The 55,479-nt window shown below is 72.3% G+C and carries 54 protein-coding genes (1 of these 54 cut by a window edge); 27 read left to right on the forward strand and 27 right to left on the reverse strand.

Annotation, left to right across the window (positions count from 1 at the left end; translation table 11 throughout):
- Positions 1–133: 133 nt before the first annotated feature.
- Positions 134–1,573: a DUF3152 domain-containing protein gene (locus ACFW5B_RS23045; protein WP_386442608.1), complete on the reverse strand. Its 1,440-nt coding sequence runs from the start codon at positions 1,571–1,573 to the stop codon at positions 134–136.
- Positions 1,574–1,581: 8 nt separating this feature from the next.
- Entirely contained in the window at positions 1,582–2,607 is a 1,026-nt protein-coding gene (locus ACFW5B_RS23050) for an alpha/beta fold hydrolase (RefSeq protein ID WP_386442611.1), read from the reverse strand.
- A 171-nt stretch (positions 2,608–2,778) separates the two neighbouring features.
- Between ACFW5B_RS23050 and ACFW5B_RS23055 the strand changes: the two genes are divergently transcribed.
- The 4 genes from ACFW5B_RS23055 to ACFW5B_RS23070 all read left to right on the forward strand — a co-directional run bounded on the left by ACFW5B_RS23055 (position 2,779) and on the right by ACFW5B_RS23070 (position 4,728).
- Positions 2,779–2,997, forward strand: coding sequence for a hypothetical protein (locus ACFW5B_RS23055; protein ID WP_386442614.1), 219 nt, complete (start codon positions 2,779–2,781; stop codon positions 2,995–2,997).
- A 148-nt stretch (positions 2,998–3,145) separates the two neighbouring features.
- Positions 3,146–3,787 carry a TetR/AcrR family transcriptional regulator gene (locus tag ACFW5B_RS23060; RefSeq protein WP_386442617.1) on the forward strand — a complete coding sequence of 214 codons (642 nt, stop codon included), beginning with the start codon at positions 3,146–3,148 and terminating at the stop codon, positions 3,785–3,787.
- Between the two features lie 140 nt (positions 3,788–3,927).
- Positions 3,928–4,155 carry a DUF3107 domain-containing protein gene (locus ACFW5B_RS23065; RefSeq protein ID WP_386442620.1) on the forward strand — a complete coding sequence of 76 codons (228 nt, stop codon included), beginning with the start codon at positions 3,928–3,930 and terminating at the stop codon, positions 4,153–4,155.
- Positions 4,156–4,437: 282 nt separating this feature from the next.
- Complete coding sequence (locus tag ACFW5B_RS23070) at positions 4,438–4,728, forward strand: hypothetical protein (RefSeq protein WP_386442623.1); 291 nt, start codon at positions 4,438–4,440, stop codon at positions 4,726–4,728.
- A gap of 25 nt (positions 4,729–4,753) precedes the next feature.
- On the opposite strand, the gene ACFW5B_RS23075 is transcribed toward ACFW5B_RS23070, so the two are convergent.
- Positions 4,754–5,491, reverse strand: a complete 738-nt coding sequence (locus tag ACFW5B_RS23075; RefSeq protein WP_386442625.1) for a ferritin-like fold-containing protein — start codon at positions 5,489–5,491, stop codon at positions 4,754–4,756.
- Between the two features lie 221 nt (positions 5,492–5,712).
- Here ACFW5B_RS23075 and ACFW5B_RS23080 point away from each other — a divergent pair, with 221 nt between their 5' ends.
- From ACFW5B_RS23080 to ACFW5B_RS23090, 3 genes are all read left to right on the forward strand, one after another.
- Entirely contained in the window at positions 5,713–8,247 is a 2,535-nt protein-coding gene (locus tag ACFW5B_RS23080; RefSeq protein WP_386442628.1) for a DEAD/DEAH box helicase, read from the forward strand.
- Positions 8,248–8,364: 117 nt separating this feature from the next.
- Positions 8,365–9,231 carry an alpha/beta fold hydrolase gene (locus ACFW5B_RS23085; RefSeq protein ID WP_386442631.1) on the forward strand — a complete coding sequence of 289 codons (867 nt, stop codon included), beginning with the start codon at positions 8,365–8,367 and terminating at the stop codon, positions 9,229–9,231.
- A 126-nt stretch (positions 9,232–9,357) separates the two neighbouring features.
- Positions 9,358–9,840: an SRPBCC domain-containing protein gene (locus ACFW5B_RS23090; RefSeq protein ID WP_386442634.1), complete on the forward strand. Its 483-nt coding sequence runs from the start codon at positions 9,358–9,360 to the stop codon at positions 9,838–9,840.
- A 58-nt stretch (positions 9,841–9,898) separates the two neighbouring features.
- Here the strand turns inward: ACFW5B_RS23090 and ACFW5B_RS23095 are convergent, their stop codons facing one another.
- Positions 9,899–10,825 (reverse strand): NYN domain-containing protein, encoded by a 927-nt coding sequence (locus ACFW5B_RS23095; protein ID WP_386442637.1) that lies wholly within the window; start codon positions 10,823–10,825, stop codon positions 9,899–9,901.
- Between the two features lie 201 nt (positions 10,826–11,026).
- Here ACFW5B_RS23095 and ACFW5B_RS23100 point away from each other — a divergent pair, with 201 nt between their 5' ends.
- Positions 11,027–11,179, forward strand: coding sequence for a hypothetical protein (locus tag ACFW5B_RS23100; RefSeq protein ID WP_085925097.1), 153 nt, complete (start codon positions 11,027–11,029; stop codon positions 11,177–11,179).
- Between the two features lie 127 nt (positions 11,180–11,306).
- Here ACFW5B_RS23100 and ACFW5B_RS23105 read toward each other — a convergent pair whose 3' ends face one another.
- From ACFW5B_RS23105 to ACFW5B_RS23115, 3 genes are all read right to left on the reverse strand, one after another.
- Positions 11,307–11,915 (reverse strand): MarC family protein, encoded by a 609-nt coding sequence (locus ACFW5B_RS23105; RefSeq protein WP_386442641.1) that lies wholly within the window; start codon positions 11,913–11,915, stop codon positions 11,307–11,309.
- Positions 11,916–12,098: 183 nt separating this feature from the next.
- Positions 12,099–12,953: a PHP domain-containing protein gene (locus tag ACFW5B_RS23110; protein ID WP_386442644.1), complete on the reverse strand. Its 855-nt coding sequence runs from the start codon at positions 12,951–12,953 to the stop codon at positions 12,099–12,101.
- Positions 12,954–13,100: 147 nt separating this feature from the next.
- On the reverse strand, positions 13,101–13,739 hold the full coding sequence (locus ACFW5B_RS23115) for a DUF6758 family protein (protein ID WP_386442647.1): 639 nt from the start codon (positions 13,737–13,739) through the stop codon (positions 13,101–13,103).
- Positions 13,740–13,989: 250 nt separating this feature from the next.
- On the opposite strand from ACFW5B_RS23115, the gene ACFW5B_RS23120 reads away from it, so the two are divergent.
- Positions 13,990–15,252, forward strand: a complete 1,263-nt coding sequence (locus tag ACFW5B_RS23120) for an MFS transporter (protein WP_386442650.1) — start codon at positions 13,990–13,992, stop codon at positions 15,250–15,252.
- A 95-nt stretch (positions 15,253–15,347) separates the two neighbouring features.
- Here ACFW5B_RS23120 and ACFW5B_RS23125 read toward each other — a convergent pair whose 3' ends face one another.
- A complete protein-coding gene (locus ACFW5B_RS23125) occupies positions 15,348–15,932 on the reverse strand; it encodes a suppressor of fused domain protein (protein ID WP_386442653.1) in 585 nt (194 codons plus the stop codon).
- A 503-nt stretch (positions 15,933–16,435) separates the two neighbouring features.
- Between ACFW5B_RS23125 and ACFW5B_RS23130 the strand changes: the two genes are divergently transcribed.
- Positions 16,436–17,548 (forward strand): magnesium and cobalt transport protein CorA, encoded by a 1,113-nt coding sequence (locus ACFW5B_RS23130; RefSeq protein ID WP_386442656.1) that lies wholly within the window; start codon positions 16,436–16,438, stop codon positions 17,546–17,548.
- Between the two features lie 103 nt (positions 17,549–17,651).
- The gene (locus ACFW5B_RS23135) at positions 17,652–18,191 is read left to right on the forward strand and encodes a hypothetical protein (RefSeq protein ID WP_386442659.1); all 540 of its coding nucleotides are present in this window, start codon (positions 17,652–17,654) and stop codon (positions 18,189–18,191) included.
- A gap of 105 nt (positions 18,192–18,296) precedes the next feature.
- Here the strand turns inward: ACFW5B_RS23135 and ACFW5B_RS23140 are convergent, their stop codons facing one another.
- A complete protein-coding gene (locus ACFW5B_RS23140; protein WP_386442662.1) occupies positions 18,297–19,079 on the reverse strand; it encodes a hypothetical protein in 783 nt (260 codons plus the stop codon).
- 192 nt (positions 19,080–19,271) lie between these two features.
- Here ACFW5B_RS23140 and ACFW5B_RS23145 point away from each other — a divergent pair, with 192 nt between their 5' ends.
- Genes ACFW5B_RS23145 through ACFW5B_RS23155 form a run of 3 tightly spaced genes read left to right on the forward strand, consistent with a single transcriptional unit; the run spans position 19,272 to position 22,404 of the window.
- A complete protein-coding gene (locus tag ACFW5B_RS23145; protein ID WP_386442665.1) occupies positions 19,272–20,630 on the forward strand; it encodes a magnesium transporter MgtE N-terminal domain-containing protein in 1,359 nt (452 codons plus the stop codon).
- Positions 20,620–21,201, forward strand: a complete 582-nt coding sequence (locus ACFW5B_RS23150) for a DUF1003 domain-containing protein (protein WP_386442667.1) — start codon at positions 20,620–20,622, stop codon at positions 21,199–21,201. Before ACFW5B_RS23145 ends, ACFW5B_RS23150 begins: the two co-directional genes overlap by 11 nt.
- 42 nt (positions 21,202–21,243) lie before the next feature.
- A complete protein-coding gene (locus ACFW5B_RS23155) occupies positions 21,244–22,404 on the forward strand; it encodes an Mrp/NBP35 family ATP-binding protein (RefSeq protein ID WP_386442670.1) in 1,161 nt (386 codons plus the stop codon).
- 113 nt (positions 22,405–22,517) lie between these two features.
- Here the strand turns inward: ACFW5B_RS23155 and ACFW5B_RS23160 are convergent, their stop codons facing one another.
- The 5 genes from ACFW5B_RS23160 to sigE form a co-directional block, all read right to left on the reverse strand.
- A complete protein-coding gene (locus ACFW5B_RS23160) occupies positions 22,518–23,162 on the reverse strand; it encodes a hypothetical protein (protein WP_386442673.1) in 645 nt (214 codons plus the stop codon).
- 119 nt (positions 23,163–23,281) lie between these two features.
- Positions 23,282–23,761, reverse strand: coding sequence for a sec-independent translocase (locus ACFW5B_RS23165; protein WP_386442676.1), 480 nt, complete (start codon positions 23,759–23,761; stop codon positions 23,282–23,284).
- 115 nt (positions 23,762–23,876) lie between these two features.
- Positions 23,877–26,495, reverse strand: coding sequence for a trypsin-like peptidase domain-containing protein (locus tag ACFW5B_RS23170; protein ID WP_386442679.1), 2,619 nt, complete (start codon positions 26,493–26,495; stop codon positions 23,877–23,879).
- 129 nt (positions 26,496–26,624) lie between these two features.
- Complete coding sequence (locus tag ACFW5B_RS23175; protein WP_386442682.1) at positions 26,625–27,584, reverse strand: anti-sigma factor family protein; 960 nt, start codon at positions 27,582–27,584, stop codon at positions 26,625–26,627.
- The gene (sigE, locus tag ACFW5B_RS23180) at positions 27,581–28,270 is read right to left on the reverse strand and encodes an RNA polymerase sigma factor SigE (RefSeq protein WP_386442685.1); all 690 of its coding nucleotides are present in this window, start codon (positions 28,268–28,270) and stop codon (positions 27,581–27,583) included. The genes ACFW5B_RS23175 and sigE overlap by 4 nt, the downstream gene beginning before the upstream one ends.
- Positions 28,271–28,555: 285 nt before the next feature.
- Here sigE and ACFW5B_RS23185 point away from each other — a divergent pair, with 285 nt between their 5' ends.
- Positions 28,556–29,239: an O-methyltransferase gene (locus ACFW5B_RS23185; RefSeq protein ID WP_386442688.1), complete on the forward strand. Its 684-nt coding sequence runs from the start codon at positions 28,556–28,558 to the stop codon at positions 29,237–29,239.
- A gap of 131 nt (positions 29,240–29,370) precedes the next feature.
- On the opposite strand, the gene ACFW5B_RS23190 is transcribed toward ACFW5B_RS23185, so the two are convergent.
- On the reverse strand, positions 29,371–29,538 hold the full coding sequence (locus tag ACFW5B_RS23190; protein WP_006603288.1) for a DUF3117 domain-containing protein: 168 nt from the start codon (positions 29,536–29,538) through the stop codon (positions 29,371–29,373).
- 323 nt (positions 29,539–29,861) lie between these two features.
- On the opposite strand from ACFW5B_RS23190, the gene ACFW5B_RS23195 reads away from it, so the two are divergent.
- The gene (locus tag ACFW5B_RS23195) at positions 29,862–30,662 is read left to right on the forward strand and encodes an enoyl-CoA hydratase/isomerase family protein (RefSeq protein ID WP_386442692.1); all 801 of its coding nucleotides are present in this window, start codon (positions 29,862–29,864) and stop codon (positions 30,660–30,662) included.
- A gap of 118 nt (positions 30,663–30,780) precedes the next feature.
- Here ACFW5B_RS23195 and ACFW5B_RS23200 read toward each other — a convergent pair whose 3' ends face one another.
- Together ACFW5B_RS23200 and ACFW5B_RS23205 are read right to left on the reverse strand one after the other, a co-directional pair.
- Positions 30,781–31,386: a DNA-3-methyladenine glycosylase I gene (locus ACFW5B_RS23200; RefSeq protein WP_386442695.1), complete on the reverse strand. Its 606-nt coding sequence runs from the start codon at positions 31,384–31,386 to the stop codon at positions 30,781–30,783.
- Positions 31,383–31,844 carry a DivIVA domain-containing protein gene (locus ACFW5B_RS23205; protein WP_386442697.1) on the reverse strand — a complete coding sequence of 154 codons (462 nt, stop codon included), beginning with the start codon at positions 31,842–31,844 and terminating at the stop codon, positions 31,383–31,385. The genes ACFW5B_RS23200 and ACFW5B_RS23205 overlap by 4 nt, the downstream gene beginning before the upstream one ends.
- A gap of 92 nt (positions 31,845–31,936) precedes the next feature.
- On the opposite strand from ACFW5B_RS23205, the gene folP reads away from it, so the two are divergent.
- Positions 31,937–32,797, forward strand: a complete 861-nt coding sequence (gene folP, locus ACFW5B_RS23210) for a dihydropteroate synthase (RefSeq protein ID WP_386442700.1) — start codon at positions 31,937–31,939, stop codon at positions 32,795–32,797.
- Positions 32,798–32,849: 52 nt separating this feature from the next.
- Here the strand turns inward: folP and ACFW5B_RS23215 are convergent, their stop codons facing one another.
- Positions 32,850–33,599 carry a TIGR00730 family Rossman fold protein gene (locus ACFW5B_RS23215; RefSeq protein ID WP_386442703.1) on the reverse strand — a complete coding sequence of 250 codons (750 nt, stop codon included), beginning with the start codon at positions 33,597–33,599 and terminating at the stop codon, positions 32,850–32,852.
- Positions 33,600–33,711: 112 nt separating this feature from the next.
- Complete coding sequence (dapE, locus tag ACFW5B_RS23220; RefSeq protein ID WP_386442706.1) at positions 33,712–34,803, reverse strand: succinyl-diaminopimelate desuccinylase; 1,092 nt, start codon at positions 34,801–34,803, stop codon at positions 33,712–33,714.
- Positions 34,804–34,843: 40 nt separating this feature from the next.
- On the opposite strand from dapE, the gene ACFW5B_RS23225 reads away from it, so the two are divergent.
- Positions 34,844–35,773 carry a heavy metal transporter gene (locus ACFW5B_RS23225; RefSeq protein ID WP_386442708.1) on the forward strand — a complete coding sequence of 310 codons (930 nt, stop codon included), beginning with the start codon at positions 34,844–34,846 and terminating at the stop codon, positions 35,771–35,773.
- A gap of 301 nt (positions 35,774–36,074) precedes the next feature.
- Entirely contained in the window at positions 36,075–36,533 is a 459-nt protein-coding gene (locus tag ACFW5B_RS23230; protein WP_386442711.1) for an ATP-binding protein, read from the forward strand.
- 75 nt (positions 36,534–36,608) lie between these two features.
- On the opposite strand, the gene dapC is transcribed toward ACFW5B_RS23230, so the two are convergent.
- Both dapC and fdxA read right to left on the reverse strand, forming a co-directional pair.
- Positions 36,609–37,724: a succinyldiaminopimelate transaminase gene (dapC, locus tag ACFW5B_RS23235; RefSeq protein WP_386442714.1), complete on the reverse strand. Its 1,116-nt coding sequence runs from the start codon at positions 37,722–37,724 to the stop codon at positions 36,609–36,611.
- Positions 37,725–37,901: 177 nt separating this feature from the next.
- On the reverse strand, positions 37,902–38,222 hold the full coding sequence (gene fdxA / locus ACFW5B_RS23240) for a ferredoxin (RefSeq protein WP_018089397.1): 321 nt from the start codon (positions 38,220–38,222) through the stop codon (positions 37,902–37,904).
- 140 nt (positions 38,223–38,362) lie between these two features.
- Between fdxA and ACFW5B_RS23245 the strand changes: the two genes are divergently transcribed.
- Together ACFW5B_RS23245 and ACFW5B_RS23250 are read left to right on the forward strand one after the other, a co-directional pair.
- On the forward strand, positions 38,363–39,448 hold the full coding sequence (locus ACFW5B_RS23245; RefSeq protein WP_386442718.1) for a GNAT family N-acetyltransferase: 1,086 nt from the start codon (positions 38,363–38,365) through the stop codon (positions 39,446–39,448).
- 14 nt (positions 39,449–39,462) lie between these two features.
- The gene (locus ACFW5B_RS23250; protein WP_386442721.1) at positions 39,463–40,323 is read left to right on the forward strand and encodes a transglutaminase-like domain-containing protein; all 861 of its coding nucleotides are present in this window, start codon (positions 39,463–39,465) and stop codon (positions 40,321–40,323) included.
- Here ACFW5B_RS23250 and ACFW5B_RS23255 read toward each other — a convergent pair.
- From ACFW5B_RS23255 to ACFW5B_RS23275, 5 genes are all read right to left on the reverse strand, one after another.
- Positions 40,290–41,426 carry a PP2C family protein-serine/threonine phosphatase gene (locus tag ACFW5B_RS23255; RefSeq protein WP_386442725.1) on the reverse strand — a complete coding sequence of 379 codons (1,137 nt, stop codon included), beginning with the start codon at positions 41,424–41,426 and terminating at the stop codon, positions 40,290–40,292. The two genes, ACFW5B_RS23250 and ACFW5B_RS23255, sit on opposite strands and share 34 nt — an antisense overlap.
- Before the next feature lie 156 nt (positions 41,427–41,582).
- Positions 41,583–43,718, reverse strand: coding sequence for a hypothetical protein (locus ACFW5B_RS23260; protein WP_386442728.1), 2,136 nt, complete (start codon positions 43,716–43,718; stop codon positions 41,583–41,585).
- A 215-nt stretch (positions 43,719–43,933) separates the two neighbouring features.
- Positions 43,934–44,461 carry a DUF6113 family protein gene (locus tag ACFW5B_RS23265; protein WP_386442731.1) on the reverse strand — a complete coding sequence of 176 codons (528 nt, stop codon included), beginning with the start codon at positions 44,459–44,461 and terminating at the stop codon, positions 43,934–43,936.
- On the reverse strand, positions 44,458–45,444 hold the full coding sequence (gene mshB, locus ACFW5B_RS23270) for an N-acetyl-1-D-myo-inositol-2-amino-2-deoxy-alpha-D-glucopyranoside deacetylase (protein ID WP_386442734.1): 987 nt from the start codon (positions 45,442–45,444) through the stop codon (positions 44,458–44,460). Before mshB ends, ACFW5B_RS23265 begins: the two co-directional genes overlap by 4 nt.
- A gap of 110 nt (positions 45,445–45,554) precedes the next feature.
- Positions 45,555–45,749, reverse strand: a complete 195-nt coding sequence (locus ACFW5B_RS23275; RefSeq protein WP_006603310.1) for a hypothetical protein — start codon at positions 45,747–45,749, stop codon at positions 45,555–45,557.
- Positions 45,750–46,043: 294 nt separating this feature from the next.
- On the opposite strand from ACFW5B_RS23275, the gene ACFW5B_RS23280 reads away from it, so the two are divergent.
- A complete protein-coding gene (locus ACFW5B_RS23280) occupies positions 46,044–48,230 on the forward strand; it encodes a prolyl oligopeptidase family serine peptidase (protein WP_386442737.1) in 2,187 nt (728 codons plus the stop codon).
- Positions 48,231–48,256: 26 nt separating this feature from the next.
- Here ACFW5B_RS23280 and ACFW5B_RS23285 read toward each other — a convergent pair whose 3' ends face one another.
- The gene (locus tag ACFW5B_RS23285) at positions 48,257–49,360 is read right to left on the reverse strand and encodes a hypothetical protein (RefSeq protein WP_386442838.1); all 1,104 of its coding nucleotides are present in this window, start codon (positions 49,358–49,360) and stop codon (positions 48,257–48,259) included.
- A 517-nt stretch (positions 49,361–49,877) separates the two neighbouring features.
- Between ACFW5B_RS23285 and ACFW5B_RS23290 the strand changes: the two genes are divergently transcribed.
- The 5 genes from ACFW5B_RS23290 to ACFW5B_RS23310 all read left to right on the forward strand — a co-directional run.
- A complete protein-coding gene (locus tag ACFW5B_RS23290) occupies positions 49,878–50,912 on the forward strand; it encodes an ABC transporter permease (protein ID WP_386442740.1) in 1,035 nt (344 codons plus the stop codon).
- A 102-nt stretch (positions 50,913–51,014) separates the two neighbouring features.
- The gene (locus tag ACFW5B_RS23295) at positions 51,015–52,814 is read left to right on the forward strand and encodes an ABC transporter substrate-binding protein (protein ID WP_386442743.1); all 1,800 of its coding nucleotides are present in this window, start codon (positions 51,015–51,017) and stop codon (positions 52,812–52,814) included.
- Positions 52,815–52,944: 130 nt separating this feature from the next.
- Positions 52,945–53,916 carry an ABC transporter permease gene (locus ACFW5B_RS23300; protein ID WP_386442745.1) on the forward strand — a complete coding sequence of 324 codons (972 nt, stop codon included), beginning with the start codon at positions 52,945–52,947 and terminating at the stop codon, positions 53,914–53,916.
- A gap of 10 nt (positions 53,917–53,926) precedes the next feature.
- Positions 53,927–54,988 carry an ABC transporter ATP-binding protein gene (locus ACFW5B_RS23305; protein WP_386442748.1) on the forward strand — a complete coding sequence of 354 codons (1,062 nt, stop codon included), beginning with the start codon at positions 53,927–53,929 and terminating at the stop codon, positions 54,986–54,988.
- A gap of 12 nt (positions 54,989–55,000) precedes the next feature.
- Positions 55,001–55,479: the start of an ABC transporter ATP-binding protein gene (locus tag ACFW5B_RS23310; RefSeq protein WP_386442751.1), read on the forward strand. The gene runs 679 nt beyond the window's last position; the window shows 479 of its 1,158 coding nt (coding positions 1–479); it begins with the start codon at positions 55,001–55,003; the stop codon falls past the right edge of the window.

Here is a 55,479-nt window from a genome sequence, read left to right on the forward strand (position 1 = left end):
GTAATCTTCTATCAACTGGGGCGGGGGGCGCGTGGTAGTTTGTCCCACCCCGCCACCGGAAGGGGTGAAAGCACGTAACTTTCCACCCCTGAGGGCGTTTCTTCGCGCTATGCGTGCATCGGGCCGGGCCCGTTCAGCGCTGGGTGGGGAACGGCCAGGAGTTGGGCCGGCAGGTCACACCGTCCGTGGTCAGGAACTTGGTCTGCTGCATCATCACCGGGGCCGGTGCGCCCTGGCGCGAGCAGATCTCGTGGTTGTGCCCGAGCCGGTGGCCGACCTCGTGGTTGATCAGCATCTGCCGGTAGGCGTGCATCTTGTCCTGGCCGTAGGTCCGGGCGCCCTGGGCCCACCGGTAGGCATTGATCATGACCCGCTCGGTCGCCGCGGAGTCACAGGAGACGTTGTCCTCGCTGGTGTCGAGGTTGGACTTGGCGCACCACGTGGCGGTGGTCGCCGGGCTCGCCAGCGTGATCACGAAATCGGCGTCGCCGGACGCCACCCGCTGGAAGGTCATCTTCCCGCCGTGCGCCCAGCTCCGGCTGTCGTTGAGGGTCTTGTGCACCGCCTCGGCGAACAACCCGCCGTCCAGCGGCAGCCCCTCTTCCATGTCGACGCGGTAGCGCAGCACCTTGCCCCGGCCGGGCGCCTTGGCGTCCCCGCCGACCGGCTTGAACTTCCCGGTGGCGGCCAGCTGGGCGTCCAGCGGGAAGACCTGGTTCATCTTCTCGTCGTAACTGGCGGGCTTGGCGTCCGGAGTGGGCCTGGAGTGCGACCGGGAGGCCTCGTCGTCGGTCCCGTCGGTACGGTCGCTCCCGCTGCGCAGTTGCGGTTCGCCGCCCTTGTCGTGCTGTTCGGCGACCTGGCCCGCGATGACCACGGCGAGCACGGTGGTCACCGCCGCGGCCGCCGCGCCGGTGAACGTCCGGCCCATGCCGCCCTTCCTGGCGCCGTACCGCAGGTCCTCGGCGTCCGCGTCATGGCCCTCGTACGCGTCCTCGCCCCCGGGGCCTTCCGGTCCCGCGCCGTCCGCGCCGGATTCCGCCGTCCGGGCCGGAGCGCCGGTCTCTTCACGGTCGAAGACGACCGACCGGCCGGTGGAACGGCCGCCGGGGGCCGCGCCGTTCGCGCCGGGGCCGTACGGTCGGGGTGCCGCGGCCGTCCTCCGGGGCGCGCCGGCCAGGAACACGTCGTCGTCCGGGTCGCCCGGGCCGGCCGCGCCGTACGTCCCGGCGTCGAAGGCCTCGACGTACTCGCGCCGCGGCCCCGGTCCGCTGCCCGGTGCGGTGACCCGCGGTCCGGCGGGCATCTCGGCGCGCGGGCGGGGAATGCGGGGCGTGCCCCGGCCGGGCGTCGCCGGGGAGGCCGGCGTGCCGGGGAACTCGCCCCAGCCGCCGCCCGGCTCACGCTGTTCGGGATGCCCGCCGCGCGCCACGTCGCCCTCGAACGGCTCGCGTCTGCGGCGGCCCGAGCCCGGCCCGGGGGCGTCGCCCGGGGCATTGCTGCCGGGCGGACCGGCGGTCTCCGGGGTGTCCGTTGCGGTTTCCGGCCTGCCTCGGCGGCTATGGCGTCCCACGGGGTGTGTCAGCTCCTGCCCGCATCAGCGGTCACATCGGTCACGTCACTGTCGAGCAGGTCGCGGACCGCCCGCGCCACTGCCTCCGGGTACTCCATCATCGCCACATGCCCCGCCTCCGGCAGCGTCAGCAGTCGCGAACCGCGGAACGCCGCGGCCGCCCGCCGCGCCATCCGGTAGGAGACCAGGCGGTCGCGCCCACCGTAGACGAGAAGGGTGGGGGCGAGCACTCGCTCTGCCTGACGCCACAAATTATGTTGTCCGCCGAGCGTGTAGGCGTTCACCAGGCCGCGCGCGGAGCGCTCCATCACCTCCCAGAAATAAGGGAGTTCGAGCCGTCGCGCGTATTCGTCGACCGCGGCGTTGAACCCTTCCGGGCTGACCCGTCCGGGGTCGCCGTAACAGAGCGCCAGCACCTCGCGGGTGCGGCGCTCGGGCGTCCAGTCATGGGTGAGCCGGCCGAACAGCCCGGCGATACCGGGTACGGCGAGCAGCGCGGTGGGCACCGCCGTGAGCTGCGGGCGCAGTTCGGGCAGCGCCGGGGAGATCAGGGTGAGGGTGCGCACGAGGTCGGGGCGCACCGCGGCGACGCGGGTGGCGGCCGCGCCGCCCATGGAGTTGCCGATGAGGTGGACGGGGCCGCGCCCGGCCGCGTCGAGATGGCGGATGACCGCGCGGGCCTGCGCGGAGACGGAGTAGTTGCCGTCGTCCGGGGGCGGGGACAGCCCGAAGCCGGGCAGGTCGACCGCCTCGGCGTCCAGCCGGTCGGCGAGCAGCGGCATCAGGTCCGACCAGTTCTGCGAGGAGCCGCCGAGACCGTGGACGCAGAGCGCGGGTTCGCGGTCCCGCCCGTCACCGGGGCCTCTGCCGTCGCCGTGCTCCGCCGCGGGCGGTCCGGCCGGGGCCCGTATGGTCAGCGTCAGGCCCGGCAGGGTCACGGTGCGCACCGTCTCCGCCGCGCCGGGCCGGCCGGAGCCGGCCGGGGGCACCGGGAGGGCGGCGGTCGCGGTGTCCGGCGACTCGGTCGAAGACATGCGTCGATGTTACGAGACGATCACGCCCCCGATCGTGTGTCCGCGGTCACACACCGCATCGCGCTGCCGCGGCCACTCTCCTACGCTCGTAGTCGGGGGCAGCCGCCCCCGGCCCCTGCTGCCATGCCTGGCACCAGCCGACGAAGCGAGCACGCGAGAAAGGGAGCCACCATGCGCGTCGACCCGACTGACCCGGATACTTTCGAGGACGAGAGCGACGCCACCGAGTTCGATGTCGAAGCCCCCGAAGCGGACGCGGTGGAGCAGTACGCCGACGTGACCCCGCACCGCGACGAGCGGCCGGGCGGCGCCGACCCGGACTCCGCGAACGAGGCGGACCGCGCCGAACAGGCCCGCGTGGTGGAGCTCAACGAAGACGAATACCGATGACCTGGGGCGTTATGTCGGCTTCGAACACCCGGGCCGGGCATAAATTCTCGGCCCGGACCGCGCACAGCCGGGTTACCCAAAAGTACGATGGCGGGCGCGGTGCACCATCTTGTACGGGCCGCGAACGGAACTACTTCTGGGAGGCAGCGTGAGCGCCATCGAGCAGACCGAGGCGGCGCGCCCGCGGGGCACACGCCTGCCACGCCGAGCACGGCGCAACCAGCTTCTGGGCGCCGCGCAGGAAGTCTTTGTCGCGCAGGGCTACCACGCGGCCGCGATGGACGACATCGCCGAGCGGGCGGGCGTCAGCAAGCCGGTGCTCTACCAGCACTTCCCGGGCAAGCTGGAGCTCTACCTCGCCCTGCTCGACCAGCACTGCGAGGCCCTGCTCCAGTCGGTGCGCACCGCGCTGGAGTCGACGACCGACAACAAGCAGCGGGTCGCGGCGACGATGGACGCCTACTTCGCGTACGTGGAGGACCCGGGCGGCGCCTTCCGGCTGGTGTTCGAGTCGGACCTCACCAACGACCCGGCGGTCCGCGAGCGGGTGGACAAGGTGTCGCTGCAGTGCGCCGAGGCCATAAGCGCGGTGATCGCCGAGGACACCGGGCTGTCGCAGGACGAGTCGATGCTGCTGGCCGTGGGCCTGGGCGGGGTGTCCCAGGTGGTGGCGCGCTACTGGCTGTCCTCGGAGAGCAAGGTCCCGCGGGACACCGCGGTGCAGCTGCTGACGTCGCTCGCCTGGAAGGGCATCGCCGGCTTCCCCCTCCAGGGCGGCGACACGCACTGACCCTGTTCGCTGCGGGCGTGGCCCATGGCGTCCTGTGCATCCCCGTACCGGGCTAATGTGTGCTGCGTACGGCGCGGATGGCCGCGCATCCTCCCCCAGCTGAGGCTGGGGACCCCCAGACCGTCGGAGGGACAAAAGCCGTGGAGGTCAAGATCGGCGTGCAGCACGCGCCCCGCGAGATCATTCTGGAGAGCGGGCAGTCTGCCGAAGAGGTCGAGAGCGCCGTGTCCGACGCGCTGGGCGGCAAGTCTCAGCTGCTGAGCCTGGTGGACGACCACGGTCGCAAGATTCTGGTCCCCTCGGACCGGCTGGCCTATGTGGAGATCGGCGAGCCGACCGCCCGCAAGGTCGGGTTCGGCGCGCTCTGATCAGCGGGCGCCCGCTGTGGTGCCCCGCGAAGCGACAAGGGCGGCGGCCCGGAGGATGTCCTCTCCGGGCCGCCGCCCTTCCGCGTCGTTCCCGGTATCGTCGGGCGCCCGATTCCGGCGCGGTCCGCGCGTTTGCGCAGATCAGGCCGTTCGAGTCGGTCCGGATGGGCTGATCAGGCAGCGGACCTGCGCGACGAGGGTTGCTGCCGGTACCCCTTGGGTACGACCGCCTGTGACCGGCCAGTTCGTCCGATCGGCGTGCAGCACGCGGGAGGGAACAGCATGATCTGGGAAGCGCTCGGTGCCCTGCTCATCGGCTTTGCCATCGCCCTGTCCGCGACGCGATGGCTGCCCGACCGATTCCCCTCGCGCAGCCTCACGCTCGCGACCGGCCCGGTCGCGGCGCTGCTCGGCGCGGTGCTGACCCGCGCGATCCTCGGCCCCGGGTATCCCGTGCAGGTGATGGTCGCCTCGGTCGCCGTGGGGGCGGCGCTGCTGTCGGTCCTGCTGCGCCCGCCGCACCGGCGCCTTCGGCGGCCGGCCGCGGCGCTGAAGGGGCACCGGACGGCCTGAACCGCCCGGCACCCCGCCGGAGAGGTCAGGCCGCGAGCCCCAGCGCCGCCATCCGCTTGGTGTGCGCCTCGGTGATCCGCGAGAACATCCGGCCCACCTCCGCCAGGTCGAAGCCGTCGGCGACCCCGCCCACCAGCATCGTGGAGAGCGCGTCGCGGTCCGCGACCACCCGCTGCGCCTGCGAGAGCGCCTCGCCCATCAGCCGGCGCGCCCACAGCGCCAGTCGCCCGCCGACCCGCGGCTCGGCCTCGATGGCCGCGCGCACCTTCTCCACGGCGAACGACGCGTGCCCGGTGTCGTCCAGCACGGCCAGCACGAGGTCCCGGGTGTCGGAGTCCAGCCGGGCCGCGACCTCGCGGTAGAAGTCACTGGCGATCGAGTCGCCGACATAGGCCTTGACCAGGCCTTCCAGCCAGTCCGACGGCGCGGTCTGCCGGTGGAACTCGTCCAGGGCGGCGGCGAACGGCTCCATCGCCTCGTTCGGCTCCGCCTCGATCTGCGCGAGCCGCTCCCGCAGCCGCTCGAAGTGGTGGAACTCGGCCGAGGCCATCTTGGCCAGTTCGGCCTTGTCGTCCATCGTCGGGGCGAGCTTGGCGTCCTCCGCCAGGCGCTCGAAGGCGGACAGCTCGCCGTAGGCGAGCGCGCCGAGCAGATCGATCACGGCGGCCCGGTACTGCGGGTCGGTGGATGCCTGCGCCCAGTCCTGGGCGGCGATCCCGGTGTGTTCTTGTGCGTCAGCAGCGGCGTTGTCAGGCGTTCCCATGACCGGCACAATAGCCCGCTCGGCGGCTCGGGGAAGGCCCTGGTCAGCCACTGCCGTTCCCTCGTACGAACGACGGTCGTAGGCGGCGGCCGGGCCCCGGACCGGGCGTGATGTATTCCTCACTCATACAAGCCTTCGGATAGGTGCGCCCTATCCGGGGTAGAGTGGTATTGGACCTGCCGAGTATCGGTGGGTCGTTCCACGAAGCGGATGCCCGGTCGGTGGCCCGATCGGCTCCAAACCGACCGCCCTCTCTTTGCGGCGCGCAGCAGATCTGCGCACGGCAAGAGGGACACCGCTCGCGGCTGGAGTGCCTGAGCGTTGGCAGTGGTCCCGCCCCACCGGCCCCTTCCGGCCGGCCCGTACGAACTCCGTACGAAGGTGCGGTACGACCCCCTTCGCCGCCTCACGCCGCGTCTCACAGAAGAGGCAAGATTCTGTCTACGTTCCGAGACCTCGGGATTTTCCCCGAGACGGCCGAGGCGCTGGAAGCCGTCGGCATCATCTCCCCCTTTCCCATCCAGGAGCTGACGCTCCCCGTCGCCCTCTCCGGCAGCGACGTCATCGGCCAGGCCAAGACCGGCACGGGCAAGACCCTGGGCTTCGGCCTGCCGCTCATCGAGCGCGTCACGGTCCCCGCGGACGTCGAGGCGGGCCGCTCCCGGCCCGAGCAGCTGACCGAGGCGCCGCAGGCCCTCGTGGTCGTGCCCACCCGCGAGCTGTGCCAGCAGGTCACCAATGACCTGCTCACCGCCGGCAAGGTGCGCAATGTCCGGGTGCTGGCCATTTACGGCGGCCGGGCGTACGAGCCGCAGGTCGAGGCGCTGAAGAAGGGCGTCGACGTGATCGTCGGCACGCCCGGCCGGCTGCTGGACCTCGCGGGCCAGAAGAAGCTCGACCTCTCGCAGGTGCGCACCCTCGTGCTGGACGAGGCCGACGAGATGCTCGACCTGGGCTTCCTGCCCGACGTCGAGAAGATCATCCAGCTGCTGCCGGTCAAGCGGCAGACCATGCTGTTCTCCGCGACCATGCCCGGCCAGGTCATCTCGCTGGCCCGCCGTTACATGTCGCAGCCCACGCACATCCGCGCCACCGCGCCGGACGACGAGGGCGCGACGGTCGCCAACATCACCCAGCACGTCTTCCGCGCGCACTCCATGGACAAGCCGGAGCTGGTCGCGCGCATACTGCAGGCCGAGGGCCGGGGCCTGGCGATGCTGTTCTGCCGGACGAAGCGGACCGCCGCCGACATCGCCGACCAGCTCTCCCGGCGCGGTTTCGCGTCCGGCGCGGTGCACGGCGACCTCGGCCAGGGCGCCCGTGAGCAGGCGCTGCGCGCCTTCCGCAACGGCAAGGTCGACGTCCTGGTCTGCACCGACGTCGCCGCCCGCGGTATCGACGTCGAGGGCGTGACCCATGTCGTCAACTACCAGTCGCCCGAGGACGAGAAGACCTACCTGCACCGCATCGGCCGTACGGGCCGGGCGGGCGCCAAGGGCACCGCGGTCACCCTCGTCGACTGGGACGACATCCCGCGCTGGAAGCTGATCAACAAGGCGCTGGACCTGCCGTTCGACGAGCCGGAGGAGACCTACTCCACCTCGCCGCACCTGTACGCGCAGCTCAACATCCCCGAGGGCACCAAGGGCGTGCTGCCGCGCGCCGAGCGCACCCGGGCCGGGCTGGCCGCGGAAGAGGTCGAGGACCTGGGCGAGACCGGCGGCCGGGGCCGCGGTTCCCGCCGGGGCCCGGCCACCGAGGAGTCGCGCCCCGCGCGTACCCGTACGCCGCGCCAGCGCCGCCGTACCCGCGGTGGCTCCGCGCTGGACGGCCCGGCCGGTGCCACGGCGCAGACCACCGGGTCGCCCGCCGCCGCCGGGAGCGCGCAGGACACGCAGAGCGCGGAGACCGCCGGGCCGCGGCAGCCGCGCCGGCGCCGGCGTACCCGCTCGGGCCAGTCCGGTGCCGTGACGGCGCCGGCCGCCGAGGCCACCACCGAGGTGCCCGAGGCCGCCGCCGTGGCGACCAAGGCCGCCGCCGTGGCGACCAAGGCCCCGGTGGCCACCCAGGCCGCCGAGGTGACCAAGCCGACCACCGTCGTGGCCGAGGCGCCGGCCGCACCCGCCGCGCCGCGCCGCCGTGCCCGCGTCGCCCGCCCGGTGGACACCACGAGCTTCCAGACCGTCGAGGTCGCCGCGCGGGCGATCGCGGCGGAGCGCGCCGCGGCCGAGGCCGAGGCCGTGACGGAGCCCGTCGAGGCGCCGGCCAAGCCGCGCCGCCGTAGCCGCAGCGCCGCGAAGGCCGCCGCGGAGACGGCACCGGCCGTGGTGACGGAGACCGTGACCGAGGCCGCTGACGGCGCCGTGGCGGCACCGGCCAAGCCCAAGCGCACCCGGAAGTCGGCCGCCGCCAAGGCCGCCGAGGCCGCGGTCGACACCGCCGAGGCCACCGACGCCGCACCGGCCAAGCCCAAGCGGACGCGGAAGACGGCTGCCGCCAAGGCCGCCGAGGCCGCGGTCGACACCGCTGAAGGCACCGAGGCCGCACCGGCCAAGCCCAAGCGCACCCGGAAGGCCGCGGCCGCGAAGGCCACGGCGGAGGCGCCCGTCGCCGAGGACGCCCCGGCCAAGCCGAAGCGGACCCGGAAGACGGCTGCCGCCAAGGCCGCCGAGGCGGCGGAAGGCGGCGAGGCCAAGCCGGTGCGCCGCCGCAGCCGCGCCAAGGCCCCGGTGGCCGAGGCGGCTTCCGAGAGCTGACCGTCCCGGTCCGCGCCGGACCGACCCGGCACAGACGACCCGGCCCCGCACCGCGCGGGCGCCGGGTCGTCGGCGTCCCGGCCCCGTTTTGCCCGCCGGCCCGGATAACCTCGGCTCATGAGCAGGCCGCCCACCCTCACACTGCCCCCGTGCGCCCGTGCGTACCGACTCGACACCGAGCGCGGCTCGTTCGCCGTGCAGGACGCCCGGCCCGAGGCCGCGCCGATCGGGACCGCCCTGTTGGTGCCCGGATTCACCGGCAGCAAGGAGGACTTCGTCGCCTTGCTGGCGCCGCTCGTCGCGGCCGGGTTCCGGGCGGTCGCGGTGGACGGCCGCGGCCAGCACGAGTCCCCGGGACCGCGCGAGGAACAGGCGTACGCGCAAAGGGAGTTGGCGCTCGATGTGCTGGCGCAGGCGCGGGCCCTGCAGGAGCCGGACGGTGGGCCGGTCCATCTGCTGGGGCACTCCCTGGGCGGGCTGATCACCCGGGCCGCCGTGCTGCTGGACGCGGCCCCGTTCCGTTCGCTCACCGTGCTCAGCTCCGGGCCCGCCGCCATCGCGGCGTCCCAGCAGGCCCGGGTGCGGATGCTGATCGAGGCGCTCGGCGCCCTCGACATGGAGAGCGTCTGGCGGGCGATGCGCGAACTCGATCCGCCGGAGGCGGCGGACGCCGCGACGCCGCCGGAGATCGGCGCGTTTCTGCACCGCCGTTGGCTGAACACCGTGCCCGAGCAGCTGATCGCGACCGGCCGGCAGATGCTGACGGAGCCCGACCGGGTGGCGGAGCTGGCCCGTACGGGGCTGGCCACCCATGTCGTCTCCGGCGCCGTCGACTACGCCTGGCCGGTGGCCTGGATGGACGAGATGGCCCGGCGGCTGTCCGCCCGGCGCACCGTCATCGAGGGCGCCGAGCACTCCCCCAACGCCGAGCGTCCGGAGAAGACGGCCGAGGCACTGGCCGGGTTCTGGAGCGGGGTGGGCTGAGCGCCGCGCCGGGTGGGCCGAGCGGGCGGTGTCGCCAGGACAGCGCCCGGCGGTTCGGCGAGCATCGACACAGGCGGGCCGGCACCGGCGCCCGGTCCGCACCGGCTTCGTACGAAGGGCTCCCCCATGACCGAGAATCCGGCGAATCCCCGGGCCGGCTTCGAAGACGGCCCGCACGGCATCGCGCTCACCCGGACCTTCGACGCCCGCCGTGAGCTGGTCTTCGAGGCGTGGACGCGGCCCGAGCACTTCGGGTACTGGTTCGGCGGGGAGCTGGCGGTGCCGGTCGAGCGGATGACGATGGACCCCCGGCCGGGCGGCATCTGGAGCCTGGTGATGCAGACCCCGGACGGCGGCGAACTGCCGTTCTCGGGTGTCTACCGTGAGGTGGCGCCTCCGGAGCGGCTGGAGTTCACGCTCAAGGACGCGTCCGCGCCGGACGGCATCGAGGGCGAGATCGTCCGGGTCACCCTGACCGAGGCCGGGAACCGTACGGAGATGGCCTTCCGCCAGATCGGCGGCAATCTCACCTCCGAGCAGTACCGCCAGGCGGAGGCGGGCTGGTCGGGCTTCTTCGACCGCCTCGCGGAGCTGCTGGCACGGGCCTGATCCCGGGCCGCCCCCTGGGGGCCGGACTCCGTCGGGGTCCGGCCCCGTCCCTGGCCCCCTAGTACTGCGCCTGGACGTGATCCCAGAAGCCGTCGCGCAGCACCCGGCGCAGATCGGCGTGGCCGCGCAGGGAGTGCCGCAGCAGGGCCTCCGACGCGGTCAGCAGCTCCTGGTCGACGGCGCCGGGCAGATAGGGATGACCGGGGAGCAGCCCGGCCATCCACTCGCGGCCGCGCTCCGACAGCCACTGGGCGGCGACCTGTGCGCCGACGAAGCGGACGTCCTCGCGGCTGGGCGCCGGGCCCTCGCCCGCCGTCTGCTCGGCGTATTCGGCACCGGCCCGCCGGGTGACGTACGGCTTGCAGAACTCCAGGTCGAAGGTGCGCGCACTGTCGACCTCCCACAGCAGCGGCTCGGCCTGGTTGCGGCCGCCGGCGGCCTCGATGCCCCACAGGTGCACCCGGGCGCCGTAGCCCTGGGCCGCCTCCACCGCGGAGACCAGGTCCTCGTCGCCGCCGATCAGCACCGCGTCGCTGATCGCGCGGTGCCGGGCCAGCGACTCCAGGTCGGAGCGGATCAGGGAGTCGACGCCCTTCTGCTGGTTGTTGGCGTTGAGGTTGCCGAGCCGGACCTTGACGTCGGGCAGCTCGGCGATCCGCTGCTGCTCCTGGGTGTGGATCCGGCGGCGGGCGCCGTCGTACCAGTAGACGCGCAGCAGCCGGCTGTCCGGGAAGATCATCCGCGCCTTGTCGATGAATGCCTCGATAAGCCCTTCCGCGTCCAGGTCGAAGGCCTTGCGGTCCTCCGTGCCGGCGACCAGCCGGCCGGCCGCGGCGTAGACATATCCCGCGTCCACGAAGGCGGCGTGGGTGGACGGGGTGGTGGCGACCTCGGCGAGTACCCGGGTGAGCAGCTCATTGGTGCGCTCGATGCCGACGGCGAGCGCGCTGAGGTCGGTGGGGCCCGTGGGCTGGACGTCATTCATACCGGACCCATTGTCCGGGCGGTCACTCTGCGGGCACAACCGTTCTCGGCCAGACGTACTTAGACCGTCGAAATTTTTCTTTAGCGTAGGGAATGATTCCTCCGGGCAGGGTGTTCTACCAGTACGGAGCGCCCGGCAGCGACGCCGGGCACTCCCTGCCCAAGAGTTCTCCGCAGGAGGATCAGACGAAGGGAGAAGCCGTTGCGCTTCGAGATCATGCGCCTGGACGATGTCGACGGCACCGCCGTGGACAGCACCGTCGTGGACGCCGCCTCCGTCAACCGGATCGTGCAGCAGGCCGCCTCGACGGGCCAGCGCATCTATATCCGCCCGGCCGACACCGCCGTCCGTTAGTTTCCGATTCCGCCGCCCGATGACGCGATGATTCCGGCGGCCGGCCGCGACCGGCCGCCGCCCACGAGCGCCCCCGTACGCACAGTCCGTACGGGGGCGCCGGGCGTTCCGGGGCAGGGTGCCGGCGTCAGGACGCCGACTGGATCACCTGCAGCACGCCGTTGATGATCTGCTGCACGGCGAGCGCGGAGAGCATCATGCCCGCCAGCCGCGTGACCAGGACCACTCCCCCGTCCTTGATCACGCGGATGATCACCAGCGAGAACCGCATCACCAGATACAGCACCACATGGATCGCCGCGATCGCCGCCCAGACGGAGATCTGCGCGGCCACTCCGTGTGCGTGCTGCACCGCGAGGATCACCGACACGATCGCGCCGGGCCCGGCCAGCAGCGGCATCCCCAGCGGCACCAGCGCCACATTGACGTCCTTGGTCTGGGTCGGCTCCTCCGACTTCCCGGTCAGCAGGTCCAGCGCGACCAGCAGGAGCAGCAGACCGCCCGCGATCATCAGCGCGGGCGTGGAGATGTGCAGCCGCCCCAGGATCTGCCGGCCGAAGAGGCCGAAGAGGGCGATGACGCCGAAGGCGACGGCGGCCGCCTGCCAGGCCATCCGGCGCTGCACCTTGGCCGGGCGGCCGGAGGTGAGGGCCAGGAAGATCGGGGTGATGCCCGGCGGGTCCATGATCACGAAGAGGGTGACGAAGAGCGTACTGAAGACGGCGATGTCGAACACGGTGAAGGCCTTGCGAGAGGTGGTACAGGACGAGCCACGGACCGGCGCGGCGGGCGCGGGCCCGTAAGGAGAGGGGCGAGGGGACTGCGCGCGGTGCGCACCGCGCCCGGACGGGAACGGCACCCGGTGGGGCGACGGTCCGGCGAACCGGCGCGCGTGGTGCGGCAGTCGGCCGCGGCGGGCTCAGCCGCCGGTGCCGGGTACGGGGAAGGCGCCGGTCGCACGGCGCACGATCTCGCCGTAGATCTCGGGGTCGGTGGTGTATTCGCCGAGGCGGCAGGTCTTGCGGCTGCCGTGGTAGTCACTGGAGCCGGTGGCCAGCAGGCCGAGGTCGGCGGCCATGGCGCGCAGCCGGGCGCGGGTCGGGGCGTCGTGGTCCATGTGGTCGGCCTCGATGCCGTCGAGGCCGGCCGCGGCGAGTTCGGCGATCACGCTCTCCGGTACGCAGCTGCCGCGCTTGACGGCCAGCGGATGCGCGAAGACGGTGACCCCGCCGGCCGCCTTGACCAGCCGGATCGCGTCGAACGGATCGAGCTCGTGCTTCTGCACGTACGCCCGGCCGTCGTTGGCCAGCCACTCGGTGGAGAACGCGTCGGAGACGGTGGGGACCACGCCCAGGTCGACCAGGGCGGTGGCGATGTGCGGCCGTCCCACGGCGCCGTCCCCGGCGATCCGGGCGACCTGCTCCCAGGTGAGGGGCACACCGAGGTCCCGCAGCTTGGCGACCATGCCCTGGGCCCGCGGCACCCGGTCGTCGCGCACCAGCTCCCGCTCGCGGGCGAGCTCCGGCTCCTCGGGGTCGAAGAGGTAGGCGAGCACATGGAGGCTCACCCCGCCGATCCGGCAGGAGAGTTCGGCGCCGGTGACCAGCGTCAGTCCGGCGGGCAGCGCCGCCCGCGCCTCGGCGTGGCCGCCGACGGTGTCGTGGTCGGTCAGCGCGACGACGTCCAGACCGGCGGCCGCGGCGTTGCGCACCAGCTCGGCGGGGGTGTCCGTACCGTCCGAGGCCGTGGAGTGGGTGTGCAGATCGATACGCACGACGCGGACTCCAGACTCTTGCGGATCGGACAGCGGACGGGCCCCGGGCGCACACCGAGGTGAGTACAGCGTAAGGGGACCCCAGAAGGATACCGGGCGGCCGGATACCGCCCGTCCCCGCCGGGCCCGGCACCGGCCGCCCGCGGATCAGCCCAGGATCCGCGGCGAGAGCGCGCCGCACGGCAGCAGGTCCACCTCGGCGCCGGCCTCCCGCAGATCGGTCAGCACCAGCTCGTCGTACATCAGCAGCCCCGACGCCTCGGGCCAGGCGATCGCCCAGAGCCACAGCCCGCGCGCCTCGCCCGCGAAGACCGCGCGGTCCGGGGGCGCGTCCTCCAGGTGCCACAGCGGGGTCGGGCGGCCGGCGGCGAGCACCTTGGCGCGCGGATGCTTGCCGACGTCGATATGGGCGCCGGGGTCCGGGCCGTCGATACCGGCGTAGCGCGCGCCGAGTCCGACGCCCAGTTCCTCGGCGATCAGCAGCAGTTCGCCGGGGCCGCCGAGCGGACCGGGGCCGGTACAGGCCACCGCGGTCGCCCGGCCGCCGCTGCGCTCGTCGCCCGCGCAGGCCACCCCGGTGAACAGCCAGCCGACCGGCAGCGGCCAGGGCATCCATACGGGCACCTGCGCGCGGTGCACGACGACGCCGAGCGCCTCGACGCTCGGCGGGACGACCGGCTGGAGCGGATGCACGGTGCCGTGCAGGGCGCACTGCCAGGTGTCGGAGAAGAGACCGGGCGCCCTCACCCGGCCTCCGCACTTCGGGCAACTGGGTTCGCCCCTCATAAGGACCAACGGTCCTCCAGCCCCGCCGCCGCGTCAAGGACGATCACCCGACCGGTGCGCCCCGAATCACTTGCGCCGCCGCCCAATTGACGCCTTCCCGCACTCCACGCGTCCCGCCGAAAAACTAGTTGCAGCTTGCATTCTTTAGGTTGCCTAACTTATTGTGTGTAAACGTCAACGATCTCGGCGGCGGTACCGGCGCCGCCACGGACCAGGGATACGCAACCGGCAACGGAAGGGGAACGGCAGCATGAGCGGCACGAAGAGCGGCGGCCACGGCGGCGCGGACGATCCGTTCGAGGAGGGCGGCACCTCCCTGCTCCGCCAGCCGATGGCCGTATGGGCCACGGCGGGCGCCTCGGTCGTGGCCTTCATGGGCATCGGCCTCGTCGACCCGATCCTCCCGTCGATCGCCCGCGGACTGCACGCCACCAACAGCCAGGTCTCGCTCCTCTTCACCTCGTACTTCCTGATCACCGCCGTCGCGATGCTGGTCACCGGCTTCGTCTCCAGCCGGATCGGCGGCCGCAGGACGCTGCTGGCCGGGCTGGCGCTGGTGGTGGTGTTCGCGGCGCTCTCCGGCATGTCGGGGTCGGTCGGCGAACTGGTCGGGTTCCGGGCGGGCTGGGGCCTGGGCAACGCCCTGTTCGTCTCGACGGCGTTGGCGGTCATCGTGGGCGCGGCGGCCGGCGGGAGCAGCGCGGCGATCCTGCTGTACGAGTCCGCGCTGGGGCTCGGGATGGCCTGCGGCCCGCTGCTGGGCGCGGCCCTCGGCGACATGAAGTGGCGCTACCCGTTCTTCGGCACCGCCGTCCTGATGGCCGTCGGGTTCGTCGCCATCACGGTCTTCCTCCAGGAGCAGCCGAAGCCGGCCGCCAGGACCTCGCTGCTCGCCCCGGTCAGGGCGCTCGGCCACGGCGGGCTGGCCACCACCGCCGTCTCCGCGTTCTTCTACAACTACGCGTTCTTCACGGTGCTGGCCTTCACCCCGTTCGTGCTGAACATGTCGCCCTACAAGTCGGGCGGTGTCTTCTTCGCCTGGGGTGTGCTGCTCGCGGTGTTCTCGGTGATCGTGGCGCCCCGGCTCCAGCGCCGCTTCGGCTCGCTGAAGGTGCTGTGCGCCTCGCTGCTGCTGCTCGCCGCCGATCTGGTCGTGCTGGGTTACGGCCATCACACCACCGCCGTCGTCTGCACCGTTCTGTCCGGCGCCCTCATCGGCCTGAACAACACCGTCTTCACGGAACTGGCGCTGGGCGTCTCGGACGTGCCACGTCCGGTGGCGAGCGCCGGTTACAACTTCGTGCGCTGGTTCGCGGCGGCGGCCGCGCCGTTCCTCGCGCCCAGGATCGAGGAGTGGACCGATGTCCACGTCCCCTTCGTGGTCGCGGCCGTCGCGGCGGTGACCGGCGCCGGCATCGTCGCCGTCCGCCGCCGCGCGCTGACCACCGAGGCCGGGGAGCGGGCGCCGCGGCAGACGACGGAGGAGGACGGGGTCACCGCCCTCGCCGGGTGAGGCACACCACGCCGCGGCCCCGTAGGAACACTGACGCCCCGTCGGCCCTCGGAGAGAGGACCGGCGGGGCGCGTCGCCGTCCGGCGTCCTGCGGGTCAGTCGAGCGGAACGCCGGTGCGCAGCGGGTCGCGCAGATCCGTGCCGTGCTCCAGCCAGCGCTTCTCCAGGGCCTCGGCGCCGTGCACCCGCTTCCAGGCCGCCTCGTTGGGCGTCATCGGCAGCAGCGGCAGAAAACGGACCGGCTCCATCGGCTCGTCCAGCTCCAGGTCCTCGACCAGACCACCGGGCGAGGCGACCAGCACCGAGGTGAACGCCGAGCCGGGCCACAGCGGTTCACCCACGTCCAGCGAGGCGCCGGGCGCCACGACCACCCCCTCGACCTGCGGGGAAGCGGCGAGCACGGCGAGCGGCCGGAGCACCTTGTCGGTGTCGGCGCGGCCGCCCCGTACCGACAGCACGAGTTCGGCGCGCGGACCGCGCAGCGGATCGGCCAGCACGGCCGTGGGGTCGGCCATCGGCTGCGCGGACATCCCCAGCGTGGCGTAACGGACCACCCCGTTGTCCACGAAGCGGAGGACCTCGATACGGTCGGTGCCGAGAAAGGTGACGGCGGCGCGCGCGTCCGGCTCGCCCAGGGTTGTCCGCAACCGGGCCTCGACCAGCTCAAGAACGTCAGACATGGCGCGAGCATACGGCGGGCCACGTGGTCGGCCGTCACCCCTCGGCGGGCTGCTGTGCGGCGGCCCCGTTCTTCGTATGGAACGGGCAAAGCGGCACCGTAACGCGTCAGGCGGCTGATAGCCTTGCCGTCTGGTCAGGGAATGACGTCGTCCCCCAACGGGGACCGGCCGGAGGAGGTGGGGCTGCGGTGGATCCGAGTCGACCGTGCAGTACCGATAGTTCTCCCGTCATCCCGCTCGCGCAGCGAATCTCCTGATCCGAGAGCTTCCGTACCCAGCCGCTCAGCGGTGAAACCAGGGAAGCACCTTTGCGCCGGAAGTAGATGACGGAAGAGCGCCTTCGACTCTTTGTTCCGTGTTTTCTGCGAACTGCCGTCAGTGCCCCCGCACGGAGCGCCGCCCGCTTTGCGGACGTACAGCCGATGACGCCTCGTACGTCCACGTTCCGGGCAGCGTTGCCCCCCGCGCCCGCGCTGACGGCCGGCCCGTGAAGGAGCCTGCCCATGTCGATGATCCGCGACCTGCGCGCCGCCGTCCGCCCCTCCCGGCGGCGCGACGACCCCTCGTACGGCTACACCACCTCCGCCCCGGCGTGCCCCAACAGCGCCATCGTCGACTGCGGTGTCTACCGCGAGGGCCGCCGGGTGAGCGAGCACGTCACCCCGGCGGAGGCGATGGCCGGCGTCCGGGCCGAGGGCGGCTTCGCCTGGATCGGGCTGCATGAGCCGACCGAGGCCGAATTCGCCGGTATCGCCCAGGAGTTCGGGCTGCACCCGCTCGCCGTCGAGGACGCCGTGCACGCCCACCAGCGGCCCAAGCTGGAGCGCTACGACGAGACGCTGTTCACCGTCTTCAAGACGGTCCACTACGTCGAGCACGCCGAGCTGACCGCGACCAGCGAGGTGGTGGAGACCGGCGAGGTGATGTGCTTCACCGGCCGGGACTTCATCGTGACGGTGCGGCACGGCGGGCAGGGCTCGCTGCGCGCGCTGCGGCACCGGCTCCAGGACGACCCGGAGCTGCTGGCCAAGGGGCCGTCCGCGGTGCTGCACGCCATCGCCGACCAGGTCGTGGACGGCTACATGGCGGTGGCCGGCGCGGTGCAGGACGACATCGACGAGGTGGAGATCGACGTCTTCAGCTCCGGGTCCAACGGCAAGGGCTCCCCCAAGGGCGGCGACGCCGGGCGGATCTACCAACTCAAGCGTGAGGTACTGGAGTTCAAGCGGGCGGTGTCGCCGCTGCTGCGGCCGATGCAGCTGCTGAGCGAGCGGCCGATGCGGCTGGTGGACTCCGACATCCAGAAGTACTTCCGGGACGTGGCCGACCACCTGGCGCGGGTCAACGAGCAGGTGCTGTCCTTCGACGATCTGCTCAACTCCATCCTGCAGGCCAACCTCGCGCAGGCCGCCGTCGCGCAGAACGAGGACATGCGCAAGATCACGGCCTGGGCGGCGATCTTCGCCGTGCCGACGATGATCGCCGGGATCTACGGCATGAACTTCGACTACATGCCGGAGCTCCACTGGAAGTTCGGCTATCCGGCCGTGCTGATGGCGACGGTCGCCATCTGCTTCGGCATCCACCGCGGGTTCAAGCGCAACGGCTGGCTGTGAATCCGTCGCCGGGCGCCCGCCGACGGGGTGCCCGGCGCGTCCCCGCATCTCAGCGGCCGGGCGGCCCCGGCCGACCCGGGCCGGGGCGATTAGGCTGAGCCGTATGACGGAGACCGTGTCGCAGGCCCTGCACGATCGGGCGCTCATCGAAGAGGCCACGAAGAAGTCCGGCCTCATCTGGGTACGGGGGACGGCGGGCCCGTCCCGTGCGCTGTGGCATCTGTGGCTCGACGGAGCCGCCTGCCTCGTCGGGGACGGCCCCGGCGAGCAGCCGCTGGACGGCCTCGGGCTGACCGACGGCGGGACCGCGACGGTCACCGTGCGCAGCAAGGACAAGGGCGGCCGGCTGGTCGCCTGGCAGGCCGGCGTCGTCGAGCTGGCACCGGAGAGCGAAGCCTGGCGGGCCGCGGTCGACGAGCTCAAGGGCAAGCGGCTGAACGCGCCGGACGCGGACACCCTCACCGAGCGCTGGGCGCGCGAGTGCCGGGTCCTGCGGCTGGAGCCGGCCGGGGAGGCCGCTCAGCGCCCCGGGCGGATGCCGGAGGAATCGCACGCCGCACCGCCCCTGGCCACCTCGGCGATCACCCGGCGGCCCGTCCCGGCCGCGCTGCCGAAGCTGCTGCGGCGGGGGCGCAAGGGCTGAGGGCGGGACCGGGGTGCCGGTTGGCCCCGCGCGCGTCCCGTCCCGTGACCGACCGCCCCGTTTCCGACGGTCCCGTGACCGGTCGCCCCGTTACCGGCCGCTCCGCTACCGGCCCGAGCCGGAGATCTGCGTGCCGTAGTCCACGACCTGGTCCTTGTCCGGGGCCTTGAGATCCACGGGCTTGCCCCACTGGTCCATCTTCACCACGCCCGCGTCGCCGGCCCGGTGCAGCCGCAGCGGGTAGGGGGTGCCCTCCAGCGAGACGTCCACGCCGGAGCCCGCGCCGGCCGAGACCCGGATGGTGCGGACCCCGTCGAGGTCGCCGCGGTCACCGGCGGTCAGCTTGCCGTGCAGGCCGAGCAGCCCGGCGAGCAGCGTGTCCTTGTCGGTGAAGCCGCTGAAGCGCTGGTAGACCGGGTCCTTGGCGGGCACCTTCACGTACTTGCCGCCGAGTTTGTTCGCCGCCCCCTGGTCGAGCGCGCCGGACTTGCCGCTCTTCTCACCGGTCCAGAAGTCCGCGTCCGCCTTCAGATAGAGCGCGTCGCCGATCCGCAGCAGCTGGAAGGCGGCCGCCTTCGTGGTCAGCTCGCCCTTGGCGCCGTCCTTCGCCAGGCTCATGTCGAGCTTGTAGGTGCGCCCCTGGCCGACGACGTTGCCGGAGAGGTGCACGGTCTCGGCGCGATCGGCCGCGGCCCGCGCCTTGGCCTCGATCTTCGCGGCGGGCAGTTTCCCCATGCCGTTGGTACCGGCGTCCGGGTCCTCCTTTTCGCCGCAGCCCGTCAGCGCCACGGCCAGTGCCGCGCAGGCCACCCCCACAAGCGGAGCCCGTCCCGTACGTCGGGTTCCGGGCAGGGGTCGGGGGCCGGACCCCGGGGGGATTGCGCTCACGTCGGCTCTGCCTCCTGATGCGGGTGACCTCGACAGCTACGGCAGCGTACCTGGGCCGCGCCGGGTCGTCGGCGGGTGCGGGGCGGTCACCCTACGGCTGCTTTCACCGGGGCGGCACGGACCGGGGCGCGTTAGCCTGAACCCGGATTGATGCCTTATTTCGGGCTGAACGGGAGAAGGGCGGCGCTCGGCATGGCGGTCGTGACTCCCCGGGTCTTCGTCTCCCATCTGGCCGGCAGCGCCGTCTTCGACCCCAACGGCGACCAGGTCGGCCGACTGCGGGACCTCGTCGCGCTGCTCCGGGTCGGCGACCGTCCGCCGCGGCTGCTCGGAGTGGTCGTCGAAGTGATCAGCCGGCGCCGGATCTTCGTCCCCATGACGCGGGTGACCGGTGTGGACTCCGGCCAGATCGTCATCACCGGCGTGGTCAACATGCGGCGCTTCGAACAGCGGGCGTCCGAGACGCTGGTGCTCGGCGAACTGCTGGACCGGCGGGTGCGGCTGGTGGAGACCGGTGAGGACGTCACCGTCCTCGACATCGGCATCACCCAGCTGCCGGCCCGCCGGGACTGGGAGATCGACAAGGTCTTCGTACGGAAGGGCAAGGGCGGGGGGCTGCGCCAGAAGATTCTGCGGCGCGGAGCGCCTCCTGCGAAGGGCGGTGGCGGGCGACGGTCGGGCGAGGCACTGACCGTGGAGTGGTCGGCGGTGACCGGCTTCTCGCTGGAGGAGCACGGGCAGGGCGCGGAGAGCCTGCTCGCCACCTTCGAACAGCTGCGGCCCGCCGACCTGGCCGGGGTGCTGCACCACCTCTCCCCCAAGCGGCGCGCGGAGGTCGCCGCGGCGCTCGACGACGACCGGCTGGCCGACGTCCTGGAGGAGCTGCCGGAGGACGACCAGGTGGAGATCCTCGGCAAGCTGAAGGACGAGCGGGCCGCCGACGTCCTGGAGGCGATGGATCCGGACGACGCCGCCGATCTGCTCTCCGAGCTGCCGGAGGAGGAGAAGGAGCGGCTGCTGGCGCTGATGCGGCCGGAGGAGGCCGCCGATGTGCGGCGGCTGATGTCGTACGAGGAGCGGACCGCGGGCGGGCTGATGACCACCGAGCCGATCGTGCTGCGGCCGGACGCGACGGTCGCGGACGCGCTGGCCCGGGTCCGCGACCCGGACCTCTCGCCCGCCCTGGCCGCCCAGGTCTATGTCTGCCGGCCCCCGGACGAGACGCCCACCGGCAAGTACCTGGGCGTGGTGCACTTCCAACGGCTGCTGCGCGACCCGCCGTTCACCCTCGTCAGCTCGATCGCCGACACCGATCTGCCGGCCCTGCCGCCGGACACCCCGCTGCCCGAGGTGACCAGCTATCTGGCCGCGTACAACATGGTCGCCGCGCCGGTCGTGGACGAGAGCGGGGCGCTGCTGGGCGCCGTCACCGTCGATGACGTGCTGGACCATCTGCTGCCCGACGACTGGCGGGAAGACGGGCTGCACGGCCCGGCGACGGCCGGTCTGACCGGCGACGGCACCTTCGGGAAGGCCGCGCATGGCCGGTGAGGAGCGGGACGGCGGCAGGGAGCGGTCGCGGGCGAACGGCGCCTCCGCGCTGCGCCGGGGCGCCGCGGACCGCCCCCGGGTGCGCCTCGACCAGCCGCGCGCGCCGCGCCGTACGTTCCTGCCCGAGTACGACCCGGAGGCCTTCGGGCGGCTCTCGGAGAAGATCGCCCGCTTCCTGGGGACCGGCCGCTTCATCGTCTGGATGACCGTCACCATCATCCTGTGGGTCATCTGGAACACCACCGTGCCCAGCGGTCTGCGGTTCGACCAGTACCCGTTCATCTTCCTGACGCTGGCGCTGTCGCTCCAGGCCTCGTACGCCGCGCCGCTGATCCTGCTGGCACAGAACCGGCAGGACGACCGGGACCGGGTCACCCACGAGCAGGACCGCAAGCAGAACGAGCGCTCCATCGCCGACACCGAGTACCTGACCAGGGAGATCGCGGCGCTGCGGCTCGGGCTCGGCGAGGTCGCCACCCGGGACTGGATCCGCTCCGAGCTCCAGGACATGCTCAGGGATCTGGAGCTGCGGCAGCCGGCTGACGCGGAGAGTGATGAACGCGACCGCTGACGGCCTTTCCGGAGGCCGCCTCATGAGCCGTACCATCGGGTCATGGCTACCGACACGCCCCATGGCGCCACCCCGAGCGAGGACGCGGTCCGCGAAGCGCTCGCGACGGTGAACGACCCCGAGATCCACCGCCCCATCACCGACCTGGGGATGGTCAAATCGGTGGACATCGCGGCGGACGGCGCGGTGGCGGTCGTGGTCTATCTGACCGTCTCCGGCTGCCCGATGCGCGAGACGATCACCAACAACGTGCGCGAGGCCGTCGAGCGGGTCGAGGGCGTCACCTCGGTCGCCGTCGAGCTGGACGTGATGAGCGACGAGCAGCGCAAGGAGCTGGCGGCGTCGCTGCGCGGCGGCACCGCCGAGCGTGAGGTGCCGTTCGCCCAGCCCGGTTCGCTGACCCGGGTCTACGCGGTCGCCTCCGGCAAGGGCGGCGTCGGCAAGTCGTCGGTGACGGTCAACCTCGCCGCGGCGATGGCGGCGGACGGCCTGAAGGTCGGTGTCGTGGACGCCGACATCTACGGCCACTCGGTGCCCCGGATGCTCGGTGCCGACGGCCGTCCCACCCAGGTCGAGAACATGATCATGCCGCCGTCGGCGAACGGCGTGAAGGTCATCTCGATCGGCATGTTCACTCCCGGCAACGCCCCGGTGGTCTGGCGCGGCCCGATGCTGCACCGCGCGCTGCAGCAGTTCCTCGCCGACGTCTACTGGGGCGACCTCGACGTCCTGCTGCTGGACCTGCCCCCGGGCACCGGCGACATCGCCATCTCGGTGGCCCAGCTCGTGCCGAACGCCGAGATCCTGGTGGTCACCACCCCGCAGCAGGCCGCCGCCGAGGTCGCCGAGCGGGCCGGTTCGATCGCCGTGCAGACCCACCAGAAGATCGTCGGCGTGGTCGAGAACATGTCCGGGCTGCCCTGCCCGCACTGCGACGAGATGGTCGACGTCTTCGGCACCGGCGGCGGCGAGCGGGTGGCCGAGGGCCTGACGAAGACGACCGGTACGCAGGTGCCGGTGCTCGGCGCCATCCCGATCGACGTCCGGCTGCGCGAGGGCGGCGACGAGGGCAAGCCGGTCGTGCTGACCGACCCCGACTCCCCGGCCGGCTCGGCGATCCGGACGATCGCCGGCAAGCTGGGCGGCCGCCAGCGGGGCCTGTCCGGCATGTCGCTGGGGATCACCCCGCGCAACAAGTTCTGAGCCGGCGCGTGCCGGGACGGCGACCGTCTCCCGGCTGACGCGGAAAGGGGCGGGCCCGTACGGGTCCGCCCCTTGCTCTTGCGCCGCGCCGTCCGGCCCGGGGACGCGCCCGGTCAGCCGTCGTACATGGACAGGTCCTTGATCACCGAGAAGCCCAGCCCGTACGCGCTCATCCCGCGCCCGTAGGCGCCGATGTGCACCGCCTCGGGGCCCTCGCTCGCCGAGCCGGCCAGCACCCAGCCGTACTCGGACTCGCGGTAGGCGAACGAGGTGGGCACCCCGTCCACCGGCAGCATCAGCTCGCTCCAGCCCCCGCCGCCGAGATCGTCGGCCAGCTCCCAGGCGAGCATCGTCTGCTGGTCCAGCCAGTCCTGGCGCAGCGTCCGGTCCATCTGGGTCGGCCAGGTCTGCGCGAGCAGCCCCGAGCCGGCGAGCCAGGCGGCGGTCGAGACCGAGGTCGCCTCCAGGGTGCCGGTCCCGTCACCGCTGCGCCGTACGGGGCGGCTGGCGACCGTCACCACGACCGCGAACCGCTCGTCCTGCGGCGGCTCCACCTTGATGGTGGGCTCCTCACCGTGGCCGGTGGCGCCGTGTTCGACGGTGCCGTCCGCGGCCGCACCGACCTGCATCAGCCAGCGCGGACCCGTGAACGCCTCGTCGAGGCCGTACCACGGGAACGCGGCCAGCAGATAGCCGTCGACCTTCCGGGCGGCGCCGACGGCCGCCTCATCTGTCGCTGACGGACTGGTCGTCTCCATCTGCGCGGAGCCTCCTTGTTGCCCTGTGTCGTGGGCGGCCCGCCCCCCTCAGGCGACCGAACCCCGGACACCCGGAGCATAGCCATAGGCGTCCACGCAGACAGTCATACCGGTGTGTGTCAGGTGGCGTCGGCGTCGAACGGCGGACGCTCATCCGGCTGAGCGGCCTTCTTGACCAGGTCGGGGCGCCCGGCGGAGGCGGCCGGGGACTCCTTGGACAGGCTCGGGCGGGAGCCGTTCGAGGGCGTGGCGGAGGAGGCGCCGGCGTGGCCGTGCACGGCGTCCGTGACCTCGGCCACCTCCTGCTTCAGGTTGAAGCCGTCACGGATCTCCTGAAGGTCCTTGAGGCCGTACTCGTCCTTGTCGAGGACATGCTTGCGCACGAAGTTCTTGGGCTTGAGGTCCTCGAACTCGAAGTCCTTGAACTCCGGCCCCAGCTCGCTGCGGATGTCTTCCTTGGCGCTGTCCGAGAACGCCCGGACCTTGCGGATGAAGCCCATCACGTCCTGGATGACCTTGGGCAGCTTGTCCGGACCGAAGATGAGCACGGCAAGGATCACGAGCGCCACCAGCTCAAGGGGTCCTATGTCGAAGAACACCGTGCAGCTCCTTGGGTTATCCGTGGCCTTCGTGGCCCAGGGGCCAGGCCGCCTATCACGGTACCTGGCCCCGTACGCCGGGCGGGAGTCGGCCGTGCCAACACCGTGCAAACGATCAGTCCGTGCTGGAGGATCCCAGACTGAGCCGTACGGACCGCTCCTTGCCTCCCCTTTGGAGGGTCAGCACCAGCGTGTCGCCGGGCCGGTGGCTGCGGATCTTGACGATCAGCTCCTCGCCGCTGTGCACCGGGGCGCCGTCCACCTCGGTGATCACATCGCCGGCCTTGATCCCGGCCTTGGCGCCGGGGCCGCCCGGGATGACCGGCTGCTTGCCGTCCTTGCCGTGCTCACCGACCCGCGCCCCGTCGCCCGCGTACTCCATCTCCAGCGTCACGCCGATCACCGGGTGTGTCGCCCGGCCCGTGTTGATCAGCTCCTCGGCCACCCGCTTGGCCTGGTTGATGGGTATGGCGAAGCCCAACCCTATGCTGCCGCCCTGCCCCTGCCCCTGGCTGTCGCCGTCCGGGCCCCCGACGCCGTCGGCCGCGCGGATGGCGCTGTTGATGCCGATCACCCGCGCCTTGGCGTCCACCAGCGGGCCACCGGAATTGCCGGGGTTTATGGGGGCGTCGGTCTGCAGCGCGTCCACGTACGACACATCGCTGCCGTCGCCCTTCTGGCCGCCCGCGGTGATCGGGCGCTGCTTGGCGCTGATGATCCCGGACGTGACGGTGTTGGCGAGGTCGAAGGGTGCGCCGATCGCCACCACCGGGTCGCCGACCCGCACCGCGTCGGAGTTGCCGAGCGTGAGCGGTCGCAGCCCGGCGACGCCCTCCACCTGGACGACGGCGAGGTCGTAGCCGCCGTCCCGGCCGACGACTCTGGCCTTGGCCGTCTGGCCGCCGCTGAAGGTCACCGAGATCTCGCCGCTGCTGCCTGCCGGTTGGACGACGTGGTTGTTGGTGAGGATGTGGCCCTGGTGGTCAAGCACGAAGCCGGTGCCGGTGCCCTGCTCGGCGCTGCCGCGGACGTGCAGCGTGACCACCCCGGGCAGCGCGGCCTGCGCGATCCCGGCCACACTGTCCGGCTTCCGGCCCCCGTCATCCCCCGCGGCCTGCGGCAACTTGATGTCACTGATCCCGCCGTACCGCTCGACATACGCGCCGATGCCGCCGCCGACCCCGCCCGCGAGGAGGGCGAGCGCCACCGCACCGGCGACCAGTGGGCCCCGCCGCCTGCGCGGGGCGGTGGCCGGCCCCGTGGGCCCGCTCTGCAGCGGGGCGCTCCAGGGGTCGTATTGGTGCCAGGCGGTGGGGGTGTTGGGGGCGGCGGGAGTCGGGCTGTGGTCGCCGGGGGGGGTGGTGCCGGGGTGGGGGGTGGTGCCCGGCACCACGGCGGTGCCGGGCTGTGCGGCGGTGCCGGGGTGCGGGGCCGCGCCGGGCTGCGGGGCCGCGCCGGGGTGCGCGACGGTCGCGTGGGGCGCGGTCGCCGAAGCCGGGCGGGGGCCGCCGTCGCCGGGGTGGGGGACGAAGGGGCCGTCCGGGCCCGCCGGCGCCACATCGGGGCCGGCGCCCGGCCCTGCCGCGGAATCCGGTGCCGCGCTCTGCGCACCGGCGGGCCCGGGGGCGCCGGCTTGACCGGGGGTGTCGGCCCGCCCGGGGGCGGGCTGCGGGGCGGCCGGGGCGCCGTACGGGGGCAGCGGTCCGGCCTGGGGCGGGATCACCGTGCCCCGTGCGGGCGTTGCCACCGGACGCTGTACGGGCGGAGCGGGCGCCCACGGCCCGGGACCACCGTAGGGCGGGGTGCCGTACGGGTCCTCGGCATGCAGCGGCTGCTGCCGCGGCGCCGCGCCGGTGCCCTCGGCGGAGGCGGGGGGCGTGGGCGGCAGGGGGGCCGCTGTGGTGGTGGGAGCGGTCGCAGCCTCCGCCGCGGCCGTGGCGGCCTTCGTCACCGTGGTGGTCGCGCCATCCGTCGGAGCCGAAGCCGCCGCCGTGGCCATGGCGGCCGTCGGCGCCTCGGCCTCCGAGGCCGTGGCGGGCCCGGCGGCCTCGCCCTGTGCGTCACCACGCACCTTGCCGAGCGTCACGGTCGCCGGGGTGGAACGCGTGCCGACGGCGGGGCCGCCCACGGCCGCCCCGGCGGTCTTCTCGTTCGGATCTTCCGCGGCCATGGCGGCCCGCATCGCCGACCGCCCCCTCAACTCGGCCTCGCCTGCCGCTGCTTCGGCCGCTTGCGAGGTTTCGGCCGCCCCGGTGGCTTCGGCCCCTTCGGTGGGCTCGACCACGTCAGCTGCTTCGGCCGTCCCGGTATCTCCAGGCGCCCCGGCCGGCGTAGCGCCGTCCCCGGACCGTGGCGGGCGCACGGACCAGTCCTCCGGCTGCTGACCAGCGGAGGTGTCCGGGACGCGGGGAAGCTGGGCGGTCAACTCCGCGGCCGGATCGGCCACTTCGGGCGTCGCGGCGCCGGAGGCAGCCGCGGCAGCGGCCGGTCCGGGAGCGGTCGGCGAGGGCGCCGTGGCGCCGGGCGCTTCCGCCCGCTGAGGCGGACGCACCAGCCAGTCGCCGTCGCTCTGCACCTCGGACGTGCCGGAGGGCTCGGGCGGTGTGCCGGCCGCCGGGCCGCCGACGGGCGGCTCCGTCTGCGGGTCGGCCTCGGTGGACGGTTGTGTACCGGGAGTGCCACCCGGACGGCTCCACCACTTCAGCTTCGGCCCGGTGGCCTTACCGTCGTCCATGCTCTCCCCAGAGTTCGCCCGCGTCATGCCCGGGCCACCACCACCTCGCGGGCGCGCCCGGTCAGGGGTGCGCCGCCCCACAGCGATTCAACCAGTTTCCGCTGGGGGCCGCGCAGGGACGGTCGACGGTCAGTGCCCGGCGGGTCCCTTGCCCTCGGCGGGCGGGCCGGCCGCGGCCGCGGAGCCGATCAGCGGGCGCTTGGGCTCCAGGGGCGGGAGGGCCGGCGGGTTCTTCCGCACGGGGGCGTTGCCGGTGACGGCGGCCAGCGGCGCGAAGTGATACGCCGAGGCCGGTCCGGTCGCGGCTATCAACGGGGAGAGGCCGAAGCGGCCGGCCGGCGGCGCGGACGGCGCCGATGCCGACGCATGGGGCGCGGGGGGTGCCGTACCGGGGCCGTACAGGGCCATGGCACTGGGGGCCGGGGCCAGGGGCGGTCTGCCGGACGGCTGCCGGCTGCCGGACCAGGAGTTCCCGGCGGTGTACTCGGCGCCGCGGAGCAGGGAGCCGCTGTCAGCGGCCGGGCTGGCGCCGAGCGGGGTGACGGCCGTACCGCCGCCGTCGCCCCGTCCGCCGGGGAGATCGACGGCCGCCTCCAGCGGGAGGGCGCCGCCCAGCGCGAAGGCCGCGAGGGAGACCGCCCCGGCCGCCGCGAAGGCGAACCGGCGCCGCTGTGCGGGACGGTCGGCCTCCGGCAGCCGGAAGCGGGCGCGCGACTGCACGGGGAGCGCCACCATGGCCTGGCCGGAGTGACGGCCGGAGGGGACATAGCCGAACGCGCCGCCGTCGCGCGCGAAGTCACCGCGCCCGAGGCCGCCGTTGCCGAGCCGACTGCCGGGCCCCTCCTGGTCACCGCCGGGCAGCTGCTGGAGGCGTGCCAGCAGGCCCTCGGAGGGACCGGGGGGTGCCGCCTGAGCGAAGACGTTCTTCAGCCGACGCTGGGCGTCGGCCTCCGCCTTGCACTTGCCGCAGGTCGCGAGATGCGCGAGCACCCGCTCGCGCGCGTCATGCCCCAACTCGCCATCGACCAGGGCCGCAAGGCGGTCGCCGAGATGCTGCTCGGCGGGGGACGGACCGCCGCTGCCGATCACGCGATCCCGACCTCCTGCGTAGGCACCACGGCCAGCGAGCGTCGCTGCTCGCGCTCCTCGGCACGGGTGGCCGGAGCCCGGTGCTTGAGGGACTTGCGCAGATGGGAGCGGCCCCGGTGGATCCGGCTGCGGACCGTGCCGAGCTTGACGCCCAGGGTCGCGGCGATCTCCTCGTACGAGAGGCCCTCGATGTCGCACAGGACGACCGCGGCACGGAACTCGGGCGCCAGGGTGTCCAGCGCCTGCTGCACATCGGCGTCGAAGTGGGTGTCGTTGAAATGCTGCTGCGGGGAGGGTTCGCGGCTGGGGAGCCGCTCGGCGGCGTCGTCACCGAGCGCATCGAACCGGATGCGCTGGCGGCGGCGGACCATGTCCAGGAAGAGGTTGGTGGTGATGCGGTGCAGCCAGCCCTCGAAGGTGCCGGGGGTGTACGTCGACAGCGAGCGGAAGACGCGGACGAACACCTCCTGGGTGAGGTCCTCGGCGTCGTGTTGATTGCCGGTGAGGCGATACGCGAGGCGGTAGACCCGCGCACTGTGGGTACTGACGATCTCCTCCCAGCTGGGCGGAGTCCACGCCTGCACGTCCGCGTCTGCGGCGAAGGTCGCGGTGGTCGCGGAGTCGGTGGAGGCCCCTCCCATGCCCTTCGGGCCATGAGGGCGGAAACGGTCAGCAGTGTTTGTCACGGATTTCGGCTCGGCAAACGACCTTTTCAAGCGCCTCAGCACCCCTCGGTCACCCGCCTCAGCCGCACCTCCCCTGGTGGCTCTGGTGGTGTCCAGTAGAGCCCCTACCATATCCACCTCGCCCGTTAGCTCCGGATAAGCAGTTTTGACCTGCATTTGGTCCTGCTTCTGGTCCTGGTTCGTGTTTCGCGCGGTCCTCACCGTGCATCCCCCCGTCGTCCCGCCACCCCTTCATAACGTCCGGTCCCATCTGCGGGTTCCCGCACGCAGCGGATACAGTCACGGTTGCGTCAACTACGGGGACAGGAGAGGGCCATTACCGGCAACCGGCAGACGAGCTTGGCATTCGCCGAGGCGTACGGCGCCGGGACCATCGACGACAGCGCCGAGGCCGCCCTGCACTGGTCCCGTGACCGCGCGCGGGAAGCCGGTATCCGCACGGTGAACAGCGGCACCGGCGCGGCCCTCCGTCTGCTCGCCGCCGCCGTGGACGCCAAGGCGGTCGCCGAGATCGGCACCGGAACGGGCGTGTCGGGCATCTACCTCCTGCACGGCATGCGGCCCGACGGGGTGCTGACCACCGTGGACCTCGAACCCGAGCGGCAGGCGTTCGCCAAGCAGGCGTTCCGTGCGGCCGGCTTCGCCGGGAACCGTGCCCGGTTCATCCCCGGCCGGGCCCTGGACGTGCTGCCCCGGCTCGCGGACGGCGGCTACGACCTCGTGTACTGCGACGGCGACCTGATGGAGTGCCTGGAGTACCTCGCTGAATCGTTGCGGCTGCTGCGCCCCGGCGGCCTGGTGTGCTTCGAGGGCGTCTTCGCGGACGGCCGTACGGTCGATTCGGCGGTGCAGCCCACGGAGGTGCTGCGGCTGCGGGAACTACTGCGGGCCGTAAGGGAGAGCACGGCACTCGTACCGTCCCTGTTGCCCGTCGGTGACGGACTGCTCTGCGCCGTCAAGCGCGGTTGACCACGCCACGGGCGTACCGAACGGCCCCGGCACACGGCGCGCCTTCACTGCGCGCCGTATGCCGGGGCCGGGGTAATACGGCTGGGGATACCGGGGTCAGCCCCGGGAAACCGCCGGTTGCGCCGCCCTTGTCAGACGGTGACCTTGTCCAGGGCCTCACCCAGGGCCTTGGCTTCGTCGGGGGTCAGCTCGACGACGAGCCGCCCGCCGCCTTCGAGCGGAACACGCATGACGATGCCCCGCCCCTCCTTGGTCACCTCGAGCGGGCCGTCGCCCGTCCGCGGCTTCATGGCCGCCATGCTCGTTCCCCTTCCTGAAACCAGCTCATCTCAGCCGACGGCCCGGATAGGCACGTGTCACCGGCATCGAACACATTGCTTCCAGGCCATTATCCCGCATCGAACGACCCGATGACCAACATCGGGCGGCATCCCTTCGGCAACGCGCTCCCGCAAACCCCCGCAATTCGGAGAGCCCACTCCAATACTTCTCCGCCTGCCGTCCTCCGGCGCGCCCGCAATCTTTGATGTACGTCACATGCCGATGCCCGATGATCTCCGGCATCCTGAGCGCTGACTGCCGCTGCCGCGCAGTCCGAGCCGCGACGGAGGGGACTCCCACTATGGCCGACACCGTGCTCTATGACGTGACCGACGGACTCGCGACGATCACGCTCAACCGCCCCGACGCGATGAACGCGCTGAACATCGAGGCGAAGGTCCAGCTGCGGGACACGCTGCAGGAGGCCGCCGCGGATTCGGCGGTGCGTGCCGTGCTGCTGACCGCGACCGGGCGTGCCTTCTGCGTCGGGCAGGACCTCAAGGAGCACATCGGGCTGCTGGCGGAGGACCGGGCCACCGGCTCCGGGAAGACCATGAACACCGTGCGTGAGCACTACAACCCCATCGTGACGGCGCTGACCGAGATGCCCAAGCCCGTCGTGGCGGGCGTGAACGGGGTCGCCGCGGGCGCCGGTGCGGGCTTCGCGATGGCGGCCGACTACCGCGTGGTCGCCGACTCCGCCTCCTTCAACACCTCCTTCGCGGGCGTCGCGCTGACCGCCGACTCCGGGATGTCCTGGACCCTGCCGCGGCTGATCGGCCGGAGCCGGGCCGCCGATCTGCTGCTCTTCCCGCGCAACATCAGCGCGCAGGAGGCGTACGACCTGGGGATCGCCAACAAGGTCGTACCGGCCGAGGAGCTGGCCGAGACGGCCGCCGCGGTCGCCCGGCGGCTGGCCCAGGGCCCGACCGCCGCGTACGCCGCGATCAAGGAGTCGATGGCCTACGGGGCGGATCACTCGCTCGTGGAGACGCTCGGCAAGGAGGACGAACTGCAGGGCCGGGCCGGGGCGTCGGAGGACCACCGGATCGCGGTCGAGGCGTTCGTGAAGAAGGAGAAGCCGGTCTTCCTGGGGCGCTGACCGGCCGCGGGGCGGACCCGTCGGCCCGGAGGCTTGGGGCGCCCCGGACCCATCGGCCGACCCGGAGGTGTCAGCCGGTCGGGAGCCGCCGGCCGGCCCGGGTCCGCCGCGCCCCGGGTCAGCCTGCCGCCGCCTCCACGGCCGCCCGTACGTGGCACTCCGCCAGATGGTCGTTGACCAGGCCGCACGCCTGCATCATCGCGTAGGCGGTGGTCGGGCCGACGAAGCGGAAGCCGCGCTTCTTGAGGTCCTTGGCGAGGGCCGTGGACTCCGGTGTCACCGCCTGCACGTCGCCGACGGTGCCCGGCACCGGCCGGCCCGCCCGGACGGGGGCGTAGGACCAGATCAGGTCGTCGAGCTCGCCGGGGGCCAGCGCGGCGGCGACCTTGGCGTTGTTGATCGTTGCGGCGATCTTGGCGCGGTTGCGGATGATGCCGGGGTCGGTCAGCAGCCGCTCGGCGTCCGCCTCGGTGAACCGCGCCACCTCCGGGATGCGGAAGCCGGCGAACGCGGCGCGGAAGCCGGGGCGGCGGCGCAGGATCGTGATCCAGGAGAGGCCGGACTGGAACGCCTCCAGGCTCATCCGCTCGAAGAGGGCGTCGTCGCCGTGGACCGGCAGGCCCCATTCGGTGTCGTGGTAGGCGCGGTAGTCGGCCATCCGCTCCGACTCCATCCCCCACGGGCAGCGCGGGACGCCGTCCGGTTCCCTCACCACACCGCTCATGCCGGCTCCTCGCCCTCCGCGCGCTTCCCCGGGGCCTCGGGCGCCTCGGGTGCGTCGGTGGTCTCCCGGTCGCCGGGCCGCCCGTGCTCGGGCCCCGCCTCCGGCACCGGACCGAGCACGGGCGGCCCGTCCTGTATGAGCCCCGGGCCGCCCATGGCGGAGGCATGCGCTCCGGCCAGCGCGGCCTCCAGCTCGGCGATCCGGGCGTCCCGCTCGGCGAGTTCGGCGCCCAGGCGGTCCAGGACGTCGTCGACGTCGTTCATGCGATAGCCACGGACGGTCACCGGCAGGCGCACCGCGTCCACATCGGCGCGGGCCACCGGGCGGTCCTCCGGCAGCGGGTCGTGCAGCCGGTCCGGCTCGGAATCCCGCAGCCCACCGCCGTCACCACCGCCGACGACCACGAGCGTGACCGCGGCCACCACCACGACCATCGCGATCAGCAAGAACCAGAACACGACCAACTCCCCGGACTATGTGCCTGCACTGATCGTGCCATGCGGGTGTGACAGTTAGGGTCGCTCCCGGACCACGGAGAGGGAGTCAGGGAATGCTGCGGCTGGGGAATCGCGAGTTCGGCGCGCACGAGCCGGTGATCATGGCGATCGTCAACAGGACGCCGGACTCGTTCTACGACCAGGGCGCCACGTTCCGTGACGAGCCCGCCCTCGCCCGGGTGGAACAGGCGGTGGCCGACGGTGCCGCGATCATCGACATCGGCGGCGTCAAGGCCGGCCCCGGCGAGGAGGTGAGCGCCGAGGAGGAGGCCCGCCGCACGGTCGGGTTCGTCGCCGAGGTCCGCAAGCGCTTCCCCGATGTAGTGATCAGCGTCGACACCTGGCGGCACGAGGTCGGCGAGGCGGTCTGCGAGGCCGGCGCGGATCTGCTCAACGACGCCTGGGGCGGCGTCGATCCACGGCTCGCGGAGGTCGCCGCGCGCCACGACGTCGGCCTGGTGTGCACCCACGCGGGCGGCGCCGAGCCGCGTACCCGGCCGCACCGGGTGACGTACGACGACGTGATGGCCGACATCCTGCGGGTGACGCTCGGACTGGCCGAGCGGGCCGCGGAGTTGGGCGTCCGGCGGGACGCGATCATGATCGATCCGGGGCACGACTTCGGGAAGAACACCCGGCACAGCCTGGAGGCCACCCGCCGGCTGGGCGAGATGACGGAGACCGGCTGGCCGGTGCTGGTCTCGCTGTCCAACAAGGACTTCGTCGGCGAGACGCTCGACAAGCCGGTCAAGGAGCGGGTGCTCGGCACCCTGGCCACCACGGCGGTCTCGGCCTGGCTGGGTGCCCAGGTCTACCGCGTCCACGAGGTCGCCGAGACCCGGCAGGTACTGGACATGGTGGCCTCGATCGCCGGCCACCGGCCCCCGGCGGTCGCCCGCCGGGGACTGGCCTGAGGGACACCGGCCGGGACGGAAGGCCGCCCCTGAAGGCCCTGGGTCCCGGCCCCTAGATCCCGACCTCCTTGGTCACCAGCGCGATCGCCTCGTCCACGTCGTCGCTGAGGTGGAAGAGTTCCAGATCGTGCATCGAGGCCTTGCCCTGGGCGATGAGGGTGTCGCGCAGCCAGTCGACCAGTCCGCTCCAGTAGGCCGTGCCGAACAGCACGATCGGGAAGCGGGTGACCTTGCGGGTCTGGACGAGGGTGAGCGCCTCGAAGAGCTCGTCGAGGGTGCCGAGGCCGCCGGGGAGCACCACGAATCCTCGGGCGTACTTCACAAAACACGTCTTGCGGACGAAGAAGTACCGGAAGTCGACGCCGAGGTTCACATAGTCGTTCATGCCCTGCTCGAAGGGCAGCTCGATGCCCAGGCCCACGGAGGTGCCGCCGGCTTCGTTGGCGCCCTTGTTGGCGGCCTCCATGGCGCCGGGCCCGCCACCGGTGATCACCGCGAACCCGGCCTCCACCAGGGCCCGTCCGATCCGCACACCGATGTCGTACTCCTTGGAGTCCCGCGGTGTACGGGCCGAGCCGAAGACGCTGACGGCCGGGCCCAGCTCGGCCAGCGCGCCGAAGCCCTCGACGAACTCCGACTGGATGCGCATCACGCGCCAGGGGTCGGTGTGCACCCACTCGGAGGGGCCCTCGGAGTCCAGCAGCCGCTGGTCCGTGGTGCCGGTCTGCACCTGCTCCTGGCGGCGCAGTACGGGACCCAGCCGCTGCTCCTCCGGGACCGGTGCTCCCTCGGGACTGGCCATGTCGTGCTCCCTCCGCTGGCAGGTCGTGTGCCGTTTCAGCCTAGATCCGCGAACGTGAAGTGCAGGGGAATTCGACGGGGATGTGATCCGTCGGCCGTGGGCCCCGCGGAGGTCAGGCGGTCAGCCAGGCGCGCAGCCGCTCCTCGCAGTGCAGGATGCGGTCGACCTCGACCCGCTCGTCCTTCTTGTGCGCGAGCAGCGAGTAGCCGGGGCCGTAGTTGACGGCCGGGACGCCCAGGGAGCTGAAGCGCGAGACATCGGTCCAGCCGAACTTGGGCATCGCGGTGCCGCCGACGGCCTCCATGAACGCCTTGGCCGCCGGGTGGGCGAGCCCCGGCAGCGCGCCCGGGGAGTGGTCGTCGACGACGAACTCGTCCACCGGGCAGTCCGCGAAGACCTCGCGGACGTGCGCGATCGCCTCATCGGGGGTGCGGTCGGGCGCGTAGCGGAAGTTGACGGTGACCGTGCAGGCGTCGGGGATGACGTTGTTGGCGACGCCGCCCTCGATGCGGACGGCGTTGAGGCCCTCGCGGTATTCGAGTCCGTCGATGACCGGATTGCGCGGCTCGTACGCGGCGAGCTTCGCCAGGATCGGGGCGGCGGCGTGGAGCGCGTTGGCGCCCATCCAGCTGCGGGCGGAGTGGGCGCGCTCACCGGTGGTGCGCAGCAGGACCCGGAGGGTGCCCTGGCAGCCGCCCTCCACCTGGCCGTCGGAGGGCTCCAGGAGGACGGCGAAGTCTCCGGCGAGCCAGTCGGGGTGGGCGTCGGCGACATGGCCGAGGCCGTTGAGGTGCGCGGCGACCTCTTCGTTGTCGTAGAAGACGAAGGTCAGGTCGCGGTTGGGCGCCGGGACGGTGGCGGCCATCCGCAGCTGGACGGCGACGCCGGACTTCATGTCGCAGGTGCCGCAGCCCCACAGCACACCGTTCTCGTCCAGCCGGGAGGGGACGTTCCCGGCGATCGGGACGGTGTCGAGGTGTCCGGCGAGCACCACCCGCTCCGCGCGGCCCAGGTGGGTACGGGCCACGACGTTGTTGCCGTACCGGTCGACGGTCAGGTGGGGGAGCGCGCGCAGGGCGTGCTCGACGGCGTCGGCGAGGTCCTTCTCGTTGCCGCTCTCGGAGGGGAAGTCGACGAGCTGCGCGGTGAGTGCGGCGGCGTCGAGCGACAGGTCGAGGGCGGGGTGGTCTGCGGAGCGCTCCATAGGTCCGACCCTATCCGCAGCACTCCAGTACGGTGGGGCGGTGTCCGCCCCACCCTCCGCTCCCCGCCGCCGCTCCCGTCTCTGGCGTACCGCCGCGGCTTTCGCCGTACTGATCGGCCTGGCCGGCTATCTCGTGGTGCAGTACGTGACCGGTGGCCCGGGAGCGCCGCGCTGCACGGTCCGGGCCGCAGGCGATGCCAAGGAGTACGAGCTCTCCCCCGAGCAGGCCGCGAACGCCGCGACGATCTCGGCGGTGGCGTCCTCGCGCGGGCTGTCGGAGCGGGCGGTGACCATCGCGCTGGCGACCGCGATGCAGGAGTCGGGGCTGCGCAACATCGACTTCGGCGACCGGGATTCGGTCGGGCTCTTCCAGCAACGGCCGTCGCAGGACTGGGGCACCGTGCAGCAGATCATGGACCCGGTCTATTCGGCCGGGGAGTTCTACCGGCATCTGGCGAAGGTGCCCGGCTATTCCCGGCTGCCGCTGACCGTCGCCGCGCAGAAGGTGCAGCGCAGCGGTTATCCGCAGGCCTACGCGAAGCACGAGGCGAATGCCGCGCGGCTGACCGGGGCGCTCACCGGCCGCGACCGGGACGCGATGATCTGCTCCGAGAGCAGCCCGGTGGACGGGAAGGCCGGCGGCGCCGCGAAGGTGCGGGAGCGGCTGGTGCGGGAGTTCGGCCGCGAGGTGCTGCCGCGGGCGGGCGGCGCCGGAGGCCGCTCCGCGGGCGGCGGGAGCGACGTGACGATACCGGTGCGGCAGTCCGGTGCGGTGGCCGCGGGCGATGCCGAGCGGCGCGGCTGGGAGCTGGCGACGTGGGCGATGGCCCACTCCGCCGAGCTGCACATCGAACAGATCTCTTACGCCGGCCGGATGTGGACGGCGGACGACGCGGGGAAGGGCTGGCAGCGGAAGCCGGGCGCCTCCGCGGCGGCCGGGCAGGACGTTCGTATCATCGCCGGGCAGTAGTTTGCCCGGTCCCCCGGAAGGGGCACCGCCGGCAATTCCCTTTCACAAAAGGGCAGTTGACCGTGCGCAGCGAGACCGACCGGTCAATTCCCTTGCCCGTAAAGGGCTGTGACGTTTCCGCGGCACCTCGGCGTGTGCACATATTGCCCGGCTTTATCCAGGGCCGATTATGTGACGCGTTACCAACTCTTTACCGGAGTTCACCGCAACCTTCGGGGTTCTGAAGCGGTAGTCAGGGCGTCCGCCAGGCGGACATGGCACATCTGTCAGAAGTACGAGTCCTTTCCGCAAAAGGAGCACCATGTCCCTCCCCGTTACGCGTCGGATCGCCCGAGCCGCCCTGCTCGTTGCAGCGGGTGCCGCTCCCGTGGTCGCTGCGGCCGGCTCCGCGAGTGCCGCGGAGCTGCCCACCAAGGCACTCGGCGGACTGACGGCGCCCCTGGACTCCCAGAACACCAGCGCAACCCTCGACCACACCGCGCGCGACGGCGTCGGCCTGGTGAACACGGCCGGCAACAAGGCCGCCACGAAGCTCGCCCCGGCGCTCGCCGAGACCGCCGGCCCCGTCGTGAAGAAGGCCATGCCGCTCACCCAGGCCGCCGCCGCCAAGGCCGAGAGCGTGGCCCGCCCGATCGCCAGCAAGGGCGTCTCGACCAGCTCCCTGCCGCTCGACGCGGCCAAGGGACTCGTCGGCTCCTCGCAGGGCCTGCTCGCGCCCGCCAAGGGCCTGCTCGGCGGTCTGCCGCTCGGCGGCCGCTGACCGGCCCGCCCGTACGACGCGCAGGGGCCCGGGGAGATCGCTCTCCCCGGGCCCCTGCGCGTGGTGGTTCGCGGCTCAGTCCGCCAGTCGGCGCACCGCGGCGGCCACCCGCTCGTCGGTGGCGGTGAAGGCGATCCGGACGAACCGCTCGCCCGCGGGGCCGTAGAACTCGCCGGGGGCGACGAGGATGCCGCGCTCGGCCAGGGCGCCGACGGTGTCCCAGCAGGGCTCGTCGCGGGTCGCCCAGAGGTAGAGCGCGGCCTCGCTGTGCTCGATGCGGAAGCCGGCGGCCTCGAAGGCCTCGCGCAGCGCGGCGCGGCGGCGGGCGTAGCGCGTCCGCTGCTCGGCAACGTGGGCGGTGTCGCCCAGCGCCGCGACGGTGGCGGCCTGGACGGGTGCCCCGATCATCATGCCGCCGTGCTTGCGGATCTGGAGCAGGTCGCCGAGGACCGCGGCGTCACCGATGAGGAACGCGGAGCGGTAGCCGGCGAGGTTGGAGCGCTTGGAGAGCGAGTGGACCGCGACGATGCCGTCGTGGGAGCCGCCGCAGACGTCCGGGTGCAGCACGGAGACCGGGTCGGCCTCCCAGCCCAGTTCGAGGTAGCACTCGTCGCTGAAGACCAGCACACCGTGCTCGCGCGCCCAGGCGACGGTGCGGCGCAGCTCGTCGGCGCTCAGCACCCGGCCGGTGGGGTTGGACGGCGAGTTCAGCCAGAGCAGCTTCAGACCGCTGGGGTCCAGCTCGGTGGGGTCGTCGTAGACGACCGGCTCGGCGCCGGCCAGACGGGCGCCGACCTCGTACGTCGGGTAGGCCAGCCGCGGGTAGCCGACCTTGTCGCCGGGGCCGAGGCCCAGTTGGGTCGGCAGCCAGGCCACCAGCTCCTTGGAGCCGACGACCGGCAGCACATTGGTGTGCTCCAGGCCCCGGGCGCCGAGGCGCTCGGCGGCCCAGCCGGTGAGCGCGTCCCGCAGCGCGGCGGTGCCCCACACCGTCGGGTAGCCGGGGCTGTCGGCCGCGGCGGTCAGCGCCTGCTGCACCAGCGCGGGGACCGGGTCCACGGGGGTGCCGACGGACAGGTCGACGATGCCGTCGGGGTGTGCGGCGGCGGTGGCCTTGTAGGGCTCCAGACGGTCCCACGGGAAGACCGGAAGACGGTCGCGAAGCGACTCCCTAGACGATGCTGCGCCCACGGTGCTCACTTTCTCGGGTGCTGCGGGGCCGTCGGCGGAAATGCTTCGGTCCCGTACGGCGGCAGGCCGTACGGGACCGGGGCGGCGCCGTGCGACCTCCCGTGGCTGACACTGGAGGTGCCCCCAAACGACAGGGGAGCAAGAGGGAGCGGCGGCTCCCTCCTGGTCCTCCGGTCGTTACTGGTTCTGCGGCGGCAGGGCCGCGATGAAGGGGTGGTCGCGCTCGATCAGGCCGAGCTTGCTGGCGCCACCGGGCGAACCGAGCTCGTCGAAGAACTCCACATTCGCCTTGTAGTAGTCCTTCCACTCCTCGGGGGTGTCGTCCTCGTAGAAGATCGCCTCGACCGGGCAGACCGGTTCGCAGGCACCACAGTCAACGCATTCGTCCGGGTGGATGTACAAGGACCGGGAGCCCTCGTAGATGCAGTCGACCGGGCACTCCTCGATGCACGCCTTGTCCTTGACGTCGACACAAGGCTGCGCGATGACGTAGGTCACGCTGTCGTTCCTCCTCGGTAGGGCCGGCGGTCCGATTGGCGGTACCGCCGCTGGGCGCGCGGGAGCGCGGCGTCGTCGATGCCCGCCATCTAGTATCTCCGTTCCCGGGCGCGAGACGAACAAGAGGGGCGGTTTGAGCGATGGAATTCCTGGCCGGCGGGCGCGCGGAGGTCCGTATCACCCGTGCTGACGTGGGCAAAAGGGTATCCGTCCGGCGCCTGACCGGCGGCGGGGCGGGGGTTGCGGCGTTCACCGACGCGGTCGGCGTTCTCACATCCTGGGATCAAGGTGTGCTGAGCATCACACGGCGCAATGGCGAGATCGTCACGGTCCAGGAGTCCTCGCTGGTCGCGGCGAAGGTCGTGCCGGACCGCCCGGGGGCCGCGCGGACGGCCTCGGGGGCCCCGGCCCGCCGGCGGGGGCCCGCGGCCACCGTCCGGGAGCTGCAGACCGTCGCGGCCCGCGGCTGGCCCGCCGTGGAGAGCGCCCCGCTCGGGGAGTGGACGCTGCGGGCCGCCGGCGGATTCACCCGGCGCGCCAACTCCGCGCTGCCGCTCGGCGACCCCGGCGTTCCGCTGGACACGGCGCTGGAGCGGGTCACCCGGTGGTACGAGGAGCGCGGGCTGCCGCCGGGGATCGTGGTCGCCACCGGGCGGGCCGGCGACGACGCGCGACTGGCCGCGGAGCTGGCGGCGCGCGGCTGGGCCGACGAGCGGCACGCCACGGTCCGGATCGCGGCGCTGGCCCCGCTCGCCGACACCGCGGCCGACGCCGCCCCGGGGTCCGCCGGGGACGCCTCCGCCCGGGTCGCCCTGTCCCGGGAGCCCGGTGCGGACTGGCTGGCCCTGTACAACCGCACCGGTGAGGCCGGCCTGTCGGAGCAGGCGGCCGAGTACGCGCTGCGGGTGCTGACCGGCGGGCCCTCGGTGTGGTTCGCGACGGTGACCGGCCCGGACGGCGCGGCGACGGCGATCGGACGGCTGGTCGTCGACGGGCGCTGGGCGGGCTTCGCGGCGGTGGAGGTGGCCCCGGCCGCCCGGCGGCAGGGCCTGGCCACGCGGGTGATGGCGGCACTCGCCGAACGGGCCCTGGAAGAGGGCGCCTCTGCCGCGTATCTCCAGGTCGAGGACGACAACGCGGCCGCCCTCGCGTTCTACGACCGGCTCGGCTTCACCGAGCACCACGGCTATCACTACCGGCGGGCCCGGCCCGGCGGCCGGCGCTGAACGGGCCCACCGAGATGTCCCAGGAATCCCAGCCGGAGCGGGACGACGCCCGCACCGCGCGGCGGCAGCAGTTCGCCGATGCCGCGCGGGCCGAGCGGCCCGACCTGGCGCTGCTGTGCCTGCTGATCGCCGCGGAGGCCGATCCCGCGCTGGACGAGGCGGGCTGTGACGCGGTCCAGATCGAGCTGGACCGGCTGGCCGGGATGCTCCCTTATTCCCCGGCCGGCGGCCCCGGGGCCTGGGCCCGCAACCTCGCCGAGCTGCTCGGCACCCGCTGCGGCTTCGGCGGCGCGCCCGCCGACTACCGGCGGCTGGAGTCCTCGCTGCTGCACGAGGTGCTGCGGCGGCGCCGGGGCCTGCCGATCCTGCTGTCGGTGGTGTGGATGGAGGTCGCCCGGCGCGCCGGGGCCCCGGTGTACGGGGTGGCGCTGCCGGGTCATTTCGTCGTCGGCTTCGGCGATCCCGCGGGCTCCCACGTGCTCGCCGATCCGTTCGCGGGCGGGCGGCTGCTCACCGACGAGGACGCGGAGCTGCTGGTCGCGGGGGCGACCGGGGAGCATCTGAGCGCGCGGATGACGACGCCCGCCGACACGCTGGACATCGTGCTGCGGATGCTCAACAACATCCGGGCCTGGGCGCAGGCCCGCCCGGAGCACAGCGCGGTGCAGCTGTGGGCGCTGGAGCTGTCGCTGCTGCTGCCCAGCCATCCGGCGCGGCTGCGCCATGAGCGGGCCCAACTGCTCGTCGAGCGCGGTGCGTTCCTCGCCGGGGCGACCGAGCTGGAGGAGTACGCGCGGGTGGTGGAGGCGGTCGATCCGGCCGGGGCGCTGGCGATCCGGCGTCAGGCCGCCGCGGCGCGGGCCAGGCTCAACTGACCGTCGGGGTCGGGGTTCGTCCGGCGCCGGACGACCAGCACGGTCGCGTCGTCCTTGAGGCTGCCGTGGGCGAAGTCCTCCAGGTCGGCGCGGAGGGTGCGGGTCAGGTCGGCGGGCTCCAGATGCGTCCACCGCGCCAGCCGCTCGGCGAGCGGGTAGAACGTGCCGTCCTCGCCGCGCGCCTCGGTCACCCCGTCGGTGCACAGCACGACCCAGTCGTCGGGCTCGGGGTGCACCCGGACGCTGCGCCGGGGTTCTCCGCTGAGCGCGCCCAGGCCGAGCGGCAGCGCGCCCTCACCGTCCCGGCGCTCGTGGACCTCGCCGTCCCGCACCAGGTAGTACGGGATGTGGCCGCAGGACAGCACCCGGCCCTCCGCCGCGCCGTCCGTGTCGCGCACCTCCATCAGCAGCGCGGTGACGAAGCGCTCGTCGGCACCCTGCTCGGCCGAGCGGGCGTTGTAGCGGGCCAGCGCCTGTTCCATCCGTCCGGCGACCGACTCCAGTGACTCCTGGTACTGCGCGGCCTCCCGGAACGACGCCAGCACCTCCACCCCGGCACCGATGGCCGGCATGCCCTTGCCCTGCACGTCGCCGATCATCAGCCGCAGTCCGTAGGGCGTGTCGATGGCCTCGTAGATGTCCCCGCCGACCCGGGCTCCCTCCACGGCGGAGACATAGAAGCCGTACGCCTCGACCGAACCGGCGCTGAGCGGCAGCTCGCGCAGCATCGCCCGCTGGACGGTGTCGGCCACCAGGCTCGTACGGGCGTGCAGCGCCTCCCGTTGCAGCCGGGTGCGGCACAGCATCAGGGAGAAGGCGGCCACCAGGAAGGCGCCGAAGATGCCGACGACCCGGCTGGCCGGGGCCCAGTCGGGGACGGTCCAGATGTCGACGTAGGTCAGGCACACCACGAAGACGACCGCCACCAGGAGCGTCTGGCGGAACGGGCAGCGCAGCGCGGCGTACAGCGGGGCGATGCCCATGAAGGCCGAGATGTGCAGCTCCGGGCCGGTCGTGGCGTCCAGCGTGGTGACGACGAGGATCGCCAGGATCAGCAGCACGGGAGCGAGGCGGCGGCTCTCCGTGGATCGGTCGGCAGCCATAACACCTTCCAGCCTGCGGGAATCCGCCCGAGGCCGCACCGGGGGCGGCCGGGCCCGATCGCTCCGCATACAGGCAAAAGGCCCCCGAGGACTTCCCGTACGAGCCGGGAAAACGCCCTGCGGGGGCCTCTCACCTGCGGTTTCGTGCTGCGGCGGTCAGTTGCCGTCGGTGGCGATGGTCTGCACCCGCTCGGCCGGGGAGGTGCCGAGCAGCGCCTTGCCGACCGCGCTCGCCACCTCCTCGACGCTGACCGGGTGCTTGGAGCCGTCGCCCTTGGTGACCAGGACGCCGTTGAAGGTGTCGCCGTACAGCTGCTTGAGGGCAGGCCGGTCGTAGTACGGCACCAGGGCGCCGTTGACGACCTTGAACGACAGGAACTTCGGGATGGACTTCTGCGGGCTGAAGGAGACCGTGTGCGACGCGTCCGTGCGGACCGTCACCAGACCGGACATCGCGGGCTCGGCGAACTGCTTCATCGCCCGGTCCACCGCGGCCTTGGTGACCTTCGGCTGCTGGGTGCCGGCGGCCAGCACCACGGGGGCGTCGGTGCCGGTCGCGGCGCGCTTGCGGTAGGCGTCGGCGACCTTCTTCATGGACGCGTTCACATCGATCGCCTTGTGGGGCGCGCCGTAGTGCGGCACCGCCTTGCCGTTCTCGAAGGTGATCCCGCCGTCCGCGGCGGCACCCCCGGGGCCGGTGGCGTTCTCCAGGGCGATCTGCAGCTTCTCGTCATCGACGATCACCGCGGCCTCGGCCGTGCGGTGCACGCCGAACAGCGAGCCGATGACGGAGACCGGGTTGTAGTCCCGGCCGGCCGCCCGGCGCACCGTCGCCTGCGGGTCGATGTCGAGGCCCGCCCGGGAGGGCCTGAGGGCGGTGGATTTGCCGTCGACGGTGAGCTTGAGCGGTGCGGTGCGGCTGTCCCTGAGCGCCGTCTCCAGCTTCTTGACGGCCTCTTCCTTGCTGGTGCCGCCGATGTCCACACCGAGCGCGGTGGTGTTGTTGGGCACGTCGGCGTGGTCGAGCAGCAGCCCGGCGCCGTAGGCGACACCGGCCAGCACCACGACGCCGACGCCCGCGAGAACGAGCTTGTTGCGGCCCTTCTTGGGCGGGTTGATCGGCTCGGGGATCTTGGGGCGCGGCTTGGGGGCGGCGCTGTCGCCCTCACCGGCCGGGCCGGCCGCGAACGGCGAGGGGGCCGACGGCTTCTCCGTCCCGGGGACCGCCGGGATGCCGCTGACCAGGGTGTCGCCGGATACCCGGTCGCGGCCGCCGGGGGCGCCGCCCTGGGGGCCCTTCGTCCCGCGCGGTCCCTTGGGAGCGCCGGGAGGCGTGCCCTTGGGGCCGCGGGGGGCCGCGCCCTCGGGGCCGCCGGGCAGGCCGCCGGAGATGCCGCCGCCCGCGCCGAGGCCGCTGCCCGGGCCGGCGAGCGGCGCCGGCGGCTGCGGGGTGAGCTCCGCGGTGTCGTCGATCCGGGGCGTGGCGCCGGTGCCGGCGTCGCTGAAGCCGGGCGGGAGGTTGAGGGCGGAGTTACCGCGCGCCGGCCCGGTCGTCGGACCGCTGGGGCCGCCCGCCGGGGCGTCGAACGGGCTGGTCGCGCCGGGGGTGTCGAACGGGCTACCGCCGGGCGCCGCACCGTCGAACGGTGAACCGCCGCTCCGCGGACCGCCGTCGAACGGTGTGGCCTCGCCCGGCCGGGCACCGCCGTCGAACGGCGAGGCGCTCTCCTTCTCCGGGGCCGGGCCGTCGGAGAAGTACGGCAGGTCGGGGCGCTGCGGCGCGGCGTTGCCGGACGGGGCGGGCGGCGGGGTCGGCGCGCCCGGGGCGGGCGGGGCCGCGTGGGAGCCGGTGGACGAGGACGCGCCGGCGCCGGCCTGCGGCTTGCGCGGGGCGAACCAGTCGCTGGTCTTCTCGGTCCGGCCCGTGGGGGCGTCGTCCGCCGGAGCCTCGGGCCGGGGCGTGTTCGCCGTGCGCTCCGCGTTCCGCTCGCCGCGGGGCGTGCCCCGGGAACCGGCGGAACCGCCGGATCCGGCCGATGCGTTCATGCCGGACTCCTCACCGACGGGCTTGCGCACGACGACCGGCGGGATGGGGCGCGACCCCGGAATATTGATCTTGATCCGCGTCGTCAGCGTGGTCTCGGTCTTGGGCTCCTCCGGCTGCGCCGCGGCACCGGGCGCCGGCTCGCCGGTCTCTTCCCTGGGCGAGCCGTACGGCGGCGTCCCGGACGGGTACGCGGCTCCGCCACGGCCCTGAGGGCCGGAGGACGAACTGTCAGATTCACGACTCAAAGCAGGTTCTCCCGGTTGGCTCCGCCGCTCGTCAGAGATGATCCCCGGCCACAGGCCGGGAGGTGCCCCCAGGGCGGCGCGACGGCGCGCACCACCATACTGTCCGCCGCGGGCGGCCACCCGGGGAGCGTACGAACACCGCCGCCGCGGGCGAACCCCCGGGGCCCGGTCCGTTCACCCGGGCCGGCGTGGCATCCGTCCCGTTTTGGACCACGTCATCCGCCAACTCGGCCGTGCCGGACGCCCATGGGACGCAGCTGCGTCGCGGTGGCGCAGATCACAGCGACCACGATGCCGCCCAGCAGGAAGATGTACGAGCCGAGTCCCGCGCCGAACAGGAAGTCGCCTTCCGGCCGGACATTGCTGAGCAAAAGGAACACGGTCACCAGCCAGGCCGCACCGGGCACCAGCACGCCCGCGGAGGTGCCGGTCGCGCGGGCGCCCCCGTAGAAGAGGCCGCCGACACCACCCAGCGCCAGCACCAGACCGCCGGGGAACCACGCCGCCTGCACCAGCGTTCCGGCACCGGCCACCAGGACGCCGACGACCAGCAGCAGCACATAGAGACCGATCCGGCCGGCCGTCAGCGGTGCGCTCGGCGCGACTCCGGCCGGGGGCGGCACCGGAGCGCCGGACCGTGCACCGGACGCGCCGCCCGAAACCGCCCGCGACCGCTTCCCCTTACCGGAGGCCGCCCCGCCCTTTCCGTCCCCGGCGGTGCCGCCGCCCTTCGCCGTACTCATTCCGCCGCCTCCTCGTTCCGGACACTCTCCTCCATACCCGTCATTTCACCGACACCCGCGAAGAGATCGTCCTCCCGTACCCCGTCCGCGGTACCCCGGGCGCCGTGCACCAGCCGATAGTGCTCCGTGCCGAACAGCGGCTGGCCCAAGTCGTTGGAGAGCGCGAAGAACGGCCCGTCGACCGCGATCTGGGTGTGGTGCGCGCGCATCGCCGCGGACTTCGCGGCCGCGTACCGGGGCTCGCCGGTGACGGATGCCGCGACCTCGGAGTCCGGCACCACGCCCGGTACGTCGTCGACCTCGGCCACGCCGGGGAAAGTGTGACCGGCCGCGCGCAGCCGCGCGAAGCCCTCCTCGACCACGGACCGGGGGTTGCAGTTCCAGTAGATCTTCCCGATCGCGTGCGCCGGGCCCAGCTCCGGGCGGAAGTCCGCCCGCGCGGCGAGTTCGGCGCCCCGCATGGCGACCCGGTGCGCCTGGATGTGATCGGGGTGGCCGTAGCCGCCGTTCGGGTCATAGGTGACCAGGACCTGCGGCCGGACCTCGCGGACCACGGCCACCAGCGCCGCGGCCGCCTCGTCCAGCGGGGCCTGCCAGAAGGCGTCCGGCCGGTCGTTCTGCGGCGCGCCCATCATCCCGGAGTCGCGGTAGCGGCCCGGACCGCCGAGGAAGCGGTGGTCGGTGACGCCCAGGGCGGCCATCGCGGCGGACAGCTCCTGCGCCCGGTACGGGCCGAGCGCGTCGTCGCGGTCCGGCGCCAGGTGAGCCAGCTCGGGCGGGATGACCTCGCCCTCCTCACCGAGGGTGCAGGTGACGAGGGTGACCTGCGCGCCCTCGGCCGCGTACTTGGCCATGGTCACGCCGTTGTTGATCGACTCGTCGTCGGGGTGCGCATGCACCAGCAGCAGCCGCCGGGCAAAAGCGGCGGGCGAGGCGCCCCCGTCGGCGGGTGGCTGCGGGGGACGGGCGGGCTGATCGGTCATGCCGACAGCCTACGAGCCACCCGGTCCACCGCCCGCAGGCGATCCCGGCCGCCGCGTGTGCGCCCGGACGGAGGGCGGGCACACGGCGGACGGGACCGCCCGGCGGCGGCTCAGAACTTGATGTTCCCGAGCATGCCGGCGACGTTCGTCGTCAGCTGCTTGATCGTCGGGGCGATGGACGAGCTGGCCAGATAGAAGCCCAGCAGCATGCAGACCAGGGCATGCGGGGCCTTCAGTCCAGACTTCTTGACAAGCAAGAAGACGATGATCGCCAGCAGCACCACCGCCGAAATCGAGAGTGCCACGGCGGCTCACCTCCAAATACTCACGGTCCGGACAGAGTTGAGGGTGCCCGGACCGTTCTCACGACCCGCGCACCCGGGTATGCCAAGGGCTCTTTACCCCGTACCCACTACGCGCAAGGGATCATAACTTTCCGCGCTAGCGCATAAGTCGGAGCACGGAAGCAGAGCGGGGGCGCACATGATCTTCACGAGTGCGACCAGGGTGAGCCGGTCCTCCCCCGCGGCCCCGTCGCGACGGGTTCCGTCCCGCCTCGGCCCCGCCCCGACCGGGCGAACAGGCCCTAGGCTCGCACCATGACGACCGGACAGCCTTCGTTCCCGCGGCAGTACGCCCGTACGCAGCGCTTCACCCTGGGCGCACCGCGCAGTTACACGATCTCCCCCGACGGCGCGCGCGTCGCCTTCCTCCGCTCCGGTTCGGGCACCGACCGCAGCCAGCAGCTGTGGGTGCTCGACCTGGAAACGGGACGGGAGTTCCCGGCCGCCGACCCGCAGACCCTGCTGGCCGGCGCGGACGAGGACCTCTCCCCGCAGGAGCGGGCCCGCCGTGAGCGCACCCGGGAGAGCTCGGCGGGCATCGTCGGCTATGCCACCGACTCCGCCGTGGAGTTGGCGGCGTTCACGCTCTCGGGCCGGCTGTTCGTCTCCGAGCTGCGCGCCGGAACCACCCGGGAACTCCCGGTCCAGGGACCGGTGGTGGACCCCCGCCCGTCGCCGGACGGCCGGCTGGTGGCCCTCGTGGCGGACGGCCGGCTGCGGGTGGTGCCGGTGGACGGCGCCGCGACGTCCGACGAGGGCGACGGCGCGGCGGCGGGCGGGGCTGACCAGGTACTGGCCGAGCCGGACGGGCCCGAAGTGACCTGGGGGCTCGCGGAGTTCATCGCGGCCGAGGAGATGGGTCGCTACCGGGGTTTCTGGTGGTCGCCGGAGAGCGACGCGGTGCTGGCCGCACGGGTCGACGAAGCGCCGGTGCAGCGCTGGTGGATCTCCGACCCGGCCCATCCGGACCGGGAGCCCGCCCGGGTCGCGTACCCGGCGGCGGGCACCCGCAACGCCGAGGTCACCCTCACCCTGTTCGGCCTCGACGGCACCCGCACCGACCTCTCCTGGGACACCGAGCGCTATCCGTATCTCGCCCGTGTCCACTGGTCGGCGGCCGGGCCGCCGCTGCTGCTCGTGCAGGCCCGTGACCAGCGCGACCAGCGCTATCTGACCGTCGACACCACGACCGGCGCGACCCGGACGGTGCACGAGGACGAGGACGAGGCCTGGGTCGAGCCGTTCCCCGGGGTGCCGGCCTGGACGCCGGACGGCCGGCTGGTGCGGATCGCCGACGAGGGCGGCGCACGCAAGCTGTTCGTCGGCGACCGCCCGCTGACCGGGGCGCCGCTGCACGTCCGGGCCGTCCTGGACATCGGCGAGGACGACGTGCTCTTCTCGGCCAGCGGTGCGGAGATGCACGACATCGGTGTCTACCGCGCCTGGTTCCGCGGCAGCGGCGACCAGGGCGGCTGGGAGCGGGTGGGCGAGCGGCCGTATGCGACGGTGTCCTCCGCGGTGCGCGGCGGTGCGCTGACCGTGCTGTCCCAGGCGTCGCTGGACCGGTCCGGGACGCAGGTGGAGGTGGTGCGGCTGGACGCCGACGGCGGTGAGAAGACGCTCGCCACGATCGGTTCGTCCGCCGAGGAGCCGTCCCTGACCGCGCGCCCCCGGCTCGTGCTGGCCGGGGAACGGCAGATTCCGTGCGCGGTGCTGCTGCCCGGCGGCTACCAGGAGGGCGACGGTCCGCTTCCGGTGCTGCTGGACCCGTACGGCGGTCCGCACGGCCAGCGGGTGGTCGCCGCGCACCATGCCCATCTGACCTCCCAGTGGTTCGCCGACCAGGGGTTCGCGGTGATCGTCGCGGACGGCCGGGGCACACCGGGCCGCTCCCCCGCGTGGGAGAAGGCGGTCTCCCGCCGGATCGCGGAGTACGCGCTGGACGACCAGGTCCACGCCCTTCAGGCGCTGGCCGGTTCCTTCCCCCTCGACATGGAGCGGGTGGCCATCCGCGGCTGGTCCTTCGGCGGCTATCTGGCCGGGCTCGCCGCGCTGCGCCGGCCTGATGTCTTCCACGCGGCCGTGGTGGGCGCGCCGGTGACCGACCTCCGTCTGTACGACACCCACTATCAGGAGCGCTACCTCGGGCACCCGGACGAGGAACCGGCGGTCTACGCGGAGAATTCGCTGATCACGGACGAGGGGCTGTCCGGCGCGGTGGAGCCGCACCGCCCGATGCTGATCGTGCACGGCCTCGCGGACGACAACGTGGTGGTGGCCCATTCACTGCGGCTGTCCTCGGCGCTGCTGGCGGCGGGCCGTCCGCACGAGGTGCTGCCGCTGTCCGGGGTGACCCATATGACGCCGCAGGAGCAGGTGGCCGAAAATCTGCTGCTGCTCCAGGTCGACTTCCTCAAGCGGTCGTTGGGGATGCCGTCCTGAGCGGCTGAGCGCCCCGGGAGGCCGTCTCACCAGCCGGGCGGGAGCGTGGACGGCGGCGGCGGGGCGTGCGGCGGCCGGGCCTCGCCCGGGGCGGCGCCGTACGCCAGCACCGCGTCCGGGTCCGGGGCGGCCGCCGGGACACCGGACCGGGCCGCCGCGATCAGCGCGGCCAGCCCGGCGGCCGCCACGAAGGCCGCGGTGCCCAGCTCCAGCTGGGCCTGGAGGGGCAGCGCGGCGAAGCGGGCCGGCTTCCCGGTGTGCACGGCGAAGGCGAGCGCCACGGACCCGTGCACACACAGCAGGGCCGCGGCCGTCAGCACCGCCGGTCTGGCCCAGGCCGCCCGGCGCAGCGCGGCCTCCGCGGCCCCCAGGGACAGCAGCGCGAGCGCCAGCGCCTGCCAGTGGACCGGGGGTTGCATCAGCGCACGGAAGACGGAGGCGTCACCGAACAGCCCCTTGCCGTAGATCTCCCCGCCGAGCCGCTGCCACCAGCGGATCTCCCAGCCGGCGACGGCCAGTCCGGCGGCGCCCAGGAGGACGGCGGCGGTGACGGCCGGCCCCTTGAACGGCCTGCCGGGCGCCCCGGGGCCCGCGTCCGGCGGCACCGCGCGGACCACTCCGTACGCCGTGGCCGCCGAACGCGGCAGCGCGTGCGCACCGCGCCCCGGGGGACCGTCCGGGCGCCGGCCCGCCGCGCAGACCACGATCAGCGCGACCGCCAGGACGAGTTGGGCCAGCGCGGTCAGCCGCGCCCGCGTGGTGAGACCGCTGTCCAGTCCCTGGAGCCAGCCCGCGCCCAGCACCCACACCAGCGGGAGCCGCAGCAGTGCGGTGGCGGCCGCCAGGGAGACCAGGGCGCCGCCGGCCACGGCCGGGGCGACCGCGGAGCGCAGCACGGCGACCGCCGTGACGAGTGCGCCGAGCACCAGCAGCGGGTCCAGCGCCGAGGTGGCCCAGGCGGTGAACTCCCCTGGCCGGGGCGCCTGTCCGAGCCAGAACCGCGCTACGTCCGCGGCGTGCTGAGCGATCATCAGATCCCGGATGATCCAGCCCGCGCCGAGCAGCGCGAGCAGCAGGCAGAGCAGTGCGCCGAGGCCGCGCGCACCGCGAGTGAGAACGCTGTCCCGCATTGTGGACACGGCTCGCCCCCGTCCGTGTCGAAGTACCCGAGTCGCCCAGGGCACCCCTCCGGGAGGCGCCCACCGCAGGTCTACTGCAGTCCCGCTCCGGCGACAACAGAGCCGGTCCGGGCGGCGGATGGCGCGGCGGGCGGAACGGCAGGTGAAACCGGGTCAAAACGACAACCGGCCGGGGCACCGTCAGGCGTCCCGGCCGGTCTACGGCACCCGCACGGCCGTACGTTGTTCATCATGGCGCGTCCGTATATCGGTGTTGCGACAGTGAAGTTGCCTTCATGTTAAAGAAGTTGATGGCGATATGTCTCTCATGCCGCCTATCACTCCCCGCTGTCAAGCACGCCTGGGCGACGATCTGCGCAATCTTCGCTCAAGAAGTAGACGACCTGTTCACGAGCACACCCGATCCCCTTGACTCCGCCATAAATCACTTGCGAAAGTCCGCTCATCCAGCGGTGCGACCAGGCGCCGCTTCACGTTCCAAGAGAACTCGGCGCGGGGGCACTTCGCGATGACTAGTCCATCCCAGACCGCGGCAACCAAGTCCGATCCACCGGGACTTGATTCCAAGGGTCTGAAGAAGACGAAGGACGGCAAGGACGGTGAGCTCGTCGGCCGTTCTCCCGGCCAACTGATGTGGCGGCGCTTCAAGCGCGACCGCACGGGCGTCATTTGCGCTGTCGTCGTGCTGGCCTTCTTCGCCGTGGCCGCGCTCGCCCCGGTGTTCGCCTCGCTCTACGGCAAGAACCCGTACACCTTCTACGGCAGCAACGACCCGAGCCTCTTCGACGACTTCGGCTACCCGATGGCGCCCAACGGCGGCATCTCCGGCGACTTCTGGTTCGGCATCGAACCCGCCCTGGGCCGCGACCTGTTCACGCTGCTGATCTACGGCATGCGGACGTCCCTGGGCATCTCGCTGGCGGTGACCGTCCTGGTGGTCATCACCGGCACCCTCCTGGGAGTGACGGCCGGCTACGTGGGCGGCAAGACCGACTACTGGCTCGGCCGGGTCATCGACTTCCTGCTCGCCTTCCCCAGCCAGCTGACCTTCGTGGCCTTCATGCCCGTGGTCGTGGCGTTCTTCATCCCGCCGGGCGACGAGACCCCCACCTATGTGCGGGTGGTGGCGCTGATCCTGGTGCAGTGGGCGCTGGGCTGGATGGGTCTGGCCCGACTGCTGCGCGGCCAGGTGCTGTCGCTGCGGGAGCGGGAGTTCGTCGAGGCCGCGAAGATCACCGGAGCCTCCCCCTGGCGCATCATCCGCAAGGAACTGCTGCCCAACGTGGTCACCCCGATCCTGGTGCAGGCCACCTACATGCTCCCGCTGTTCGTGACGGCGGAGGCCGGCCTGTCCTTCCTGGGCGTCGGCATCATGGAACCGACCCCTGACTGGGGACGGCTGTTCCACACGGCCGGCATGGTCTACGAGAACGACCCGACCTTCCTTCTCTTCCCCGGCGCCGCGATGGTGATCTTCGTGCTGTGCTTCAACCTGCTGGGGGACTCGGTCCGGGACGCCTTCGACCCCAAGTCCGGGCGCTGATCGTCCATTTGAGGGGGGAGCTGTCACCCCCGGGCCGGGCTCGTACCGGTTGCGTCAGGCAGCACATCTGGACAACAACCGACAGGCAGGTGCTTGGACCTCATGAACGCACTATCTACGCGCAGAGCACGCGCCGTGCTCGTGGCCCTGGCGGCCGGTTCACTCGCACTCACCGGCTGCTCCAGCGGCGGCGGCAGCGGCAAGGACACGTCGCAGACGGACAAGGACGCCGCCGCGCAGTCCAAGACCGTGGCGCTCGGCACGGCCGCCGACTCCACCGGCCCGGCCGCCGAGGTCAAGGGTGCCCGCAAGGGCGGCACCATGCGGGTCTTCCAGCGTGACAGCTTCAACCACCTGGACCCGGCGCAGATGTACGTCAGCGACCTGGGCGACCTGTCCAAGCTGATCTTCCGTGGTCTGACCACGTACAAGCAGGACGACGCGGGCAAGAAGACCGTGGTCGGTGACCTCGCCACCGACGCGGGCCAGATGTCCGACGGCGGCAAGACCTGGAAGTACACGCTCAAGGACGGCATAAAGTTCGAGGACGGCAAGCCGATCACCTCGAAGGACATCCGCCACACCTTCGAGCGGATGTACGCCAAGTTCATCACCGACGGCCCCACCTACATGCAGACGTGGCTGTCGGGCGAGGGCACCACGTACCGCAAGGCGCTGCCGGACGGTCCGTACAAGGGTGACCACCTGCCCAAGAGCGTCCTGGACACCCCGGATGACAAGACCGTCATCTTCCACTTCAAGAAGCCGCAGTCGCAGGTGCCCTACGCGCTCGCCATGGCGGGCTACAGCGTCGTCCCCGAGGGCGCGAAGGACACCAAGGAGAACTACGACGTCAAGCCGGTCTGCGCCGGCCCGTACAAGTTCGCCTCCTTCAAGGAGGGCAAGGGCGCCAAGCTGGTCCGCAACACCAACTGGGACCCGAAGACGGACCCGATGCGGCACCAGTACGTCGACGGCTTCGACATCACCTTCAACCACCAGTTCTCGGACTCCACCAAGCGTCTGATGTCCGACCAGGGTGAGGCCAAGAACGCGGTCAGCTTCACCAACTCGGTGGAGCCGACGCAGACCAAGCAGGTGCTGGACAACGCCAGCGCCAGCAAGCGCACGGTGCAGGGCTACCAGCCCTACGTGTGGCAGATGAACATGAACATGGACCGCATCAAGGACAAGAAGATCCGCGATGCGATCACCTACGCCATGCCGAACGCCCAGATCGTCCGGATCAACGGCGGCAGCTACGGCGGTGAGGTCGCCGGCGGTCTGCTCGCCCCGACCGTGGCGGGCTACGAGAAGGGCTACGACCCCTACGGCAAGCTCACGCACCCCAACGGTGAGCCGGAGAAGGCCAAGAAGCTCCTCAAGGAGGCCGGCAAGTCGGGCATGAAGCTCGTCTACGCCTACTCCAACACCGAGATCCGCCAGAAGGAAGCCGCGGTCATCGAGGACGCCCTGAACAAGGCGGGCTTCGACGTCCAGAAGAAGGAGGTCGACTCCTCCTCCTGGTACCAGCAGATGGGCAAGGTCGACAACGGCTTCGACATCTACATGACCGGCTGGGGCCAGGACTGGGCCGACGCCTCGACCGTCATCCCGCCGTCGTACGACCCCCGTCAGATCCAGGACGGCGCGGCGAACTACTCGCACATCCGCGACAAGAAGGTCAGCTCCGAGATCGACCGCATCGAGAAGATCACGGACATCAAGCAGCAGACCGCGGAGTGGCAGAAGCTGCACAAGTACATCGTGGAGAAGATCAACCCGGCCGCCCCGGTCTTCTACACGAAGATTCTCCAGCTGCACGGTTCCAACGTGGGTGGTGCCCGCTACAACAGCGACACCAACTACCTGGACGTGAACACGCTGTTCCTCAAGAAGTAAGACGCACACAGAAGCAAGCACCGGAAGGTGGTCCGGAGAGCGCGCGGCACGGCGGAGCGCGCGCTCTCCGGGGCCTTCCCCGCCACTCCGTCACTCCCCACAGCCGCCGTCCTGAGAGCAGCGAACTGCCATGCTTCCCTTTCTATTCCGCCGGATCTTCGGCGCGGTCGTCATCCTCATCCTGCTGAGCGCCTTCACCTTCTTCGTCTTCTTCTCCACGGGTGACCCGGCCCTGATGGCGTGCGGCAAGAACTGCACCGCCGACAACGTGGCCCTGATCCACCAGAACCTCGGCCTCGACAAGCCCCTGACCACGCAGTACTGGGACTTCCTCGTCGGCATCTTCGCGGGCCGCGACTACTCCATCGGGCACTGCAGCGCCCCCTGCTTCGGCTACTCCTTCGCCACCAAGCAGGACGTCTGGACGACGATGATGGACCGGCTGCCCACCACTGCGTCGCTGGCCGTCGGCGGCGCGGTCGCCTTCCTGGTCATCGGCCTCGGTGCCGGTCTGCTCGCGGCCTGGAAGAAGGGCTCGCTGCTGGACAAGACCGTCACCGGTATCTCCATGGTGCTCAGCTCGGTGCAGATCTACATCCTGGGCCCGATCGTCCTCGGCATCTTCGTCTACAGCGGCATCATGGCCTCCCCGAAGTACGTGGAGCTGACCAGCGACCCGGCCGGCTGGTTCATGGGGCTGCTGCTGCCGTGGCTGGTGATGTCGACGATCTTCACCGCGCAGTACACCCGTATGGCGCGCTCGACGATGATCGAGCAGCTCCAGGAGGAGCACGTCCGTACGGCCAAGGCCAAGGGCATGCCGGCCCGTTATGTCTTCATGCGCTACGCCTGGCGCGGCTCGCTGATCCCGATCGTCACGATCCTCGGCATCGACCTGAGCTCGCTGTTCGGCGGCGCCATGATCACCGAGTACACCTTCTCGCTGGCGGGCCTGGGCCGGCTGGCGATCAACTCCGTCATCACCCTCGATCTGCCCATGATCCTCGGCGTGCTGATCTTCAGCGCCGCGCTGATCCTGGTGTTCAACATCATCGTGGATGCGACGTACGCCCTCATCGACCCGCGCGTGCGCCTGTCCTAGGAGAGCCCAAGTGACCACACTCACCAAGACCGAGGACGCGCCGGTCCCCACCGGATCGGACCCCTTCCTCTCCGTCCGTGACCTGCATGTGCGGTTCTCCACCGAGGACGGCATCGTCAAGGCGGTGGACGGCCTCTCCTTCGACCTGGAACGCGGGCAGACGCTCGGCATCGTCGGCGAATCGGGATCGGGCAAGTCCGTCACCAACCTCGCCGTGCTGGGGCTGCACAACCCCAAGAGCACCGAGATCACCGGTGAAATCAAGCTGGACGGCCAGGAGTTGACCGGGGCCAGGGAGAAGACCCTGGAGAAGCTCCGCGGCAACAAGATGGCCATGATCTTCCAGGACGCGCTGACCGCCCTGTCGCCGTACTACACGGTCGGCCGGCAGATCGCGGAGCCGTTCATCAAGCACACCGGCGCCGGCAAGCGCGAGGGCCGGCAGCGCGCCATCGAGATGCTGACCAAGGTCGGTATCCCGCAGGCCAATCTGCGGGTGGACGACTATCCGCACCAGTTCTCCGGCGGTATGCGCCAGCGCGCGATGATCGCCATGTCGCTGGTCTGCAACCCCGAGCTGCTGATCGCCGACGAGCCGACCACCGCCCTGGACGTCACCGTCCAGGCGCAGATCCTCGACCTCCTCAAGGACCTCCAGCAGGAGTTCGGCTCCGCCATCATCCTGATCACCCATGACCTCGGCGTGGTCGCCAATACGGCGGACGATCTGCTGGTGATGTACGCGGGCCGGGCCGTCGAGCGGGGTTCGGTCAAGGAGATCCTCACCCGCCCCCAGCACCCGTACACCTGGGGCCTGCTGAGCTCCATGCCGCGGCTGTCCTCGGACGTCCACGAGGAGCTGCACCCGATCCCGGGTTCCCCGCCGAGCCTGCTCACCCCGCCTTCCGGCTGCGGCTTCCACCCGCGCTGCGGCTTCACCGACGAGGTCGGCGGCGCCCGCTGCACCGACGAGCGGCCCCTGCTGGAGCTGGGGCGCGCGGCCGCGTGCCATCTGAGCGCCGAGCAGAAGCAGACCCTCTTCACCGAGCAGATCAAGCCCCGGCTGGGCTAGGGAGCTATCACCATGGCAGAGAACGTCACCCTCCCGGCGCCCCGTGACGCCGCGCCCGCCCAGGGCGAGCCGCTGCTCACCGCCGAGGGACTCACCAAGCACTTCCCCATCTACGGCGGCTTTCCGTTCAAGCGGAAGGTCGGCGCGGTCAAGGCGGTCGACGGCCTCGACCTGACCGTGCACGCCGGCGAGAGCTTCGGTCTGGTCGGTGAGTCGGGCTGCGGCAAGTCCACCACCGGACGGCTGCTCACCCGCCTCATGGAGCCGACCTCCGGCAAGATCACCTACGCCGGCCAGGACATCACCCACGCGGGCCGCAAGGCGCTGGCGCCGGTCCGTTCCGAGATCCAGATGATCTTCCAGGACCCGTACGCCTCGCTGAACCCGCGGCAGACGGTCGGCACCATCATCGGCGGCCCGATGGAGATCAACGGGATCAACCCGCCCGGTGGCCGGGAGAAGCGCATCCGTGAGCTCCTGGAGACCGTCGG

This window comes from Streptomyces sp. NPDC058773, assembly GCF_042746015.1.
Taxonomy (GTDB): Bacteria; Actinomycetota; Actinomycetes; order Streptomycetales; family Streptomycetaceae; genus Streptomyces.

Excerpts from the sequence above, each read along its gene's own strand:
- ACFW5B_RS23050 (WP_386442611.1), bottom strand. The coding sequence starts at position 2,607 with ATGTCTTCGACCGAGTCGCCGGACACCGCGACCGCCGCCCTCCCGGTG.
- ACFW5B_RS23055 (WP_386442614.1), top strand. The coding sequence starts at position 2,779 with ATGCGCGTCGACCCGACTGACCCGGATACTTTCGAGGACGAGAGCGAC.
- ACFW5B_RS23070 (WP_386442623.1), top strand. The coding sequence starts at position 4,438 with ATGATCTGGGAAGCGCTCGGTGCCCTGCTCATCGGCTTTGCCATCGCC.
- ACFW5B_RS23075 (WP_386442625.1), bottom strand. The coding sequence starts at position 5,491 with ATGGGAACGCCTGACAACGCCGCTGCTGACGCACAAGAACACACCGGG.
- ACFW5B_RS23085 (WP_386442631.1), top strand. The coding sequence starts at position 8,365 with ATGAGCAGGCCGCCCACCCTCACACTGCCCCCGTGCGCCCGTGCGTAC.
- ACFW5B_RS23090 (WP_386442634.1), top strand. The coding sequence starts at position 9,358 with ATGACCGAGAATCCGGCGAATCCCCGGGCCGGCTTCGAAGACGGCCCG.
- ACFW5B_RS23095 (WP_386442637.1), bottom strand. The coding sequence starts at position 10,825 with ATGAATGACGTCCAGCCCACGGGCCCCACCGACCTCAGCGCGCTCGCC.
- ACFW5B_RS23115 (WP_386442647.1), bottom strand. The coding sequence starts at position 13,739 with ATGAGGGGCGAACCCAGTTGCCCGAAGTGCGGAGGCCGGGTGAGGGCG.
- ACFW5B_RS23120 (WP_386442650.1), top strand. The coding sequence starts at position 13,990 with ATGAGCGGCACGAAGAGCGGCGGCCACGGCGGCGCGGACGATCCGTTC.
- ACFW5B_RS23125 (WP_386442653.1), bottom strand. The coding sequence starts at position 15,932 with ATGTCTGACGTTCTTGAGCTGGTCGAGGCCCGGTTGCGGACAACCCTG.
- ACFW5B_RS23130 (WP_386442656.1), top strand. The coding sequence starts at position 16,436 with ATGTCGATGATCCGCGACCTGCGCGCCGCCGTCCGCCCCTCCCGGCGG.
- ACFW5B_RS23135 (WP_386442659.1), top strand. The coding sequence starts at position 17,652 with ATGACGGAGACCGTGTCGCAGGCCCTGCACGATCGGGCGCTCATCGAA.
- ACFW5B_RS23145 (WP_386442665.1), top strand. The coding sequence starts at position 19,272 with ATGGCGGTCGTGACTCCCCGGGTCTTCGTCTCCCATCTGGCCGGCAGC.
- ACFW5B_RS23150 (WP_386442667.1), top strand. The coding sequence starts at position 20,620 with ATGGCCGGTGAGGAGCGGGACGGCGGCAGGGAGCGGTCGCGGGCGAAC.
- ACFW5B_RS23155 (WP_386442670.1), top strand. The coding sequence starts at position 21,244 with ATGGCTACCGACACGCCCCATGGCGCCACCCCGAGCGAGGACGCGGTC.
- ACFW5B_RS23160 (WP_386442673.1), bottom strand. The coding sequence starts at position 23,162 with ATGGAGACGACCAGTCCGTCAGCGACAGATGAGGCGGCCGTCGGCGCC.
- ACFW5B_RS23170 (WP_386442679.1), bottom strand. The coding sequence starts at position 26,495 with ATGGACGACGGTAAGGCCACCGGGCCGAAGCTGAAGTGGTGGAGCCGT.
- ACFW5B_RS23190 (WP_006603288.1), bottom strand. The coding sequence starts at position 29,538 with ATGGCGGCCATGAAGCCGCGGACGGGCGACGGCCCGCTCGAGGTGACC.
- ACFW5B_RS23195 (WP_386442692.1), top strand. The coding sequence starts at position 29,862 with ATGGCCGACACCGTGCTCTATGACGTGACCGACGGACTCGCGACGATC.
- ACFW5B_RS23200 (WP_386442695.1), bottom strand. The coding sequence starts at position 31,386 with ATGAGCGGTGTGGTGAGGGAACCGGACGGCGTCCCGCGCTGCCCGTGG.
- folP (WP_386442700.1), top strand. The coding sequence starts at position 31,937 with ATGCTGCGGCTGGGGAATCGCGAGTTCGGCGCGCACGAGCCGGTGATC.
- ACFW5B_RS23215 (WP_386442703.1), bottom strand. The coding sequence starts at position 33,599 with ATGGCCAGTCCCGAGGGAGCACCGGTCCCGGAGGAGCAGCGGCTGGGT.
- dapE (WP_386442706.1), bottom strand. The coding sequence starts at position 34,803 with ATGGAGCGCTCCGCAGACCACCCCGCCCTCGACCTGTCGCTCGACGCC.
- ACFW5B_RS23230 (WP_386442711.1), top strand. The coding sequence starts at position 36,075 with ATGTCCCTCCCCGTTACGCGTCGGATCGCCCGAGCCGCCCTGCTCGTT.
- ACFW5B_RS23245 (WP_386442718.1), top strand. The coding sequence starts at position 38,363 with ATGGAATTCCTGGCCGGCGGGCGCGCGGAGGTCCGTATCACCCGTGCT.
- ACFW5B_RS23250 (WP_386442721.1), top strand. The coding sequence starts at position 39,463 with ATGTCCCAGGAATCCCAGCCGGAGCGGGACGACGCCCGCACCGCGCGG.
- ACFW5B_RS23255 (WP_386442725.1), bottom strand. The coding sequence starts at position 41,426 with ATGGCTGCCGACCGATCCACGGAGAGCCGCCGCCTCGCTCCCGTGCTG.
- ACFW5B_RS23265 (WP_386442731.1), bottom strand. The coding sequence starts at position 44,461 with ATGAGTACGGCGAAGGGCGGCGGCACCGCCGGGGACGGAAAGGGCGGG.
- mshB (WP_386442734.1), bottom strand. The coding sequence starts at position 45,444 with ATGACCGATCAGCCCGCCCGTCCCCCGCAGCCACCCGCCGACGGGGGC.
- ACFW5B_RS23280 (WP_386442737.1), top strand. The coding sequence starts at position 46,044 with ATGACGACCGGACAGCCTTCGTTCCCGCGGCAGTACGCCCGTACGCAG.
- ACFW5B_RS23285 (WP_386442838.1), bottom strand. The coding sequence starts at position 49,360 with ATGCGGGACAGCGTTCTCACTCGCGGTGCGCGCGGCCTCGGCGCACTG.
- ACFW5B_RS23290 (WP_386442740.1), top strand. The coding sequence starts at position 49,878 with ATGACTAGTCCATCCCAGACCGCGGCAACCAAGTCCGATCCACCGGGA.
- ACFW5B_RS23295 (WP_386442743.1), top strand. The coding sequence starts at position 51,015 with ATGAACGCACTATCTACGCGCAGAGCACGCGCCGTGCTCGTGGCCCTG.
- ACFW5B_RS23300 (WP_386442745.1), top strand. The coding sequence starts at position 52,945 with ATGCTTCCCTTTCTATTCCGCCGGATCTTCGGCGCGGTCGTCATCCTC.